The sequence below is a fragment of the Secundilactobacillus sp. MJ173 genome (assembly GCF_059704265.1).
Genome location: NZ_BAAKGN010000036.1, coordinates 57672 through 99898, shown reverse-complemented (window position 1 = coordinate 99898; position 42227 = coordinate 57672). Strand labels below are relative to the sequence as shown.

The window sequence follows — 42227 nt, the reverse complement described above, 5'->3', positions numbered from 1 at the left end:
ATTAGCTTTTTTGTTGGCTATTTAAAGATTTTCATACAGTTTAATGAGTCCCTGTGTGCCATCATCACCGAGCCCTTTTTCGTCAACCATTGTTTCGTAGAGCTCTTTGGCTAACTTAGTGGCTGGTAAATCCAGCTTCATTTTATCCGCTTCATCTAACGCGATTCGCAAATCTTTTAGGAAATGCTTAGCGAAAAAGCCAGGCGTGTAATCACCCTTAAGGATTCGAGGCGCATAGTTATCCATGCTCCAGTTATCGGCGCCACCGCTACTTAATGTATCTAAGACATCCGTCATATTCAAGCCGGCATGCTGGGCGTACACCATCATTTCAACGGTGCCAGTCATGGTACCAGCAATCATGATTTGATTAGCCATCTTGGTATGCTGACCCTTTCCCGCTGGCCCGAACAAATGAACCTTTTGCCCAACCAACTCAAGTAACGGCTTCGCTGCGTCATAAGTTGCCTGATCACCACCGACCATCACCGTCAAGGTAGCGTTTTTAGCCCCAACGTCACCACCCGAAACCGGTGCATCTAGTGCGTGGGCATTAAGTTCTTCAGCCTTGGCAGCAATCTTTTCCGCCAATGTCGGGGTACTAGTGGTCATATCAACCACTGTCTTACCTGCTGTTAGCGTACTAAAGATACCTTGATCACCAAAATAAATCGACTCAACATCAGTTGGATAACCTACCATCGAAAAAATGACATCCGCCTGCTGTGCGACTTTAGCAGGTGTATCTGCCCAAGTTGCGCCCTTTGCGACTAACGCATCCGTCTTCGATTTGGTCCGGTTGTAAACCACTAGCTCATGACCGGCATCTAACAGATGACCCGCAATGGCACCACCCATGACACCCGTACCGATAAATCCTAATTTCATAAATAAAGCCCCCTAATTGGTTGCTAATTTTTTATCTAAATACTTGGCTAACTTTTCTTTAGGATACACGCCCGTCACTTTTTCGACAGCTTTACCATCGCGGAAAAGGACTAGGCTTGGAATACTCATCACTTTGTAATTCATGGCTAAATCTTGATTATGTTCCACATTCAATTTGCCAAATTTGATGCGATCCCCATACGTCGATTCTAACTGTTCAAGAACTGGGTCCATCATTTTACATGGTGCACACCAGTCGGCCCAAAAATCAACGAGGACCATCCCAGTAGCGGTTTCTGCTGCTAAATTATCCTTAGTTATCGTGACTGCCATCTGCTGTCCGTTTCCCCTTTCTTCGAATAAAGTGAATAATCAATGTGAGCACGACTGCACCTAGGACCACGAGTCCAAAGGCCGTCGCCGAAATTTCAATATCAATCATCGGAATACTTACAAATAACTTAATGGCAATCAGAGCAATCAATGCATATGCCATTGGTTCGAGTTCCGGAATGAACCGCATTAATCTGATAATCAGTTCAGCCACACCACGCATTGCCAAAATTCCAATCAAACCACCAACTAAAACAATGACTGGATTGGATGAAATCGCTAGCGAAGCAAGTACCGAATCGATTGAAAAGACAATATCCATTAATTCAATTTGTATAACCACCGACCAAAACAGCGGGATACGCCTTTTTTTACCGGAGACCAGTTTACGTGTATGCTTGACCCGCGACTTAGAGAAATATTGAATCGTTAAGAAGAGCAGATATCCCGCTCCCAAAACCTTAATTTCCCAGAAATTAATCAGGTAAACGCCCATCCCAATAATCAGGAAGCGGAAAATATAGGCACCCCAGATACCGTAAAAAAGCGATTTTTCACGCAGTTCCTTAGTAGGCAGCGCTTGGGTCTGTGCGGCTAATACCACCGCATTATCCACTGAAAGTAAACATTCAATCAGTACCAAGGAAAAAATCACCAGCCAATCACTACCTGAACTGATGACGGTTTCCCAATTATGCAAATCAAAAAATGGTCCGTAAAGCTTTCCGATTAGATCAAACAATCTAACACATCTCTCCTATCGTGGTCTTAATATTTGTATCATACAGAAATCACCCAAGGGTATCAAGTAGGGAGTTGGATATTTTAGTAACCATCAAACCGATTCAAACTATAAGTGTTAATGACATTGACCAACTTCTTGGCGTAAGAAGGATCCGTTGCATAACCGTTCTGCTGAAGCAGTTTCGCCGCAGTGCGGTAATTAGTGACATTGGCTGGTAAAAACTGCTGCGCAACTACCGCGTCATGGTCTAAAATTGCTGACTGCAAGTTGGGGTAAACACGGAAGTTGGCGTTGATGCGTTCCTCTTTACCGTTAACATATTCAGTAGTCGGAAATGACTTTGTGTGCCCATTATAGCTGCCCTTGATGCCAAACGGATTCTTTGCGTCTTGGTACAACTGAGAATGGCCCCAATTGGATTCAATGATCGCTTGAGCAACCACGATACTTGGTAACACCTGATGGTTATCCTTATAAACGTTGATTGCGGGTTTAGCCACCGAATCAATAAACTGACGTTGCTGTCGCTGTTCCGGTGTCTCCGTGTTAGCTGGCTTACTGGTTTGCGTCTGCTGGTTAGCTAGGTAATGATCCATGACGTAGCGGACACCCAAGCCGCCGCCAATGACAAATAAAGCTAACAAAAAGATTAAGGTCGCAACCCCCTGTGAATTATTCTTTTTACTACGGCGTTTTTTCTTGGCCAAAAACTGTGTCTCCATTCATCAAAATTATTGTTAATCCTAAGCTTAGTTTAACATGTCCTCTCGTTGACTAAGAATTAATAATTCATTAATTTAAACTGAATGTCTGTAACTGATCCGGAATGTGGTAAATCACCGGTGCTGTTCGTTCCAGCATCTCTGGTGTCAATTGCAGTTTAACGATTCCTAATCGGTTATAGGACTCATAGTAATAAGACAATGACTCCGTGACCGTTGCCGCCCGATAAATCGAATAGTTCTGCTGATAGGCCGTACTCTTAGGAACACATACCCCATTCAACAAATGCCACATACTGATGATACCCGCGTCTTCATCTGCAGGCTGATTTGTTCTTTCTTTGTAGTATGCTGCCCGAATAAATCGAGAACCCGGTGTGTATGATCCAGCTGGAACCTTCTTGCCCGAAAAACTGCCTGTAGTTACCCGTGGTGTATTCAACGGCACCGTACCAGCCTCAAATTCCGGCGTAAAAGTCATATAGTCCTTAAGCTGGCTAAGTTGCCGTTCAAAATCATAGGCGTTGGTCAAGATACCCAAGGGATTCTCGTATATCTTAAGCGGTTTTTCCGAAGTTTCAATGGCAACGATTCGTCCCGTAGCATCTGACGCAACGAAATGTAGTTCGGGGTAACCATAGGGTTTAAAGGCCCGTTCACCACTCATTAACTGGATTTCATTCATGTGTGCTTCGATTTCTGCGATTGATTTAAAATGGCCAAGCAGGTACAGCGGTAATTCAAAGGGCGCAATGGAATGCTTATTTAAATCTGGCTGGTGATCAAACAGTGCACCATTAGCGAAGGTCAGTTTTTGGACGCTTAGACCAAATTCGTTGATGCCATCAGAAATATCAATTTCTTCATCATGAGCACCACCACTGCCAATAATGGCGTAACGGTTTTGATAAGCTTGGTTATCATATACTGAACGCCAGTGATATTGACGAGGAACAAATACCGGACCGGCACCTGTTGAATGCCAATCCATCGTTCTTCCCAATACATGTGTCCCATCCAGCGCGATTTGATAGATACTCGTACACATATTGTCACTACCCCTTTGGTTGACTGAGTTGCCTTAAGATCTTTTCGAATTGTTCATCAATTTGTTTTTGTGCCCTTTCAGAAATCCGTTGATTAGGCTGCGCTTTTTTGAGAATCGGTTCTGCAACCTTTAAATAGGTAAACAAAACTTGGCTGACGTCTAAATGATAATCGGCAGCTAATTGTTTCGCAATTGAAAAACGCTGATTTGTATTTAATCCGGCATAACGACTTTGATATTGGTTTGACATGGTCATTTCACACCCTTCATTTCAAGAAAACCAATTATAAGCAAAAGTTGACCTAATTAATAGTATTTTGAATTGAATTCATTTTCACAATAGATAATCTAGCTAAATAGTCCCGCTACAGAGTGTCTGCCGGCTGAAATGTTAATTATTTCAATTTTAAGAATTGAAACACAAACCCCTATCGGCTATGTTAATATAGTAGTTATATATATGCGCCATCAGTGGCGACATTTTAAGGGAGATATTATTCAATGAAAGAGCGGATACGTCAGTTACACAATCAACGAATCTTTTCATTGCTGCTATGGCTCATTGCAATCTTTGTTGCAATTGTGATGATGCCTAACACCTCTGATCTGATTCAATCTAAAGGTCAGCCGCAGTTGGCTAATAACAGTCAGCCTATGGTGGCCCGAAGTATGCAGAACACCTGGGGAAGAAACCAATCTGGTGCTTCACACGTCACCGTGGTCTTCAATAATCCCAACGGTAAGCTGACTGCCACACAACAGTCTAAAATCGATGAGACTATTCAACGCCTGACTGAAAAAGAAAAAACCTATGGCATTCAGTCGATTCAAACCATGACCACGAATCCTACGGCCAAAAGTCAGTTCTACTCTAAAGATGGTTCCACCGAAACCGTTCAGTTAGCGATTGCTCAAAACCAGGGTGATTCCCGCGTGCTTGCTAAACAGCTACGCACACAGATTCGAACGGCTGGGCTGTCAACTTATCTGACTAGTCCAGAACTGGTTAATGATGCCGCAAATGAAAACATTAGCCGCGTTACGACCCTTGCAGCTATCCTTGGTTTCATACTAAGCTTACTGATCATTGGTGTCATCTTTAAATCCTTGATTGCACCTTTGATTTCAACATTATCGATGCTGATGATGTACGCTGTTTCCTTAGGTGTCGTCAATAATTTGGCCAGTCGTACCAGTTTTCCATATTCTGAATACCTGCCATTATTAACCCTATTACTGACATTAATACTGGGTACTTTAGGCCATTACTACCTCTTCAACGCATTCAAACAGAACGTCGCAGCTGGCCAAGATGGCATCGAAGCAACGACGCACAGTGTTCATTCTGTTCGTAACTTCTTGTTGATTCTCGGGGGCACACTGACGATTATTTTTGCCAGCTTCTACGCCTTCAGCTTCTCAACGATTCGGGCCATGTCTGGCTTAGCCATCGTTACGATCATTACCATGATTGGTCTTTACACCATTGCCCCAATTTTTATGCAGCTCTTAGGCGAACGCTTCTTCTGGCCAGCTGTTGACCTGCCTTCACGGCCACACCGTTTCTGGAATTGGATGGCTCGTTTCGGCCTCTGGCAACCTTTCGTTGCAATCATTGCGGTGTTGTACGTTGTCGGGCCATTTGCCATTTTATACCGAGATAACTTGAATTTCTCGGCAGCTAAAACGGTCGCTCCTACTAATGAAGCAATTGCTGGTATGCGTGTGCTCAACGCCCACTTTGGTGAAGGTAAGGCAACACCAATCACCGTTTACATTCGCAGCAACAACCGGGTCGATAACGAAAAGGCCCTTCTCCAAATCGATAATTTAACTTCTAAACTGCAGTCGATGCCCGGTGTTTCCGGTGTCACTTCACTGACTCAGCCAAACGGCCAGCCAATGAACGAATACTACGTGAACACACAGTTGAACCAAATGAATATGACGCTAAAGGGTGCGACTGATCAGCTTTCACAACTTCAATCAGACCTTAAAGGTAACCGTTCTGACCTGAGTCAAGTCAAGCTGAGTGAATCGGCTGACAAGCTTGATAGTCTGGTTTCGAAAACTAACCAGCTGGCAGATGATACCAGTACCGTCCGTTCACAAGTCTCTGAAGTTGCTGGACGAGCTAGTGTTTCACAAAGCTCATCGGCCTCCAGTCGCGTAAGAAACTATCAACGCCTGCTTAGTTTGGTTACTAGTCAGCTTCAGACCGTTGCAAGCAACATGCGGGTCTTAAACGACGAAGCGACCTCAGCAGGTAATGACGGTCAAGCAGTTCAATCGAACGTTTCAGATTACGCTTCTCAAGTTTCATCCGTTCAAGACAGCTTAAAGAAAACTACTTCCAGTTTGAACGGTCTAATCAAGTCTTATAACAATATCTACAGTTATTTATCAGCGTTACAAGCTTCGGATGCTGCTAAGGTTTACTACATTACCCCTGAACAATTGACGGGCATGCAGTTCCAGCAGTCATTGCTAAGCAACACCAGCCAAGATTATAAAACCACTCAGCTGCAGGTTTATCTGAAGAATTCTGCTGCTAGTGATAATAATTCGACTACGATTAAGCAGTTACAGTCTGAAGTAAACACGCAATTGCAAGGAACTACCTTAGGCAAGGCTAAGATTGCTTACACCGGTCAGCCAGTTGTTCAACACACGATTGAACAGTCTGTCAGAGCTAATGCCGGTTGGCTAATCTTGACCATTGGCGTCATTACCTTCTTGATTGTGGCCCTTCTAAGCGGCTCAGTCTTACAGCCAATCTACTGGCTGTTTACTTTGGCATTGGCTGTTATGGGCGGCGTTCAGCTCGCACAGCTTACTAGCCACTTCATGTCCGGTGATCCGAACTTCAACTGGCAAGTACCACTAATTGCCGCTGTTCCGTTACTCATCATCAGTGTCAGTTTACTGATTCAGCTCGCAATCAGCTATCGGTTTAAAGAAGCTACGATGCTAGACTGGCTGTTACCAGGTGTCAGCTCACTGGGTCAAATCATTCGTTACCAAGTCTTTACGGTATTGGTGATCTGCCTGGTCATGTTCAGTGTTAACTTTGCACCACTGACACAAGCAGGCTTAATCATTTTGTTTGCAACGGCCATCTTTGACATTATCCTACCAATTATCGTGACATCAGTTGGTAAGCTAACCATCACGTTGCCTTCGAAACGGCCCCACTTGAAACGACATGCAAGATAACGAGTCATTAATAAAAAACACTATCTCGATAATTTCGGGATAGTGTTTTTTATCTTCTATTAGTTGCCATTAACTGGTCGTACTTCGTAACTGGCCTGACCGTTCTCATACAAACCATATAAGATCTGGGTCCTAGCTTTATCAAAGTAGCCCAGATTTAAAAATACCTTATCATCCACTACCTCTACACCATTAAACGCAGCTTGAAAGAATTTCCTAGACAATGAAAGCTCTTTTTCAATGCTACTCATCTTTTCCACGGCTGCTGGAAGCCGGTACCCTTCATCCAGTAACTTTTTAATGATACTTACTTGAAGAAAAGTATGAAAGTCATAGACACGCGCCTTATTTTGATCATCTCTGGTAATGGCTGATATATACTCACGCTGCTCCCAGTAACGGAGCTGACGGGATGATACACCAGTCATTCGACTCAGTTCACCAATTCGAAATACAAATTTATCAAAATTAACTATGTTGGGAATTTGATACTTCATCTCATAACCGCCTCTCAGGATTTGCATCCTTATTATTCCACATTCTGACTTAATGAGCAAAGTTACTTGTCTCAAGACCTCGAATTACCAGAAAAGTTTGGATAGTATTGTGAAATTATTACGTAAATTACAGATTGATATAGATTGTTTAACGTCATTGACACTACTTTGTTACATAACTGAAATAATTAACACGTACACTTATTGTTGTACATAAAAGACGGATAAGTTAGGGGTTTTTGTTCAATGAAGAATTTAATCACGAAGAGTATTATTGCCATTGCGGCATTCTTTAGTTTCGCAGTTGCTGGTGCACAGGCGACAACAGCGCATGCTGCAAGCACGGACGCAACTTACAGTACCGTTTATACGACAGCTAAGAGTAAGCTGGGTCACCCATATGTTTGGGGCGCAACTGGTCCTTACTCATTTGACTGTTCTGGGTTCACTAGCTATGTTTACAAGAAAGCTGCTAAGATTACAATTCCTCGAACTGCCCAAGCACAATACAATGCTTACAAGCATGTTAGCGGTTCTAACGTTAAAAAGGGTGACCTAGTCTTCTTTGGTTACAGTACCCGTAGTATTAGCCACGTTGGCTTGTACGTTGGTAACGGCAAGATGATCGATGCTCAAAACCGCGGTGTGGTGAAAGAAAAGGTTCACGCACCATGGTGGCACGTTGTTGGTTACGCACACGTCACTGATTTTAGTACGGATGCATCTCAAAATTAATTCACACATATAACAAAAGCTTGATTGTTGGTTTTAAACCGACGATCAAGCTTTTTTAATCTCATGTTTTAAAAACACCTTACCTGTTACTACAGTTGTTTAACCATCTTCACGTGTTTAATACCGACTTCTTCAAACGGTTCACCGGTTTGCTTAAAGCCCAATCGATCATACAAGCCGATAGCCGTTGCTTGCGCATTGAGTTCTACTTGAGTTCCAGGTGTCATTTCTGCAATCACCTGCTGTAGCAATGCCATGGCACACCCGCGGTGACGAAACGACTTCAACGTTGCTACCCGTTGAATATGGACGACCTGATCCTCATAACGGATTCTAGCAGTCACCACTGGCTGCCCGTCAACGTAGCCAACATAGTGGGTCGTCTGAGTATCTAGACCATCAAACTCTAACTGGGCTGAAATGCCCTGTTCCTTCACAAAAACAGCTTGCCGAATACTGGCCGCATCCGTGTATACCTGATTATTTGTGTTTTCGGCTGACTCAATTTTCATCGCTCACACTCCTTATTCGTTATATTATACCGCACTTTTAAAGAGCGAAATCCGCGGGGTTTGAGTATTGATATGCTATACTGGTGGCAAGAAAATTACGAAAGCAGGCGGGCGTTGTGCAAACTCATCACATTTCACTTTTGACAAAAAACGCTAAGCAGAACATTCAGTTTTACACACATGTTCTAGGTTTACGACTAGTTAAAAATTCCGTTAACCAGGAAAACATTCACATTCGACACCTATTCTATGGCGATTATTTGGGCACACCTGGCTCAGTGATTACCTTTTTCGTATTACCGTTACTCGGCCATCGAACAGATGGTAATCATTTTATCAACGGCATTCGTTTAGCCATTCCAACTGGTAGTAAAACTTTCTGGCAAGATCGACTTTCTAACGCAGGTGTTACCGTGACCGAAGCTGACGGTAATCTGACGTTCGATGATCCTGACCAAATCCCCGTAACTATGGTGGAAACTGATCATCAGCTCACTGAGTGGCAGATTGTACCCAATAACGGCATCGACCCCAAGTACCAAATCTGTCGCTTCATGGGTACTGAACTACACGTGCCTGATGTCAGTGCTTCGCAGGCCTTCTTTGAAAAACTATTACACTTAACGGTAACCAATAACGTTGTTGAATTGGATGGCGCCGAACAAATCAAACTGGTTCAAACCACTGATTTTAGCCAAATAACACGCTTTGGTCGTGGCTCTATCGACCACGTGGCTTTACGAGTTGCAGACGAAGCAGAGTTACTACATTATTACCATCTAGCAGAAGAACAGGGCTGGAACATTGAAATGTACCGGGATCGTGGCTGGTTTAAGAGCCTCTATATTCGTGAACCTGGTGATAACCGGATCGAACTAGCCACCCCTACTCCCGGTTTTAGCCTTGACGAACCCATCCTGACACTTGGTAACAGTTTGGGGTTACCACCAAAATTTGAATCACTGCGACCGACCATTATGGACTACTATGCTAAGCAGAATGTTGATTTCAGCGACGATGGTGATTTGAGCTGGGATGCGGATGAATAAGTTGGTAATTGAATAACTGCATTTGCGACTGTTATGTAGCCTAATCAGGCTTCTCCAAGCAGAGTGCTGCATGTAACCACGTAATAACCAAAATCCAAACCCGGGATTTTCATTATCACGCGATTACACTCCGCACTCTAATCGCTTGGGTCCGCACCTTGCTTAATCGGGCTTCTCCAAGCAGAGTGCTGCACATAAGGGCGTCTCCGACAAAATTCCAAAGTTCACGGAATTTCATCGAAGACGCCCTTATGTTTCACACTCTACCCGCTTGGGTCCGCACCTTGTCTTAATCAGGCTTCTCCAAGCAGAGAGTTGCACAGAAGGGCGTCCAACAGAATTCCCAAGTTCACGGAATTCCGTTGGACGCCCTTCTGCTTCACTCTCTAAACGCTTGGATCCGCACCTTATCTTAATCAGGCTACCCCAAGCAAAGTGCTGCATGTAACCACAGCACAACCAAAATCCAAACCCGGGATTTTCGTTGTCCCGCGGTTACACTCCGCACTCTACCCGCTTGGGTCCGCACCTTGTTTATTTATTATAACTTTCCACAATCACATCATCATCGGTCAGCGTCAAGTTCGTCAGGCTGCCATTTGCTGGACGCACCGTCAAATCATACTTGCCACCGCCATACCGTTCCATCAGACTTAATAAAGTGTTACCGTGACTAATTAACAGTACATTGTCCCCATCCTTTAAGTCTGGATTACTTCGAATCAAATCAAAACCTTGATCCACCCGCTGCCAATATTCTTCGTTATTTTCAGCTTGGTGGAACGGATCAGCTTCCTTCAAGTAATCCTTAGCTTTGCCGATAGAATACTTCGTCACAATATCCTTAAAGGTTGGTAACCCATGAGGCGCACCCGCCAAATACCAAGCTTGTGCCATGTCATTACCTTCGTAATAACCATAAAACTCCTCACGGAAAAACATTGTTGTTTGCGCTTCTGTAACTGCCGAGGCATTATTTTCTTTTAAAATCAACTTTGCCGTATCCATGGCCCGAGTTGTATCACTGCAATAGGCCGCCTCAAAGTGAATGTCAGCTAGCCGTTTACCGGTAGCAACCGCACCATCAATCCCCTTTTGAGTGAGTGGTGAATTACTCCAGCCCTGTAATTTATTATAAATATTAAAATAAGTTTGCCCGTGACGGACAACGTATAAATTGAGTTTAGTCATTAAAAGACACCTCATTTCTTAAGTTACTTCAAGTATATCACCATCCGTAAGGAACAAAAGGATGAAAATGAAAGCGCTAACTAAAACAATTGACTTCTTATATTTTGCTAAATTTTACGACGAATACGGCACAACCCCCAAAAGTCTGCTAAACTAATGAACATTAAGAATTAATCTGTTGTAAAAAGGGGTCACTATTTTGCAGTTTATCAAGCGCTTATGGCGAAAAACGGACACGCGACTTGGTTTTGCCACCTTGTTGCTGGTCTGTTTTTGGCTGAAAACACTGCTCGCCTACTTCGTTGACTTTCACGTCACTCTCAACGATCCGCTGCAGGTAATTTTATACATCTTAAACCCGATTCCAACTGCAATTATTTTCTACAGCCTGGCGCTTTACATTAAGCGTACCCGGCTGTTTTATACGTCAATCATTGTATTGGATATCTTGAATACTGTGTTACTCTACCTAAACGTGATTTACTACCGTGAGTTTACTGACTTTATGACCGTTTCCACCATGTTAGGCTATAACAAAGTCAATCAGGGACTCAGCGGCAGTTCCATTGCACTCACCAACTTTCATGACATTTTCTTCTGGCTAGATTTGGTTGTCATCGTTATTTTACTGTTCACCAAACGGATTAAAACTGATGATCAAAAACTAAACTGGCGTGCAGGATTCGCCGTCACGTCGCTAGGCTTTCTAGCCTTTGGGTTAACTATGGCAGTCAGTGAAATGAACCGGCCACAGTTGATCACCAAGACCTTTGACCGCTCTTACGTGGTCAAATATCTCGGTTTAGACACCTTTACCCTCTATGATGGGATGAAGACTCAGCATAATAGCGATGTCCGTGCTACGGCCAAAAAATCGGAGTTAACGGACATTTTGAAGTTTGTCCACAAACATTATGCTAAGCCTAACCAGAATTACTATGGTAAAGCCAAGGGTAAAAACGTCATCGTGATTCATTTGGAAAGTTTCCAGCAGTTCATGATCGATAAAAAGGTTGATGGTAAAGAAGTGACACCGTTTTTAAACAAGCTTTACCATAGTCAATCAACCTATGCCTTTGACAACTTCTTCCATCAAGTTGGTCAAGGTAAAACCAGTGATGCAGAGAACATGTTGGAAACCAGCACTTACGGTTTACCTCAAGGGTCATTGTTTGCACAACTTGGTAGCGATAATACGTTCCAAGGTGCGCCATCGATCCTCAAACAAAAAGCCGGTTACTCCACTGCCGTATTCCATGGTAACGTCGCCAGTTTCTGGAATCGAAATAACACCTATAAAAATTTAGGTTACCAATATTTCTTTGATGCCAGTTACTACGATACTTCTGGCGATAAGTCACTTGGTTTTGGTTTGAAAGACAAGTTGCTGTTCAACGACTCCGTGAAGTATCTGCAACGCTTGCAACAGCCATTTTACGTGAAGTACCTGACTGTCACAAACCATTTTCCATTCTCCCTAGATAAAGAAGATCAGGATGATGGTTTTAAAGGCCCTGATACTGGTGATAAGACCGTTGACAACTACTTCAAGACCGCTCACTACCTAGACGAGTCTATCAAAGAATTTTACAGCTACCTGCACAAAACGGGACTAGATAAAAAGAGTATGGTTGTCTTATACGGTGACCACTACGGTATTTCTAATTCTGAAAACACCAGTTTGGCCAAGGCCTTGGGTAAGAATCCTAGTGACTGGACCGACTTTGACAACGCCCAGCTTCAGCGTGTGCCATTAATGTTCAACATGCCTGGTACCAAGGGCGGCTACATTAACCATACGTACGGTGGCGAAATTGATGTCTTACCAACGCTGTTACACTTACTAGGTATCAGCACGAAACAGTACATTCAGTTTGGGACTGATTTATTCTCAAAGGAACATGATACCGTGGTTGCCTTCAGAAATGAAGATTGGGTCAGTGACCGTTACACTTGCTTATCGGGCGCCGTTTATGACAATAAGACTGGTCAAGAGCTGCACCCGAATAAGAAACTGCAGGCCCAAATTAACAAGGTGCAAGCAAAGGTCAAGCACGAACTCAGCCTATCAGATTCCCTTAATCAGAAGAACTTGTTACGGTTCTATCATCCTAAGGGACTCAAAGCCGTTAACCCAGCAAAGTACAACTATGCCAATGGTTTAAGCAAGGAAATCAATATTGAACGTCGCTTAAAGGGTAAGTCTACCAGCCTCTTCAGTGAGAATGGTAATCAATCAACCCAATCAGATTACAAGACAAATGCGCCAGAGTTAAATCATAAGTCAACGGATACTAACCGAATCAAGATTACGAATCCGGACGCTAACAGTGGTGATAAGTAAATCGATCATACTAGTTTAAAAAAGCTGTTCCATAAGGCTATATTGATAAAAATTCCACTTGGTTTCTTGACTTCAAGACAATTTAAAGTTGGTTTTTGTTCAATACTTTAATCTAGTCTAAACCTGCGCCACAACTCAGATTCCGGCCATTTAACGCAAAAAAACGTATTCCGACAAAGTTCGCCGGAATACGCTTTTTTGCGTTAAATTCTGGAATCTACCGAGTTGTGTCACACTCTCTATATTTGAACGACATTATGTTTAAACTTATTCTAAATCAAACCGTCGCCGAGCTAAGCTACATAGGAACTCTGCCGTACCTTGCACACCCAGTGTATTACTATTAATCAGAATGTCCTTGTTCAACGGATCTTCAGGTCGACGTCCCGTATAGTTCAAGTGATATCGTTCGCGAGCACCATCAACATCTCGAATCATTTTTCGGGCAGTATTTGGTGACATTAAAAGCGTATCCACACAGTTTTGATAGCGATTTTCGTATGAAGAGTAGATAAAAATATTTAAACAGTCTGCATGTTTTCTTAATACATAATCTGAACAGCGACCAACAAAAATCGCATTTTGTTTATCAGCTAAATCACGAATAATCTGACTTTGAGTACGGAAAACATTATCTTGAATTTCGGATCGCGTATTTCCCAGTGGAAACTTCATCCGAAAAAAGCCTGAACTGGCGGTCTCTTCCGCGTTACTGACTTCTTTTACGGATAACTTCATTTTTTGAGCCGTTTGGTCGACAATGTCTCGATCATAATACTTAATGCCAAGAATTTCTGCCATTCTTTTTGCAATAGGCCGACCTAAACTCCCAAACTGTCTCGTAATGGTAATGGCATAAGTCATTTTTCAATCACCTTCCTAACGTTTATGGCACCTTGTTTAATTGCTTACTCTGACTTGGGTACATCGCAGCAATTAATACCCCAAACAAACCAATGACTGCTAGGGCCAAATACATCATCCGGAAACTAGTTTGCGATAGGATCAAACCACCCAACAGCTGAAAGAAGAGGGCCCCAATCCCCTTTCCAGACATGCTAACAAGCGCAAGTGCACGGTTTACAAACGAAGATTCAACAGTTTCAACAATCATCTGAACAGAAATAACGTAAAAGATTCCTACCGTTAAACCTTGGAAAAAGAACAACGCAATTAACAAAAACGTATTAGGGAAAAAGCCGTAACAGAACATTCGTAATGTCATGATACCTGCCGTAAATACTAAAAGACTTCTCCAAGAAAAGTGTTTCGTCAGAATATGACAGTAGCGGACCACTACAATTTCAAACAAAGACTGCAATAAAAGTATTGTCCCTTGGACTGACGCACCATCACCGATGTGCCTTAAGAGCAATGGCATATATGCAATGTTGGCATAGTGCAAACCCACAAGGACAAATGAAACCACACATAAAATCAGGTAACTTCCGTTATGCCAATTGACATTTTGTGTGCTGATAACCTTACGTTGAACATCCTCCTTAAGCTTATCGTGACCGCTATATCGAATGGATAGTATACAACCTACACATATGATCATCGCTAAACCGAAAATCATGAACACGCTAACGACTGATAACTCCTCATACAATACACCAGAAAGCTGACAACCCACGGCATACCCAATTGATCCATAGCTGCGGATCTTGTTGTAAGAAAACGTGGACTGACTGGCAAGGAAATCCAACAGCGGTATGGTAATAATAATCAACGACTGGCATACCCCGTTGATAAAGAAGAGTACCACCCAGTTTTTAATCGGATAAAGCAACAAACCACATAATAATATGGTCAGCAGACAAATAATCGTTACCTTTTTTTGGTTACTATGATCGGCTAATATACCAAAAATAGGTTGCACTAAAATGGTAAAGAACGCACCCGCAGATGATACATAGGTAATTTGAACAGTGGTTAATCCCTTATCTGCTAATAGTAATGTCAGCGTGGATACAAAGACTGCCATACCGTAATAAAACATAAAATACAAGCCGTTATAACGATATCTCTTCGTCAACTCAGTGTTTCAACCTCCGATATCCAATTTGCACTATCGGAATTAACTTCAAAAGTAATGATCCATTTTTGGTCAATTCGTTTCAAATGAAATAAGCTTAGATTTAGACACTTCTCTCCCAAACCTTTTTTGGTGGCCGGTCCATGGCTAGAGAACCCCAAATTAGTTCCCTTATAACGTAGACGTCGAAACACCTTGTAAAAATTATCGTTCACTTTATAAACAATAATATGTTCGATATCAGTTGTTAAATCGGGAAAAGCAGCCGTAAAGTCAAGAATTTGATGAGCAATTTCTTGTGGTGAATGCAATTCAATCCAATCCTGTTTATGGTATTCGATATCGCTATTATAAAGATGATAAACTTCACCAACAATTTTATAATCCCAAATTAGTTTCGTAAAATTGACTACGAATTGACGGACATCATCCTTATTTTGCAAATCCGGATGGGAAACTTCATTCATCAAATGTAAGATCATATCGGTTTTTTTATCTGCTTGCATGACCATTCTTTTTGGCCTCCTCAATAGTTTCGTCTTCGGTTACTACATCACCAGCATCTATTTCTGTAGCATCTGGTTTAGTCGTCTGGTCAATCGCCTGGGTGCTTTCAACGACCCATTCATTGACGATTCTAAAACGGCCTTCTACCTTAGCAATCTCACATTCACAAATGGAATAGCACTGTTTGCCGTCTTCTTCCAACGCTTTATTGGTACCTGGCCCATACTTAGTAAGACCCGTGTTTTTCGCACTGAAACGCGTTGTTTGGCCAAAGTGATAACCAGTTTCAGGATCACCTTCGGCAAAGATATCGACAAAAATACATTTTCGTTCGGGAAATGACCGCATAAATGACAACGTGCCGTAAACAACCGAATCAGCGCCATGACTGACACGTCCATTTTCGCCGTAACAGGTAGTGATATCACTGTAGAACTGATAAATTTTGCCAACCTGCTTAAATTGCCAAATTAAACGTGTGTAACATTCAAATAGTTCCGCTACTTCTTCCGGAAATTCCAACTTACAATTATCGACAAAATTCTCACAGTATTGTTCGAGTTCCTCTGTGGAAACACCATCTTGATTTTCTATTTTTACGTTAACCATTTGCTCGCCTCCTACGCTAATTCCCCAAAAATGTCATCAAATGCTTTTAATGTTGTTGCGATATCTTCCTCAGTATGTGCCGTCGATAAGTAAATTCGACCTCGTTTTCCCGCAACGCGAATGCCATGTTGTCGGCAGAGCAAATAGAATTTATTATACATATCCAAATCACTTCGGCGTAATAAATCCCTTAAGTCAACTATGGGATCCTTCTCGGTAAACCCAAATTCCAAAGTACAGATACTACCAGCCGGTTTAGAATAAACCGCCAAATGATGTTTATTCGCCAACGCTTTTACGCCATCCGTCAGCATTGTCGCTAGCTGATTGAATTTCTCGTAAGTGCCAGGCTGTTGCAATTCCTTCAACGTTTGAAGCGCTGCAGCTACAACAATTGGATTGGCATTAAAAGTTCCCGAAGAGGCAACACCACAATTCATAATTTCTTTTTTGCCACAAATTAGGGATAATGGATAGCCACCAGCTACTGATTTCGCAAAAGTTGCTAAATCAGGCGTCACACCAAAGTACTCTTGAGCCCCGCCTAAACTTAAGCGAAAACCCGTAATAACTTCATCAAAAATCAAAACGATATGATACTTCGTTGTTAGCTTGCGAACACCTTCCAGGTAGCCTTTCTTAGGAAAAATTGGACCCGAATCACACATAAATGGTTCCATAATAATCCCAGCAATTTCATTAGCATGTCGCTTAAAACATTCTTCTAGCGCGCCTAAGTCATTCCAAGGCAAAACGATGACATTATCTCCAGCGTTGTCTGGTTGGCCTAAAGAACCATGTATTTTATTGGGTCGTAATCGGTTCCCTAGTTCATCTAGCGTTGCTGCATCAATACTAATTTTTTGTTCATCCGACCAGCCATGATAGTGGCCTTCAAATTTAACGATTTTCTCTTTTCCCGTATAAGCGCGTGCTAAGCGAAAGACGTGCATAACGCTTTCAGTACCCGTATTCTGATAACTCACCTGTTCAGCACACGGAATAATTTTGGTTAATTGTTTAGATAATTCAAGTAATTCCCTAAACGGCGCCGAAAACAACGACCCTTTTTGGGCTTGTTGATAAATGACATTCGCTAAACTTGAAGGTGCATGTCCTAAAATAAGCGGTCCAAATCCTAATACATAATCGATATATTCATGACCATCAATATCGTACAAATGTGAACCCTTACCATGATCAAAACTGATTGGGAACTGTTCAACAGCTGCCTTATGAAACGAACTAGAAACACCGTTCACCAAATATTGTTGAAGATCTTCATATAACTGTTTTGAATGACTTAACTGATCATCTGTAATCATCGTGTTTATCTCCCTTGCCGTTTTTTTGACTTAAAAAAGCCCTGATTTTTAAAGCTAACTTGATTTTAAATAGATCTTCAGAATTATGAATATCTACCTGGAATACCTTTTTTAATTTTCTAAAACGATATCTCAATGTATTAACATGAATAAATAGTGCGTCAGCCGTTTCTTCGAGGTTGCAGTTGTTTTCAACAAACATTTTTAAAGTGTCAACTAGCTCAACGTCTATCGGATTTAAAATTTGTTTTTCAACGGAAGCTAACACATCCGCGTCATTCAACTCGTAGAAGATTCTCCATACGTCTAACTGTGTGTACTTAATTACATGCCAAGCATCTTCATCTAATTCTGCAATCGATAATGCATACATCGCTTTTTGATAGTTTGGCCTAATTTGGCTGATACCAGTAAAGCTGGGACTAAAACTAATTTGTATCTTATTTAATTGAAATTTTTCTTTAGCTTGATCACACTTATTTTTAAACCATCGTGAATAGTGCAATGGTTGCTTGGAATCATCTGGCAGTATAAAAATCAACAGGTCATCGATGATAAAACTTAATGGAACAGCGTCACCTTCAGGCATATTGTCTAGAAAGAAGCTTTCTAACGTTTGTAACTTTAATGCGTTGTTAGCAGTACCCATGTTGGAAACGGAAGTCACTTCTACGACGCACAGCTCATAAGTTTGCCAATTATTGAAGCCGGCCTTAAGTGCGTCATACATCACCGATTTTCTGATTGGTGTGGAGTCGTAGACTAAGTGCCTAAAAAAGTCACTATTTTTATGATGATTATTACTGTCCTCAAATATCAACCGGCATACATCTTGGCTCATATCAATAATTTTTTCTGCTGCTGGTAGCTCATAAGTTGGCAAGTTTAATTTATTCCCCAGTTCGATAACACTATCAGGTATTCGTTTGAGATACGGACTTAAATTGATTATTAAGCCACTAACAGCATACTTAGTTAAATCAGTCATAAATCGTAATAGTTCTTTCTCATCTCCACCAAACATCATCCCAGTCGTTAATACTAATTCTCCGCCTTTGAGAAAATCTAAATAGTTAGGATCTTCCATGTAATGAAACCAAGAAATGGGTTCGTTAATCCCCTTTTCTCCAGCGATCAACTTCAAATGTCTATTTACCTCGTTTACTAGCACTTTTTTACCGCTAACAACCAGACCTGTTCACTTCTTTCTAATTGACTACATGATCTGACTAAGAAACTGTTTTGCTCGTTCTGATTTTGGATGTGCAAAGAATTCTTTGGGGGCAGCTTTTTCAACGATATAACCGTTATCCATAAAACAAATTTTATCCGAAACATTTTTTGCAAAATTCATCTCATGTGTGACGAGCAACATCGTCATTCCTTCGTTAGCTAGCTTTTTAATCACCTTCAACACTTCATTAACCATTTCGGGATCAAGCGCTGACGTTGGCTCATCAAAAAAGAGGATTTCTGGATCCATTGCTAATGCACGTGCAATGGCCACTCGCTGTTGCTGTCCCCCAGATAGCATTTCTGGATACGCATCTTTTTTGTCGCTCAAACCGACTTCATCAAGAAGTGCCAGTGCTCGTTTTTCTGCTACAGCCTTACTTAGCTTGAGAACTTTTCTCGGTGCATAGGTAATATTGCCTAAAATGGTCATATGCGGAAACAGGTCAAAGTGTTGGAACACCATGCCAATGTTTTTTTTCATTTGTTTTAAAGTCATCTTTGAACTATCTATCAACGCACCTTTATACGAAACTTCTCCGGCTGTTGGTATTTCTAACTGATTGATACACCGCAATAGCGTGGATTTACCAGTCCCTGAAGGTCCTAAAAACGTTGTTACAGTTCCGGGAAAAATGCTTAACGAAATATCCTTTAACACCTCAACGTCACCAAACACTTTTTTTAAATTTGAAATTTTAATTAATGGCTGATCAGATTCCATGAATTCGAATTCTCCTTTCAAATTTTCCAGCAGTATACGTTAACAGCATAACGATGACATAGTAGAGAGCGGCGGCAATTATCAAGGGTTCGAAAGCTACGTAGGTAAGCGATTGAATCGTTTGGGCAGTCCGTAACACATCTAAGACACCAATTGTCGAAATTAAGGAAGAATTTTTTAACATCATAATGCTTTCGTTAATTAAGGCAGGCAAGGTTGCTTTTAACGCTTGGGGAAAAACAATATCCTTCATTGTTCGAATGTAACTTACTCCCAATACTTCAGCCGCTTCATATTGACCATGACTCACTGCTAATATGCCTCCCCGTAACACCTCAGAAATAGTTGCTGCACCATTCAAACTGAAGGTGATGACGCCCGCAGTAAACGCTGACAGTCTTATATCTGTAACTTGCGGTGTTGCAAAATAGACTAGAAACAGTTGTACCATTAACGGAATCCCTCTAAATAAAGAAGTATAAAACTGACATGCAGCACTGATTATTCGTCGGTCGCTCATTTTCAATACTGCCAAAAGTATGCCTAACAACATTGCTAAAACCAGTGAACAAACGGTAAAGAGCAACGTAGTATATAGCCCACTCTTAAACATTCCAAGGTAGTTCGTTATTAAACCAAAGTGCATCAGGACTCACCATCTTTCCAGTTAGACACGAACTGAGGGCCAACCCACTTTTTAATCAGCCGATTCAACGTGCCATCTTTTTTCATTTGCGAAAGTTCTTGATTGAAATATTTGGTAAACGGGGCTCCTTTCCAAGCCATCATGTGGTAATCCCCCAAGTACTTAGACGAAAACTTTTGAGATAAAATATTAGCTCTCAAACTGGGATGCGGACCAACCATTTCGATAGCTTCAGCCCCATCATCAAGGTAAGCATCGATTCGATGACTTAACAATTCTTGCAAACACAAATCACTTGAATCAAAAGAAACAATATGTGCTTTATTCTTCAATAATTTGTTCGCCATCGTATATTGAACGCTACCGGTTACACACGCGACCGTTTTACCCTTTAAATCATTGATGGAATGAATGGGATCCTTACTAGTCGCAACAACACCGACTCGCGGACGAAAATAAGAGGTCGTAAAATCAAATAGTTTTTCTCTATCAGGATTACTGGTAAAACCGGCTGAAAAATCTGATTGCTTATCTTGCAGTGACGCAAGAATGCTGGTAAACGGCATCGATTTAAATTCATAAGTAAAGCCCAACCGCTTTGATAATTCATCCGTAATTGCAATATCTAAACCGATCACTTTCTGAGAACCATCAGACGATACATGGATATAGCGAAAAGGTTTAAACGCATCATAACCAGAAAAAACATAATGTTGACCTGCTAAGGGTAACTTGGCATCCGCCTTGACCGTATTTTGTGGCGGGGCAGCGTTTTTTCCACAGCCCGTCAAACTTAAAAAACAAAATACGCCAATTAGAAATATGAATAACCCATGAAAACTCTGATGTTTGTGCATAAATACGCCCGCTTTCTGAAAGAAATATGAGGTTTTCATTAGAATTGCATTAATAATATCCTAATTGTATTTTTTTGCAAGCGACCTTTTTAACTTACAAGATACTGCTATGCACATGTAGCACCATCAAAAACACTGTACACTTAGTGTTTACTAGTCAACCAATGGTGAATCCATATCCATTCTGTTGTGAAATTTAACAAAAATAAATTTTGATTTTGTCTTTTTCAACGATATCGACAGGAAACTCGCACCCAAATTCCAACAATTTAGCTAACTGACATATCCGTGTGATTATTCATTATAAAAAATAATATTCATTGAATAATAAATAAAAAGTCATTAGAAAAAGTTAAGTAACGATTAAAAAGTACATCACATAGCCGTGTTATTCCTTATTTCATAGCAGCGTAGCGTTCTAATCATTTTTTTAATTTACTGTTGAAAACATCTTACCATCGTGTTTTAATTAAAACAACAATTGATTGATTAGAATAAAAATTCATCAATTGAACAAGTCCACTATTTGTAAGGAGTCCTGAAAATGGCAGAATCACTTAAAAAAAGTATCGGTCTTCCAGGTTTGATTTCATTGGGTGCAGGCGGTGTGATTGGTAGTAGTTGGATCTACACCAATAGTCAATTTTTTAAAGCTTACGGTGCCGGTGGAGAGATATTCGGTTTGATTATTGCTGCTATTCTCGCAATCTTCGTTTCACTTTCGTTTGCAGAGCTAGCAACTATCTTTCCAAAATCCGGTGGTGCTGTCGTATACAGTTTCGTTGCGTTTGGGAAAAAGGGGGCTTTGTTTGCAGGATGGGCACTTATTGGCGCCTATATTGCAACCTTAGCCTTTTACGTCACCGCATCTAGTTTGCTGATTGCTTCAATCTTTCCACGGCTTTCAGTGGGCCCGAGTTATCATTTTGCTGGTACCCAAGTCTATTTCAGTGAACTGGCGATCGGTGTTGCAATCACCTGTTCAATTTTTGTCATCAATTACTTTGGCGCTAAATTAACTGGTAATATTCAAATCATTCTCTTTTGCTGTTTACTTGTTTTGGGCTTAGTTTTGATTATTGTTGGCTTTTCCAAAGGTTCATTGAACAACTTTTTACCAGCGTTTTATGCTCATCAAAACGCTTCAGCCTCTATTTTTCGTTTCATTCTCCCTGCCATGACCTTTCTAACTGGCTGGGAGTCAGTCGCCGTCATGGCAGAAGAAGCTAAGATTAGTGCGCGCAAAATTGGTTTGGTTGTTCTTCTATCAATCGTGATTGCGGCCGGTTACTACGTTGCGGTACTTGCCTCTTCAGCCCTAATTCTTCCGTGGCAGAAAACGGCTGAGTTACCAATGGGAACGATCAGTGCATTCAGTGCAGCCGGTTACCCACTGTTAAGTATGTTCGCTTACGCCATATCATTCTTAGGACTGGTTACCAGTTTTTTGACACTATTCGCGGCAGCTCCTCGATTACTTTTTTCATTAGCAAAAGAGGGCATTTTACCAGCGCCATTAGCAAGAATTAATTCAAAACATGGTACGCCGACGAACGCATTGTGGGTTGTTTTGATTCTGGTATTGGGCCTCGGCTGGCTTGGTAAGGGCGCTTTAGTCTATTTTCTAGACATTGGTGGTTTCCTGATTGGTCTCGCCTGGGCATTTAATGCTGCCGCTCTGGTCAAAATTCGGCACGACTATCCCACTTTGAAAGGTGCCTTTCGAAATCGGCACCTCACCATTCCAGTCTTAGGTGGTTGCATTGCCTTCGTAATTGCAATTGCAACACTTATTCCTAACACACCCGTCTCGCTAGTATGGCCATATGAATACGTGGTTTTAGGGATATGGTGCCTATTTGGTTTATTTAGTTATTGGTTGAGTAAAGCCAAGGATCCAATGCCAACATCTACCTTCATTTCAGAGTTAAATACAACCTCATTAATTAAAAAGGAGGCTACCAAATGACAATCAAATCAACGATCTTTGAAAAACCGATTCCAATTGAACAAAACCCTTGGAACTGGGAACTTTCCCATGAACCAAAAATCATTGAAAACCACGAACCATTAGTTAACGCAGCCTTTTATCCTGAACGAATCCTAGTTAATCCGGCTTACTTCAATCAGCAGATTAAAGCCACTACCCCAGCAATTTACATTCGAAAATCTGCCTATCTGCGATTAACACATGCTGCCAACCAATTACCTACCGGATACAAGTTTATGTTGCTTGATGTTTGGCGTTCGAATCAAACTCAAACCCAACTCTTCACGCTTTTAAGAAATCAACTATCAACCCAATTTCCCAACCTAACCGAATCTGAGTTATTAAAGCGTACTTTAACTACCGTTGCACCGCCCTCAACCGACATTAAGTTAAAACCGGCCCCTCACAATACTGGGGGCGCAGTGGATTTGACAATCGTTGATGAACTTGGTATTCCGTTAGACTTTGGGACAGCCTTCGATGATCATACTGAAATTGCACGTACATCGTACTATGAAGAAAAACTGGCGAATTCTGAATTATTAGAGGAGGAAGTGGGTTATCTCCATAATCGACGCCTACTCTTTAACTTAATGACAAATGCTGGCTTCACAAATTATACGGATGAATGGTGGCATTTCGATTACGGTAATCAGAACTGGGCTTGGCGATCGAATGCCGCGCACGCAATCTATGGCGCCACTGAACCAAATTTCGTTTGGAATCGCCCCTTTTAAATCCGTGAAGGTAACTTCCGATATGTATATTTATTGGGGTACGTCACGACAAAACTCAGATTTTGACTATTTAACGCAAATAAAGTCCATTCCGGTGCACACTGGAATGGGCTTTATTTGTGGTGAATTTTGTGATTTTCGAACAATTTTTCAAACGTGTTCAAGCAAGCAAAGAGTGATGTATAAGGGCTCGAAACAAAAATTGCCTAAAGTTCAAGGCAATTTCTGTTTCGAGCCCTTATACGCCACTCTTTAAACGCTTGTTTTCACACTCTTTACTTTTGCTTAATAATCGACGAAGAATGCATCGGTCCCCGACGATCCGGATACAACTTAGCCATAATCGAGTTAACTGCAATGGGCGCTTCACCATAAGCGGTGGCAATCAGCGCTTGCTTACCTGGGTACGTCACACTATCACCAATGGCGTAAATTCCGGGTACGCTGGTTTCCATTTGCGTGTTAACTTTAAACAGCCGGTGATCCGTTTCAAGATCAATGTCCCAGCCATCCACTGTTTTATGGTCAGAAGTGAAGCCATAGCTAACGATCACATCATCGACTTCAAAGGTTTCGGTTTCATCGTCTGAACGCATTTTCTTGACGGTAACCAACAGCCCGTTATTAGTCTTTTCAATGGTGTTAATCATGTAGGGTGTTTGAACATCGACAGTTGAAGCTTCAACCTGAGCAACCGTGTGCTCCAACGCCCTAAATTCATTTCGACGGTGAACTAAATGAACGCTTTTGGCCACCGGTTCTAACATTAATGCCTCATCCAAGGCGGAATCGCCCCCACCGGCAATGAGCACGCGGTGTCCTTTAAAATGATTCAGATCAGTAACAGCATAAAACAGACTCTTACCTTCAAATTCCTTCACATTATCAATCGCTAACGGCCGTGGCGCGAAAGAACCGTTACCAACAGCGATTAAAACGTTCTTCGAATGGGTCACTTCACTAGGTGTCGTCACTGTAAAACCATCCGCCGTCTTCTCAATATTAGTGACAGTTTGTTCCGTCTTAACGTCGATTGGAAACTGTTTGAATTGTTCTACCTGTCGATCAATCAAATGCTGTGCTTGAATGTCTGGTATTCCAGCAACGTCCAAGATCCGTTTTTCTGGATACAGGGCACTGACCTGACCGCCCAAAACGGGTAGACTTTCAATCAGTTGCGCAGACGCTTCCCGCAAGCCAGCGTAAAAGCCCGCAAAAATGCCGGCGGGACCCCCGCCAATAATCGTTAAATCATACTGTTTATCCAACTTTGACACCCCTCTAAACGTTTAATTAATAATGTGCTGTCCCTGTAAGGTACGTACTTCCCGTAACCCTGCATCAATCAGGACAAAAATTGCAATCCAGCCAACAATGATAATCAGCCATTTTTGAATATCAAAAGCTGATAGGAACGGCGTTGGTGCTTGCCAGTCCCAACCTGCATGAAGCAAAATTGCCAAGACGTAAAAACGCAAAAATTTTGGTCGCACCATTGTTTTACCTTTCACCGGCTTGTGACGACCCTTGGCCAGAATAATTGCGGCCCCAATAATTGCTGACCAAATAGTGTGGGTCCCAATGGATTGCCAGCTCCGCACAAACAGGGTAACTAATCCAAATTCACCGGTATAACCCGATGTTTCAAAAACTGCGAAGCCTGCACCTACGCAAGCACCGATCAGCATGCCATTAAAAATATAATTCACCCGGAAACTGTTGATAAAGTACCCAATAATCAGCAATTTAGCCGTTTCTTCAATGAACCCAATCGTTAACGCAGAGGCTAAATCTACGCCGTTCCCCGAAGGAATCAGCTGATACAAAACCATGGTTGCTATCAGCGAAGCAATCCCACCGATCAGGAAAACTTCGGTAGCCTGAAACACGGAAATATTTTTATAAACGTTAATTTCAAAAAACATAATGGCCAGTGAGAACGGTACGGCTAACGAGCCAATAAAAACCATTCCAGGAACCGCTTTGTCACTATGAAAGACAAGAAACAGCAGCGTTAATAAGGCAAAACTTAAGCCTAACAATGCTAATACCCGTGAGAAAAGCCAGGGCTTAACGGGTGCTGATGAAACTTCGGATAAACTCGGGGTCGTGGTCTTGGTACCCACAATGAACAATGCGTCCCCCTCATCCTTATTATGCCGCTTAAACACTTCTGAAAACATTTGGAACAAATGAATTTCAACGGCCGTATCATCCCCGGTCCATTCGTTAAGTTCCTTGGTGGCGTCATCTAGGAGGTTTTCTTTGCGCTTCTTTTTGATTTGTTCCTCCGTTAAATTCTGAGTCATTTTTACCTCCAAATTCATGATTTTCACATGGTACTGGATAAAAATATTGTACCACATGTATCCGGTTACCAGTATCGATACAAAATCCTCATCCCGTTTCAATACGTTAATCAGATTCCCATCAGGACGCTATTCATACCCGAATCTAACCGTAAATTTCTTGTATTTCAATCTTTCTTCACTTATCATTGAAGAGTATAGTGCAGCGCTTTCAACAATAACAAAGAATAACTGGGTATAAGTTGTTCGATGGAGGTTTTCTGATGGCTACAAAAAAAATGATTTTGGATCTGGATACTGGTATCGATGATTCATTGGCTATTGCCTACGCATTGGCCGCACCAGATGTTGATCTAATCGGTATCATTGGTTCATATGGTAACGTCTACGTTAAAGAAGGCGGCGTCAACTCACTGAAGATTTTGGAATTACTGGGTGCTCCTGATGTGCCTGTTTATCTCGGCGAAAGTCACTCCCTTACAAGTGATCACTTCGACCGGATGCAAGTTAGTGCCCGAATTCATGGCGAAAACGGGATTGGTCAAGTTGAACTGCCAGAACCTAAACGCCAATTAGAAACCACTTCTGGTGTTGATTTCTTAATCGATTCCGTTAAAAAGTACGGTAAAGATTTGACGTTAGTGCCAACTGGTCCAATGACTAACTTAGCTAAAGCGCTTGAAAAAGCACCTGAGATTGCAACTGAGATCGGTAACGTCACTTTCATGGGTGGTGCCTTAACCGTTGAAGGTAACGTTAATGCCTATGCAGAAGCTAATATCAACCAAGATGCAGAAGCAGCTAATGCAGTCTTCACCAGCCCAATGCAGTTAACCATGGTCGGTTTGGATGTTACCTTGCGGACATTATTGACCCGTAAAGAAACGTCACAATGGCGTGAGCTTAACACTAAAGCTGGTACTGCCTTTGCTGATATCGTTGACTACTACATTGAAGCCTACGAAGAAACCAACCCTCAAGTACCTGGTTGTGCACTGCATGATCCCCTTGCCGTTGGTGTGGCACTTGACCCAAGTTTCATTACCACACTTGGACTCAACATGTTTGTTTCCACAGATAAAGAAACTTACGGCCGAACAATTGGCGACCAAGCGCGTTTGGATCAACCAGAAACGAACGTTAACGTTGGTATCAACGTTGATGCGGACCGTTATCTAGCAACCTTCATGAAATATCTAACAGGGCTGTTTGCTAAGAACTAAGCTAAATTAAATCAAAAAAAGTACGCTCAAAGGATTAGCCTTGAGCGTACTTTTTTAATGTTTTTGGAAAATGATTCAGTTTTAATTTTAGTCCTTTGGTAATAATGACCGAAGTAAATCGATCACACCGCTAGTCGCGCTCGGAAAGGCAAAAATCTGTTGATTGAGTTGTCTCTGAGTGAAATGACCGTTGATGATCATAGTGATGAGGTTGATCAAATCATCCGCATCGTCTGCGTAGACACTGGCACCAACTAGATAACCAGCTTTATCGAACACCAACGTTGCTTCAGCATCCAAAGCAAGTTTAAATTCAAAGGCGAGCTGCTTACCAAACGGAACAACTTGGGTGCGATATTCATCAGGGTTGGCCGTGGCAGTTGCCACACTCACGCCGACTTGAGAAATCCGGGGCATGGTAAAGACCACGCTTGGAATTGCTGGATAGCTGATTGGTTGATCATTACCTAAAATCACATCGGCAATATAATTCGATTCAAACGTCGCAGTTGGCGTCAACTTAGGCTGTGTCTTGTCGATCACATCACCGCTCGCAAAGATACTTGAAACACTGGTCTGCAGATGATCATCAACTTTGATACCACGACGAGAGGCATCAATGCCTACATTTTCTGAACCAATGTTTTCCACATTAGCAATCCGTCCCGTAGCACCCAAAACGTAGTCAGTATCAATACTCAAACCGTTCTTGGTGGTAACCGTCAAGCCGTTTTCAGTTTTAGTCACAGCAGTTACCGCTTCGTTGAAGTGGAACGTAACACCCTGTTGTTCTAACTTAGCCTGCAAACGATCAACATAGGTCTTCGGAAAGGCCCCAAGTGCACGGTCAGCAAATTCCACGATGTGAACTTCTCGGCCCATGGTAGCAGCCATTGCGGCAAACTCCATAGCAATCACACCTGACCCAATGAAGGTCAACCGTTTTGGCATGTCAGGAATATCTAAAAACTCGCGAGAATCGTGAACGTATTCTTTTCCTTCGATATCTAAAGTAGCGGGACGCTGACCCGTTCCAATGACGATGTAGTCTGTCTTATAAGTCTCGCCTGCAACCATAACTGTGTGAGCATCAGTGATCACGCCAGAACCTTTGAGCATGGTAATTCCCATCTGACCAAATAACCCATCCATAGAAGGTGCAAGTGGATCAATCATTTGATGTTTATAGGCCATTAATTCCGGCCAGTTGATGGCAGGTGTTTCTTTAACGCCATTGCCTTTAAAACGGTTTAACTGTTCAACAAGTTGAAACGGTCCGTCCAAAGCAATCTTGGCATCGCAACCATAGTTGGTACAAGTTCCCCCAACCATGTCTTTTTCAACAATGGCAACCTTTTTACCAGCTTGTTTCAAAGTAACGGCTGCATGCCAGTTTGCGTGACCAGAACCAATAAAAATAACATCAAAATCCATAATATAAAGCCTCCTAGTTAAATAGTCGTGCACGATTAATTATTGAAAATAAAACCGCCTTACTCGTTAAAAGCGGCGATAAATTTTTGGTTTAAAGCTAACGCTTGCTGATAGTCCTCATAGGACATGTGTCGGCGACCTAAACACGTCGCCAACTCCTCATGAATCGGTTCCTCACTATCCTTGGCTTTGTCCGTCAAGTTCACAATGAGGCGCCGTTTATCATCAGGCCGAGTGCGACTCACCCAGCCACGCTGCTCCATCCGTTTTACCAATGGCGTTAAGGTATTTGACTTCAAATGCAGAACTTCACCTAAATCACGGAGTTCTTGATGGTCATTTTCCCACAGCGCTGTCAAAAGCAAATACTGCGAATAAGTTAACTGATACGGTGCCAGCGCTTCTTGGTAAAATTTGTTAAACAATCGATTGACATTATACGTGCTGAAACAAAGTTGATCAGCAATATGAACGTGCGTTGTCATGGGTAAGCCTCCTCAATCAATCGTGTGCGATTGAAATAAATAATAACACTGAATTGAAGTGCAAGCAAGCTAAATTTTCCATCCAACAGTTACCACGCAACTCCAGTGGCATAAAAAAAGCCCCTGATTCTCTATTGAAAATCAAGAGCTACACTACTTATAAATGGCTAGTTAAGTTTAAAATATTGATCAACGAATTCCGCGACACCGTCTTCTTCGTTAGTTCCAGTGTGGTAGTTAGTCAACGCCGTAATTTCAGGAATCGCATTCGCCATTGCTACGCCAACAGACGCGGCCTTTAGCATACCCGCATCGTTTTCAGCATCGCCAAAAGCCATGAGGTTACTCTCATCCCAGCCGAAATGTTGCAAGAGTGCATGCAGACCCACTGACTTGTCAGTTGTAGCACTCAAGAACTCCAGAATGTGCGGTTGTGACCGGGCAATATGATACTTTTCATGAAGTTCAGGTGTCAACGTGGCAATCATTTGATCCAGTTCTGCCGGCTTTTGAGCAGCAACAACTTTCGCATACAAATGATCAGGCAGTTCATCAAACGTCATGGGCGCGAACTTGATGCCACCACCCAACGTGTAAATTGACTTCACTAAATCCGTGACTGGATAAACCTGATCAAAGTCCAGAATGTCCATGGGAAACCCATTAGCCTTACAAAAATCATGTAGCGGTACTAAATCAGTCTTAGTGAGCCCCTGCTTAGCCAAAACCTCGCGACTAGTATTATTAATTACCAGCGCACCATTAAAGGTAATCGTATAATCGTCGGTACCCGTTAAACCAAGTTGTTCAATATAGTGCCAAATGGCGTTGATTGGCCGTCCCGTACATAAAACGACCTTAACACCAGTTGCGGTTAATTTTTTTAAAGCCAGTTCGTTGACCTGACTGATTTTTTTATCGTTTGTTAGTAACGTATTGTCTAGATCCAGGGCTACTAATTTAATCATTTTATCCACCTCATTAATTTCTTCACAATAGTTTTAGTATAACCCATTCAAACTATTTGAGGAAATCTTCAATCACAGCGAGAACGCCACTCTCATTGTTGGTTAGCGGGGTGATTAAATTCACCTGCTGCTTTACGGACTCCGGCGCATTTTTCATCACGTAGCCGTACTTAGCCTGCTGCAGCATCTCCAAATCGTTGCCGCTATCGCCAAACGCAAGTGTTTCATCATGGCTAATGCGCCATTTTTGCTGCAGCTTGCCCAATCCATACGCCTTATTCACATAGGGAAGGATCACGTCAATGCCGCCAAAGCCACTGGACGTCGCCCGTAATTTACCCGCAAAGGCTTCATTAACTAACGCTTCTTGAGCGGAAACATCAAAGGCAGGCCAAGTAATATCGACTTTATAAATGTCATCGTTCACTTCGGCTAGATTCATCACGTGGGTCAAATTACCATAAAAATAACCGGACTTTTTAAACCGTGTTGAGGTCGCCAGCATTTCAGTCCAAGCCGCTTGTCGACCAGAAAGCAGCACCCACGCGTGCTTAAAGAGTGGCTGAATACTCATCCACTGTAGAAATTCAATTAATACATCATGTGGAATCACATCTTCACTGATGGTCTGCTCGTTTGAGACAATGTGTGCCCCATCTTCAGATAAGTATGTGATTTCGCCAGTTAAACCTTGAAAATACTGGGGCAAATGCGGGTACTGGTTACCACTAGCAACCACAAACCGGACATTTTGCTGTGTCATTTTTGTTAGTAATCTTTGAAACCGTGAATGATCGTAATCACTTTGATCATTTAAAAAGGTACCATCCATATCAGTCGCAATTAATTTGATGGACATCTTGAACCATCCCCGTTACTTAGATTCTGCTGGTAACCAGTGCCATGGATCTTGCCGCCATTGCTGCAACGAATTAAGTTCCGCTTGATCAATATCGTGGTTTTCGTTAGCCAACTGAATCAGCGTACTGTAATTAGTCAGCGTATGCAAGGACAATTCCGCTTTCGCAAAGTTCTCAGCACTATCCGGCAATTCGTAAGAGAAGATGCCTAAGACGCCTAGTACTTCCGCACCCGAACGCTGAACCGCTTTGGCGGCACCTAACACACTGCCGCCAGTTGAGATCAAATCATCGATCAGCACCACTTTATCCGTTGGTAAGATTTGGCCCTCAATTTGCTGACCCGTTCCATGATCCTTGGGCTTTGACCGTACGTAGCTCATAGGTAGTCCAAGCTTATCAGCTACGATAGCGGCGTGAGGAATACCAGCAGTTGCTACACCAGCAATCACAGTGGCAGTTGGAAAATGAGCTTTGATGTAGCTTGCTAAACCTTCAGCAATGTGAGTCCGAACTGCTGGAAAAGCAATCGTCCGCCGGTTATCCGTATAGATTGGCGCCTGAATCCCGCTGGCCCAGGTGAAGGGCTCTTTCGGGGACAGCGTGACAGCATTGATTTCTAAAAGATCCTGTGCAATTTGACGTGCAATTTCAGTCATAATTATAGCTCCCATTCTTTGGCAATTTTTTGATACGCAGCAACCGGATCATCCGCTTGAGTAATCGATCGGCCAACCACCAGACCGTCACTGCCCAGCTCAGCAGCTTGAGCCGGTGTCACCACCCGTTTTTGATCGTTGGCACTATCAGTAGCTAACCGAATCCCGGGGTTGATGCACAAGAAGTCATCACTGGTCGAACGGTGAATCATGGGGTCTTCAAGGGCTGATGAAATAACGCCATCGGCCCCGCTAGCCTCTGCTAACTGCGCATAATGCCGGACTGATTCCGTCAAGCTGGCATTGACCAACTGCTCAGTACGCATCTGTTCTTCAGACGTTGAAGTGAGCTGCGTAATGGCAAGTAATTTAGCTGGTTTCACGCCGGCTTTTTGACTACCACGTAATAGTCCCTTCTTTGCTCTGCTGATCATCTCAGCCCCGCCAGCCGCGTGAACCGTCACCATGGAAACCTCCTGCTGACCTAACTGATACATGGCTTGCTCAACGGTATTAGGAATATCGTACAATTTTAAATCAAGGAAAACCTGGATCCCACGCTTACGCAATTCCAATAGAATCTTCGGTCCCTCAAAGTAAAAGAGTTCCATGCCAACCTTCACAAATAATTGATCTTGGTGGTCAAACTGATCCAAAAAATTGAATACTTGATTCCGATCCTCAAAGTCTAACGCAATAATAATGGGACGCATTTTTTCTCCTTTCTACACAAAAAACCGTTTAGCTCGAGCGCTAAACGGTTCACTGGTTCCATCAAGAAGATGGACTTCTTCCGTAAACTTGTTAGTCTCACTGGGCTAAGTTAAAGATATCTTGCTTTGAGTTTACATCAGTCAGCTAGTTACCGTCAAGAAGTACTTGTATTCGTCAATAAACTATGTCACAATACCAGCGACGGTTAGATCCGTAACCGCAAAAATAACAAGTGCCAGTGAGCACTTATTTTGGAGGAAACTGAATATGGAAACTACTGCACACCACGCACTAAGTAAGAACCAAAAGTGGACGATCGCTTCTACCTCGGCGGGATTTGCTTTGGAGAATATGGACGTTTTATTCCTCTCCTTCGCACTTTCTTCCATCATCGCTGATTTACATATCAACGGTGCTCAGGCAGGGCTGATTTCATCAATCACTAATTTGGGCATGCTAGTGGGTGGCATTTTTTTCGGCGTTATTGCTGACCGTTTTGGACGAGTACGGACTTTTTCTCACACCGTATTCATTTTTGCTTTTGCCACTGCTGCCATGTACTTCGCAAATAGCATTACACTGATCTACCTTTGCCGTTTTATTGCCGGTGTTGGTGCTGGTGGTGAATACGGTGTCGGCATTACGCTGATTGCCGAAAACTTTAATCATCATAAGATCGGTAAAATGACGTCTATTGCCGCAATTGGTGGTCAAATTGGTGCTATTTTAGCCGCCATCTCTGCCGCCTTTATTATTCCTGCATTCGGCTGGCGGGCACTGTTCTTATTCGGCTTGATTCCGGTTGGCTTAACCTACTTCATCCGTCGTCATTTACACGATAGCGACGAATTTTTAGCCGCCAAGAAGGCTGAAAAAGATCCCAGCAAACGGGTTCGAATCAGTGCACTGTTCAAGACACCCAAGCTAGCTTATCAAACCATTGCCCTTAGCGTGATGGTGGTGGTCCAAATTGCCGGCTACTTTGGTTTAATGAACTGGCTGCCTTCCATCATGCAACAGAAATTGCACTTAAGCGTGTCTGGTTCCTCTATTTGGATGATTGCAACGATTGTCGGCATGAGTATTGGGATGATGACTTTCGGCAGCATTCTTGATTATTTCGGTCCCCGTTTGGCATTTGGTATTTTCTTGATTTGCTCCGCAGTTGCAGTCTTTAGCATCACCCTGGCAGTTAATGAGGTGACTTTACTGATCGCCGGCGCCATTCTTGGTTTCTTCTCAAACGGCATGTTCGGTGGTTATGGTGCTGTCATTTCTCGGCTTTACCCAACTGAAATCCGCTCAACTGCCAACAACGTTATCGTTAACGTTGGACGTGCAATCGGTGGCTTCTCCAGTGTAGCAATCGGTTTCTTGATGGATCATTACAGTTTAATCGTCGTCATGGGATTCCTGTCAATCCTCTACATCATTAGTCTATGCACCATGCTGACAATTCCGAATTTAAAGAAGTTAGGTCGCGCATAACTCCGCATTAGTTTGCTTGCAAATACTAACTAGTCCGTGTAGACTGAACATTGTACTAAACGTTATCTGGGGTGCCTTTTGGCTGAGATACCACCCATTGAACCTGATCTGGTTAATACCAGCGAAGGGAGCATAATGCATTTATTTTCTGATGATAAAAGCCAAAAGGAAGAGTCAAAGATAATCGTTTATCTTTGACTCTTTTTCTGTGGAAAACGTTTAGCAAAACTATATTTGGAGGCTTTTGTCATGAAATATTCAAATGCTTGGCACTTACGCGACATTATCTTGCTAACGTTAATTGCGATTTTCTTTGGGGTGATCTATTGGGTCGTCGGTCCATTGTACAACGTACTAACAGTTGCCCTCACACCAGTTGGACTTGGCCCCGGCGCCAATGACATCATCATGGGCATCTGGGTGATGGCTGGTCCATTATCCGGATACGTCTTTAAAAAAGTCGGTTCGGCTACCCTTGGTGAACTTTTAGGGTCGGTAGTTGAAATGTTCCTTGGCGGTCAATGGGGTGCTAGCACCATGATCTCCGGTGTTGTTCAAGGGGTTGCTTCAGAATTAGGCTTTACCTTCACTGGCTACAAGCGTTACGACTGGTTTAGCCTGAATCTCAGTGTGCTGACCACCACCATCGTCACTTTTGGTTGGGACATGATTCGTAACGGTTACTCCAAGTATCACATTGGCCTGCTGATTGCACTGTTCATCATCCGTCTGGTTTCAACTTGGATCTTCTCCGGTTTACTGGTTAAGGCCATCGTCAACTTGCTTGACCGGACACACTTGATGCAAACTCAAACGCGCTAGAATTGAGGTAAACTCATGGCAACGATTTCGGTAAATCAACTATCATTTTCTTATCCGACTGAGGACGGTCAAAAGCCTTTGACTTTGGCTGATATTTCAGCCACTTTTCCTGACGGCGGCTTTTCACTGCTGACGGGTCCCTCTGGTTCTGGTAAGTCCACCCTGATGAAGATTATTAGTGGCCTTTACCCGAAGTTTGGTGGCCTGATTACTGCCGGAGAAGTCCGGTTAAACGACGCCAAAATTAGTGACATACCAGAAACAAAGCGTGGCCAGCTAGTTGCAATGATGTTTCAAAACCCCAACCAGCAGTTTGCCATGGACACAGTCGAACGTGAATTAATTTTTGCGTTAGAAAATCAGTGCGTGGCACCAGAAGAAATGATGCCCCGGGTTGACCGAGCACTTGATTACGTGGAGATTAGTCCGTTACGTCATCGCCAACTTAATAGTCTCTCAGGTGGTGAAAAACAAAAAGTTGCCCTAGCTGTAATCATCGCCATGCAAGCCGACACCATCCTGTTAGATGAACCTTTTGCCAGCGTCGATCCAGTTGCCCGTCAGTTATTGTTAGCTAAGCTTTCAAGACTGCAGCACGAAGAGCACAAGACCATTATCATTTCCGATCACGACCTTGAAGACTATGATGCTTATATCGATCACCTTTTTGTGCTAAATGGTACGGGTGACTCACTCGAATTACTCGACTCCGATGCGGCGACGCAAAAAATGGCTAGTTTTAAACGGCAGGATACCTCTAATCAGCAATTACTTTTGCCAAAGGAAACTGATCAGCCGATTATTTCAGCACATGATTTAAAATTAATCGCTGGTACTTCCACTCTGGTGTCACAACCTAAAATTGACTTCTTCCAGCATCACATCACCCTGTTGACCGGTGCTAATGGTACAGGTAAATCGACTTTGCTATTAGCGCTTTCAAAACTGCATCAATACAACGGTTCCTTGTTACTTAACCAAAAGGAAATTGCTAAAATTCGACCTAATCGACTATACCAACAAGTCGCCTTGGTCTTCCAAGATGCTGATCAGCAGTTCTTAAACGTGACGGTTGCAGAAGAACTGACACTGTCTTTAAAAAATAGTCAGGCACCCGCTTATTTTAAGGATCGTATTCCTAAATTTCTAGAACAATTACAGTTAACTCAGTTGCAAGACCAAGTAGTCTACACGTTAAGCGGCGGTCAAAAGAAAAAATTGCAAATTTTAGAAATGCTGATCATGGCCACTCCAGTCTTGCTGTTCGATGAACCGTTCACTGGGCTTGATTTTAGCTCATTGCAAGCCATTATGACCATCATGAAACAAGTTGCGAAAGATTGTCAGCAAACCATGATCATTGTCAGCCATCAGCTCTTTGGCTTGGATGCCTTAGTTGACTACCATGTCACTCTGGAAAACAAACAATTACAGTATGTGGAGGGATTAGCGTGAATCCAAGTTTAAAATTCTTATTAGCGGTACTGATTGCGCTAGAAATTTCCTTTACTAATACCTGGACAGTTAACTTAGGGTTGGCAGTGATTGGTTTATTAATCATCCTCAGCAGCCGACCGAGCTTAAAGCGACTTGTACTGCTGTTCTTTGTCCCCTTAATTCCGGCACTGGCACTGGCAGTAGCGATTTTATTGCAGTCAAACGCTGGCATCCATTTTGCCCTAGTGTTGTTCACCCGGATCTACGCCTACGTCTTTGTGGGTTCAGCCGCAACGTTAACCACTTCAGTTGCTGATTTGGTGATGTCTCTGGAACAGAATGCGCACATTCCCAGTAAGTTTGCTTACGGTTTCTTAGGCGCTTTCAACTTGCTGCCAAAAATTATTAGTGAAGTAAATGTCATCCGGGCAGCTGGCAATATGCGCGGACAAGCGCTGCATATTTGGTCACCCCAACTCTATTTTAAGGCTATTCTTGCCTCGTTAGACTGGTCAGAAAACTTAGCTGAAGCCATGACTTCACACGGCTTTTCTGAAGGCGCTCCCCGCACGTATTTCAAACAGATCCGTATCCGCTGGTGGGACTGGTTGATCGTTATTGGTAGTTTGGTACTATTACAATTTGCGTTATTTGGCTTACATTTGCAATGATATGATTACCCCATTTCACTTAAAAGATTTATAATATAGTTTAAAGAAGGTGATCATTATGGCTCGAAAACCACTAAAATTCACGACAGCATTTGGCGTGACCGTAATGGTTCTGGGCGTATTACTTGAACTAGGTGCATTTTTCTATCACTTAGGCAGTATGGTAAGCGCAGAAACCGTGTTTACAGGTGCCATTGTTTTGACTATCGGTCACGCGTTTTATGGTATCGACAATCTCTTTTTATCTTTGCTACTAACCTTTTTCAGTTCAATCGGCGTTGGCTACTACGTTTTCGTTCAAACTAACAGCTGGTTGTGGACAATCGTTGCTGCAATTGCATTCTTTGCCTTTATCGTTACCCTGTTTGGATTTAGATCATCGATTCGAAAAAAACACGGTATGTGGTAACTCACCAGATACTAATTAAAACAAACAAGCGCTATTCCGAATTGCTCGAAATAGCGCTTGTTTGTTTTTTATTTAAATTCCGAGCCGTGAAACAGCTCTATTTTTAATACGCATTACCAACGACCACGTAATTAACACCGCCGTCAACTGACTTGAGTAGCTGGCCCTTCGCATTGGTCTTAAACCATGCAATCGTGGGACTGGTGCTTGGATCCGCACCCTTAGCCTTCATATTGGGCGACTGGTGGTTTTCCTGTACTTGAACCGTATAAATACCAGCACCAGATTGACTAAACTGAAAGCTTAAATCCTGAGGAGCATACTGACCACTGAGCAACCGCGAAATTCGGCTGGCAAGCACCTGCTGCGTCACTGCTGGGTGACTTTCAGTGACATTTTCTTGAGAGCCTTTAGTTTGAGCTTGCTGTTTAGTCGTTTGGCTATCCTGCTTTTTTTCGCTGGGCTTTTTGGCTTCAGTAGAAGATTCAGCTACAGCCTTAGTTGAAGAATCGCTTTCAGAACGACTACTAGTCTTAGATTTCGCTACCTGACTTGTTTGGGACTTGGTTGATGCCGAATGCGACTTTTCCTGTGAGCCACAACCCCCAAGCAATCCTAAAACTGCCATTGGTAACACTATCTTGATTAATGTTTTCATCGCTTATCATTGGACAAATTCATCCCACAGAATCTGCCACTCCCCCCTTACTTATTTACGCCCATTATAACATGAGTGCAAACGAATACGTGGGGATAGCGATTATTACTTAACGGTCCCTGCAAAACTTGGCATGAAGTAACTGCTGATAGTCTCAACATCTACGTTTTGACCTGGTTGAGGCGCTGCTACAAACTGGTTATTGCCGATATAAATGGCAACGTGGTGTGTAGCACCAGCCGATCCCCAAAAAAGTAGGTCCCCTGGTTTAGCTTGAGAAACGGGTTTACGATTGACCTGCCCCTCTTGAGTTACCGTATAGTGTCCCAGGTGAATATTGGCAGCGTGCGCGTAAACGTAATCCGTCAAACCGGAACAATCCATACCGTGCAATGATTCACCACCCCACACGTAGGGGATGTTCATGGTGGCTAACTTCTTCGCTAAATTAACCACTGCCTTAGTTTGAGACGTGGTGGCAGTTTCACCATCATTATCGACAACAGTAGAACTATTGTCAGTTGACTGAGCCGTAGTTGCAGTCTGGCTGTCATTACTTCCTTCAACGGCGTCATGAGCCGCTCTTGTTGCCTCTTGGTTAGGTAATGCCTGAATGGTTGCAGCTGAAGCCGTAGTGACCGTTGCGCCAAACAAGGAAACGGTGGCCGTCAGCATCAGTAAACTGTGTTTTAGGTTCATAACTATCACCTCATATTAATTATTAATATTTACAATGATACAGGAGTAACATCACGAAAAGATTACAGTGCAGTTGATTTTATGTAACTTTTGTCCCTTTTTCATTGATCTACCTGCTTAATCACTGTTGTTTAAGTTCCCTCAGTATTATTCTGAATTATTACTCATCCAAACTTCTAATTCTTTGGCGGACTCCCAAAAATCGTTTATAATGAACCTAGGTTTAGTTGTGTTTAGTTTTAAGTCATATCAGGTGGAGGTATATTATGGAACAAGAAGTAAACGGTATTGCAGAAAAAATCATTCAATATCAAAAGAAACATAATCTTACAGATACTGAACTGGCCTTAAATCTTCACATTACAGTTGAACGGTTACACAATATCAAGTCAATGGAAAGTGACCCAACGACTGAAGAAACTGCGGTACTGAATCATTTTATCGGCGCAAACTAATTCATAGGGGTCAACATCAATGAACGCGGTACAAGTATCACAGTATAGACAAAACAGCTTGTTGATCAGATGTTCTCTGATTAACAAGCTGTTTTTAGTTTCCCATTGCTTCGTTAAAGGCGTCGTACGTTTTTTGATCAAACGCCACCATTGTCACTTGAAGCGGTGCGTCAAACTTTCGAATGGCTGATACCGCAATCTTGCAGGCTTCGTCTAAGGGATAACCGTAAATCCCCGTGCTGATGGACGGAAATGCCACTGTCTGACAATGATTCTCCACCGCCCGCTTCAGACTATTCTCGTAACAGCTACGAAGTAACTTAGGCTCTTCAAAAGAACCATCACGCCAAATCGGTCCCGGTGTGTGAATGACAAACCGAGCCGGTAACTTAAAACCCGGCGTCACTTTCGCGTCACCAGTTGGACAGCCATGCAACTTTCGGCAGGCAATATCCAGCTCGGGTCCAGCAGCCCGGTGAATGGCACCGTCAACGCCGCCTCCACCAACTAAACCAGTGTTAGCGGCATTAACGATGGCGTCACCTTTAAAAGTCGTGATATCGCCTTGAATCAATTTAAGATCAGCCATTTAAACACCTCACTTCTTTTTTCTCGACCACCAGTGTTTCTTATGCTGTTTCGTCTGTACCTTTTTCTCCTGTGCCAGCCGTTCCATGCCCACTCGCATCGGATTAGATGCCAAATCATTGAGGTTTAACGGTTTTTTCGCTGGCGTTGGTTCATCCTGGCTATCGTTCTTTTTAGACTCCGTCATTTTCTTAACCCATCTTTCATGTTTGGCTGATTTTACGGTATAATGTGCCTAGTACGTATTATTAAGTATACCGCCAAACTTGAAATTGGTGAAAGACCATGTTCCATAGTTCATGGCATTGATTTTATTAGATTAATCACTAAGCAGCACGTCTTACACAGGACGGGTTGAGTAATTCACTAAAGAGGTGGACTTATGTCTATTCAAATCGTAACGGATTCAACGGTTCAGTTAACTGCTGAAGAAGCGGCAACTTTACCAATTACCGTGGTACCGTTGATTGTTCGTTTAGGTAAAGAAGAATTTTTAAATGATGGTGTTCAAATCACCAACGCCCAGTTTTTGAGTCATTTAGTCAACGATGATGAACTTCCTAAAACCAGTCAGCCCTCAATTGGGCAGTTTTTAGAGGCCTTCAACCGACTTGGTGAAAATGGCGACGAGGTTTTATGCCTTAACCTGACTCATTTTTTGAGCGGAACAGTCAACGCTGCTCGACAAGCAGCAGAAATTTCCGAGACTAAAGTCACCGTTGTTGACTCAAAGTCAATTGACCGCGGACTGGCATTTCAAGTAATCACCGCGGCTAAATTGGCTAAAAATGGTGCCCCAATGGATACCATTCTGAACGCCATTGAACTACACCGTTCCCACACTGAGATTTACGTTTTTCTCAACACGTTGGAAAACCTCATTAGGGGCGGTCGAATTAGTAAGGCCGCTGGCGGCATCGCTAATTTGCTGAACATCAAAGTTATGGCAGAAGTCAAGGATGGCGAACTCAGAGTGGCGGCTAAGGGGCGTGGTAAACGATTTATCCGCAAAGAAATCGCTGACTTAGTGGAACGAATCAAGACCATTGCACCAGCCAAAGTTGGCTTAACGCACGTCGATAACCTAACTCAAGCAAGTGAAGTTGCCAACCAAATTAAGGCAGCGTTACCAAATACATTGGTAACCATCCATGAAGCGGGTCCAGTGATCAGCACTTATACCAGTGTGGGTGCGTTGGCGATTGAATTTTATACGGATTAAACACAGAGTGTGAAAGCAAGCGGTTAGAGACTGGAGCGTAAGTAACTTATGGTGGAAATCCCGAACTTGGATTTGTGCCATGAGTTGCTTACGTGCAAGTCTCTGCTTGTTTGAGCACATTTCAAACAGAGTGTGAAAACAAGCGGTTAGAGAGTGGAGAATAAGGCATAGACGATGGAAATCCCAGTTTTGGATTTCCGTCGTCTATGCCTTATTTGCAACTCTCTGCTTGTTTGAGCACGTTTCAAAAAAAAGAGTGTGAAACGCGGCGTTTAGAGACCGGAGTGTAACTAGGGCTCACCAAAAATCCCGGTTTTGGATTTATAGTGGGACCTAGTTACATGCAGGTCTCTGCCGCGTTGAACACGTTTAGAAAAATATAGCATAACTCAGTCTCTGACCCGATAACATAAAAAATGCCAATTCCAGTAAAGCTCGCGTGGAATTGGCATTATTTATGTTTATATTTTGAAATCTACCACGTTTTGCCATACACTACTCTCTCAAACGTGCTCACCAAGGCAGAGACCTGCACAGAACATCACCCCGCCACAAATCCAAGTCCGGGATTTACGGCGGGGTGATGTTCTGCTTCAGTCTCTAAACGCCTTGGTTCACACTCTCATTGTGGTCGATTTTGTTTAACAGCTCGATTACGTTGGCTATTTTCTTCATGCTGACGTTCCTGCTGTTCTTTTTTAAGACGCTCAATCCGCGCCGCTTCGGCTTTTTGTGCTTTGTCTTTTTCGATAATTTTAATTTTATGATGGTTATACAACCCAAGCAGTCCAAAACCAATGATGACTTGGAACGGGAACGCGATAAAAGTCGTCATCGAATAAGGCTGATGTGTAAATTGCGGAGATAATAAATCGTAAAGAATCAATAAAATCGCCATTGGCACGATAACTGCCATGGTGTCCTTAAACCACTTAGGCATTTTCTGCCATTTTTCCCACAAAGGAGATCCCCCCTAAAGTTCGCCTTGATTACGTAACTGTTTTTCAGTTAACATGGCATCCAAATAATCAAACGCCACTTCATCAATTTCACTTAAATCGATCAATGTACCCATCTTATCAACAACGGTATTCTGCTCAACCGCATGAAAAATAATTTCGTTACCACCAAATTTACTAATATAACCGGTGATACTCTCATCATCCGTCAGTTGTAACCG

Annotated in this window: 46 protein-coding genes and 1 riboswitch (1 of these 47 only partly in view); of the genes, 14 read left to right on the top strand and 32 right to left on the bottom strand. The window is 42.6% G+C overall.

Going from position 1 to position 42227, the window contains the following annotated elements; genetic code table 11:
- Window positions 1-21 precede the first annotated feature (21 nt).
- The 6 genes from AC6H04_RS06075 to AC6H04_RS06050 form a co-directional block, all read right to left on the bottom strand.
- Complete coding sequence (locus AC6H04_RS06075; RefSeq protein WP_497570842.1) at window positions 22-888, bottom strand: NAD(P)-dependent oxidoreductase; 867 nt, start codon at window positions 886-888, stop codon at window positions 22-24.
- 12 nt (window positions 889-900) lie between these two features.
- The gene (gene trxA / locus AC6H04_RS06070; RefSeq protein ID WP_497570841.1) at window positions 901-1221 is read right to left on the bottom strand and encodes a thioredoxin; all 321 of its coding nucleotides are present in this window, start codon (window positions 1219-1221) and stop codon (window positions 901-903) included.
- Complete coding sequence (locus tag AC6H04_RS06065; RefSeq protein WP_497570840.1) at window positions 1202-1963, bottom strand: TerC family protein; 762 nt, start codon at window positions 1961-1963, stop codon at window positions 1202-1204. Before AC6H04_RS06065 ends, trxA begins: the two co-directional genes overlap by 20 nt.
- Before the next feature lie 83 nt (window positions 1964-2046).
- A complete protein-coding gene (locus tag AC6H04_RS06060) occupies window positions 2047-2673 on the bottom strand; it encodes a glycoside hydrolase family 73 protein (protein ID WP_497570839.1) in 627 nt (208 codons plus the stop codon).
- A gap of 85 nt (window positions 2674-2758) precedes the next feature.
- The gene (locus AC6H04_RS06055; RefSeq protein WP_497570838.1) at window positions 2759-3736 is read right to left on the bottom strand and encodes a linear amide C-N hydrolase; all 978 of its coding nucleotides are present in this window, start codon (window positions 3734-3736) and stop codon (window positions 2759-2761) included.
- A gap of 7 nt (window positions 3737-3743) precedes the next feature.
- Window positions 3744-3992 (bottom strand): hypothetical protein, encoded by a 249-nt coding sequence (locus AC6H04_RS06050; protein ID WP_497570837.1) that lies wholly within the window; start codon window positions 3990-3992, stop codon window positions 3744-3746.
- A 245-nt stretch (window positions 3993-4237) separates the two neighbouring features.
- Between AC6H04_RS06050 and AC6H04_RS06045 the strand changes: the two genes are divergently transcribed.
- Window positions 4238-6952, top strand: a complete 2715-nt coding sequence (locus AC6H04_RS06045; RefSeq protein ID WP_497570836.1) for an MMPL family transporter — start codon at window positions 4238-4240, stop codon at window positions 6950-6952.
- 59 nt (window positions 6953-7011) lie between these two features.
- Here AC6H04_RS06045 and AC6H04_RS06040 read toward each other — a convergent pair whose 3' ends face one another.
- Window positions 7012-7449, bottom strand: a complete 438-nt coding sequence (locus AC6H04_RS06040; protein ID WP_497570835.1) for a MerR family transcriptional regulator — start codon at window positions 7447-7449, stop codon at window positions 7012-7014.
- Window positions 7450-7695: 246 nt separating this feature from the next.
- On the opposite strand from AC6H04_RS06040, the gene AC6H04_RS06035 reads away from it, so the two are divergent.
- Window positions 7696-8184: a C40 family peptidase gene (locus AC6H04_RS06035; RefSeq protein WP_497570834.1), complete on the top strand. Its 489-nt coding sequence runs from the start codon at window positions 7696-7698 to the stop codon at window positions 8182-8184.
- A gap of 89 nt (window positions 8185-8273) precedes the next feature.
- Here AC6H04_RS06035 and AC6H04_RS06030 read toward each other — a convergent pair whose 3' ends face one another.
- A complete protein-coding gene (locus AC6H04_RS06030) occupies window positions 8274-8696 on the bottom strand; it encodes a GNAT family N-acetyltransferase (RefSeq protein WP_497570833.1) in 423 nt (140 codons plus the stop codon).
- Window positions 8697-8812: 116 nt separating this feature from the next.
- Here AC6H04_RS06030 and AC6H04_RS06025 point away from each other — a divergent pair, with 116 nt between their 5' ends.
- On the top strand, window positions 8813-9745 hold the full coding sequence (locus tag AC6H04_RS06025; RefSeq protein WP_497570832.1) for a VOC family protein: 933 nt from the start codon (window positions 8813-8815) through the stop codon (window positions 9743-9745).
- Between the two features lie 534 nt (window positions 9746-10279).
- Here the strand turns inward: AC6H04_RS06025 and AC6H04_RS06020 are convergent.
- Complete coding sequence (locus tag AC6H04_RS06020; RefSeq protein WP_497570831.1) at window positions 10280-10936, bottom strand: histidine phosphatase family protein; 657 nt, start codon at window positions 10934-10936, stop codon at window positions 10280-10282.
- A gap of 208 nt (window positions 10937-11144) precedes the next feature.
- Here AC6H04_RS06020 and AC6H04_RS06015 point away from each other — a divergent pair, with 208 nt between their 5' ends.
- Window positions 11145-13280, top strand: a complete 2136-nt coding sequence (locus AC6H04_RS06015; RefSeq protein WP_497570845.1) for an LTA synthase family protein — start codon at window positions 11145-11147, stop codon at window positions 13278-13280.
- Between the two features lie 267 nt (window positions 13281-13547).
- On the opposite strand, the gene AC6H04_RS06010 is transcribed toward AC6H04_RS06015, so the two are convergent.
- From AC6H04_RS06010 to AC6H04_RS05970, 9 genes are read right to left on the bottom strand one after another with little or no spacing between them, the layout of a single operon-like run.
- The gene (locus tag AC6H04_RS06010; RefSeq protein ID WP_497570830.1) at window positions 13548-14144 is read right to left on the bottom strand and encodes a cytidylate kinase-like family protein; all 597 of its coding nucleotides are present in this window, start codon (window positions 14142-14144) and stop codon (window positions 13548-13550) included.
- Window positions 14145-14166: 22 nt separating this feature from the next.
- Entirely contained in the window at window positions 14167-15318 is a 1152-nt protein-coding gene (locus AC6H04_RS06005) for an MFS transporter (RefSeq protein WP_497570829.1), read from the bottom strand.
- Window positions 15315-15830 (bottom strand): hypothetical protein, encoded by a 516-nt coding sequence (locus AC6H04_RS06000; protein ID WP_497570828.1) that lies wholly within the window; start codon window positions 15828-15830, stop codon window positions 15315-15317. Before AC6H04_RS06000 ends, AC6H04_RS06005 begins: the two co-directional genes overlap by 4 nt.
- The gene (locus tag AC6H04_RS05995; RefSeq protein ID WP_497570827.1) at window positions 15811-16434 is read right to left on the bottom strand and encodes a hypothetical protein; all 624 of its coding nucleotides are present in this window, start codon (window positions 16432-16434) and stop codon (window positions 15811-15813) included. Before AC6H04_RS05995 ends, AC6H04_RS06000 begins: the two co-directional genes overlap by 20 nt.
- 11 nt (window positions 16435-16445) lie before the next feature.
- Window positions 16446-17759 (bottom strand): aspartate aminotransferase family protein, encoded by a 1314-nt coding sequence (locus AC6H04_RS05990; RefSeq protein WP_497570826.1) that lies wholly within the window; start codon window positions 17757-17759, stop codon window positions 16446-16448.
- Window positions 17746-18930, bottom strand: coding sequence for a PucR family transcriptional regulator (locus AC6H04_RS05985; RefSeq protein ID WP_497570825.1), 1185 nt, complete (start codon window positions 18928-18930; stop codon window positions 17746-17748). The genes AC6H04_RS05990 and AC6H04_RS05985 overlap by 14 nt, the downstream gene beginning before the upstream one ends.
- Window positions 18931-18975: 45 nt before the next feature.
- Window positions 18976-19716, bottom strand: coding sequence for an amino acid ABC transporter ATP-binding protein (locus AC6H04_RS05980; protein WP_497570824.1), 741 nt, complete (start codon window positions 19714-19716; stop codon window positions 18976-18978).
- Window positions 19706-20329, bottom strand: coding sequence for an amino acid ABC transporter permease (locus AC6H04_RS05975; RefSeq protein WP_497570844.1), 624 nt, complete (start codon window positions 20327-20329; stop codon window positions 19706-19708). Before AC6H04_RS05975 ends, AC6H04_RS05980 begins: the two co-directional genes overlap by 11 nt.
- Window positions 20330-20361: 32 nt before the next feature.
- Window positions 20362-21219: a substrate-binding periplasmic protein gene (locus AC6H04_RS05970; RefSeq protein ID WP_497570823.1), complete on the bottom strand. Its 858-nt coding sequence runs from the start codon at window positions 21217-21219 to the stop codon at window positions 20362-20364.
- Between the two features lie 544 nt (window positions 21220-21763).
- Here AC6H04_RS05970 and AC6H04_RS05965 point away from each other — a divergent pair.
- Both AC6H04_RS05965 and AC6H04_RS05960 read left to right on the top strand, forming a co-directional pair.
- Window positions 21764-23188 carry an APC family permease gene (locus tag AC6H04_RS05965; protein WP_497570822.1) on the top strand — a complete coding sequence of 475 codons (1425 nt, stop codon included), beginning with the start codon at window positions 21764-21766 and terminating at the stop codon, window positions 23186-23188.
- Window positions 23185-23946 (top strand): M15 family metallopeptidase, encoded by a 762-nt coding sequence (locus tag AC6H04_RS05960; RefSeq protein ID WP_497570821.1) that lies wholly within the window; start codon window positions 23185-23187, stop codon window positions 23944-23946. Before AC6H04_RS05965 ends, AC6H04_RS05960 begins: the two co-directional genes overlap by 4 nt.
- 275 nt (window positions 23947-24221) lie before the next feature.
- On the opposite strand, the gene AC6H04_RS05955 is transcribed toward AC6H04_RS05960, so the two are convergent.
- Both AC6H04_RS05955 and AC6H04_RS05950 read right to left on the bottom strand, forming a co-directional pair.
- Window positions 24222-25223 (bottom strand): NAD(P)/FAD-dependent oxidoreductase, encoded by a 1002-nt coding sequence (locus AC6H04_RS05955; protein ID WP_497570820.1) that lies wholly within the window; start codon window positions 25221-25223, stop codon window positions 24222-24224.
- Window positions 25224-25235: 12 nt separating this feature from the next.
- Window positions 25236-26255 carry a PrsW family intramembrane metalloprotease gene (locus AC6H04_RS05950; RefSeq protein WP_497570819.1) on the bottom strand — a complete coding sequence of 340 codons (1020 nt, stop codon included), beginning with the start codon at window positions 26253-26255 and terminating at the stop codon, window positions 25236-25238.
- A gap of 263 nt (window positions 26256-26518) precedes the next feature.
- On the opposite strand from AC6H04_RS05950, the gene AC6H04_RS05945 reads away from it, so the two are divergent.
- Window positions 26519-27478: a nucleoside hydrolase gene (locus AC6H04_RS05945; RefSeq protein WP_497570818.1), complete on the top strand. Its 960-nt coding sequence runs from the start codon at window positions 26519-26521 to the stop codon at window positions 27476-27478.
- A gap of 87 nt (window positions 27479-27565) precedes the next feature.
- Here AC6H04_RS05945 and AC6H04_RS05940 read toward each other — a convergent pair whose 3' ends face one another.
- The 6 genes from AC6H04_RS05940 to pyrF all read right to left on the bottom strand — a co-directional run bounded on the left by AC6H04_RS05940 (window position 27566) and on the right by pyrF (window position 32597).
- Window positions 27566-28915, bottom strand: a complete 1350-nt coding sequence (locus AC6H04_RS05940) for a dihydrolipoyl dehydrogenase family protein (RefSeq protein ID WP_497570843.1) — start codon at window positions 28913-28915, stop codon at window positions 27566-27568.
- Window positions 28916-28971: 56 nt separating this feature from the next.
- On the bottom strand, window positions 28972-29397 hold the full coding sequence (locus tag AC6H04_RS05935; protein WP_497570817.1) for a MarR family winged helix-turn-helix transcriptional regulator: 426 nt from the start codon (window positions 29395-29397) through the stop codon (window positions 28972-28974).
- A gap of 167 nt (window positions 29398-29564) precedes the next feature.
- Window positions 29565-30365, bottom strand: coding sequence for a Cof-type HAD-IIB family hydrolase (locus AC6H04_RS05930; protein ID WP_497570816.1), 801 nt, complete (start codon window positions 30363-30365; stop codon window positions 29565-29567).
- 52 nt (window positions 30366-30417) lie between these two features.
- Complete coding sequence (locus AC6H04_RS05925) at window positions 30418-31224, bottom strand: Cof-type HAD-IIB family hydrolase (protein ID WP_497570815.1); 807 nt, start codon at window positions 31222-31224, stop codon at window positions 30418-30420.
- 15 nt (window positions 31225-31239) lie between these two features.
- Window positions 31240-31884 (bottom strand): orotate phosphoribosyltransferase, encoded by a 645-nt coding sequence (pyrE, locus tag AC6H04_RS05920; protein WP_497570814.1) that lies wholly within the window; start codon window positions 31882-31884, stop codon window positions 31240-31242.
- 2 nt (window positions 31885-31886) lie between these two features.
- Window positions 31887-32597 (bottom strand): orotidine-5'-phosphate decarboxylase, encoded by a 711-nt coding sequence (pyrF, locus tag AC6H04_RS05915; protein ID WP_497570813.1) that lies wholly within the window; start codon window positions 32595-32597, stop codon window positions 31887-31889.
- Window positions 32598-32865: 268 nt separating this feature from the next.
- Between pyrF and AC6H04_RS05910 the strand changes: the two genes are divergently transcribed.
- The 5 genes from AC6H04_RS05910 (at window position 32866) to AC6H04_RS05890 (ending at window position 37425) form a co-directional block, all read left to right on the top strand.
- Window positions 32866-34086, top strand: a complete 1221-nt coding sequence (locus AC6H04_RS05910; RefSeq protein WP_497570812.1) for an MFS transporter — start codon at window positions 32866-32868, stop codon at window positions 34084-34086.
- 57 nt (window positions 34087-34143) lie between these two features.
- Window positions 34144-34234, top strand: a riboswitch (TPP riboswitch).
- Window positions 34235-34335: 101 nt separating this feature from the next.
- Window positions 34336-34908, top strand: a complete 573-nt coding sequence (locus AC6H04_RS05905) for an ECF transporter S component (RefSeq protein WP_497570811.1) — start codon at window positions 34336-34338, stop codon at window positions 34906-34908.
- A gap of 15 nt (window positions 34909-34923) precedes the next feature.
- Complete coding sequence (locus tag AC6H04_RS05900; RefSeq protein ID WP_497570810.1) at window positions 34924-36363, top strand: ABC transporter ATP-binding protein; 1440 nt, start codon at window positions 34924-34926, stop codon at window positions 36361-36363.
- Window positions 36360-37016 carry an energy-coupling factor transporter transmembrane component T family protein gene (locus tag AC6H04_RS05895; protein ID WP_497570809.1) on the top strand — a complete coding sequence of 219 codons (657 nt, stop codon included), beginning with the start codon at window positions 36360-36362 and terminating at the stop codon, window positions 37014-37016. The genes AC6H04_RS05900 and AC6H04_RS05895 overlap by 4 nt, the downstream gene beginning before the upstream one ends.
- A 58-nt stretch (window positions 37017-37074) precedes the next feature.
- Window positions 37075-37425 carry a hypothetical protein gene (locus AC6H04_RS05890; protein ID WP_497570808.1) on the top strand — a complete coding sequence of 117 codons (351 nt, stop codon included), beginning with the start codon at window positions 37075-37077 and terminating at the stop codon, window positions 37423-37425.
- Window positions 37426-37528: 103 nt separating this feature from the next.
- On the opposite strand, the gene AC6H04_RS05885 is transcribed toward AC6H04_RS05890, so the two are convergent.
- Complete coding sequence (locus AC6H04_RS05885; RefSeq protein ID WP_497570807.1) at window positions 37529-38053, bottom strand: hypothetical protein; 525 nt, start codon at window positions 38051-38053, stop codon at window positions 37529-37531.
- A 135-nt stretch (window positions 38054-38188) separates the two neighbouring features.
- The gene (locus AC6H04_RS05880) at window positions 38189-38782 is read right to left on the bottom strand and encodes a C40 family peptidase (RefSeq protein ID WP_497570806.1); all 594 of its coding nucleotides are present in this window, start codon (window positions 38780-38782) and stop codon (window positions 38189-38191) included.
- A gap of 266 nt (window positions 38783-39048) precedes the next feature.
- Here AC6H04_RS05880 and AC6H04_RS05875 point away from each other — a divergent pair, with 266 nt between their 5' ends.
- A complete protein-coding gene (locus tag AC6H04_RS05875; protein ID WP_098823821.1) occupies window positions 39049-39237 on the top strand; it encodes an LBP_cg2779 family protein in 189 nt (62 codons plus the stop codon).
- Between the two features lie 94 nt (window positions 39238-39331).
- On the opposite strand, the gene AC6H04_RS05870 is transcribed toward AC6H04_RS05875, so the two are convergent.
- Both AC6H04_RS05870 and AC6H04_RS05865 read right to left on the bottom strand, forming a co-directional pair.
- Complete coding sequence (locus AC6H04_RS05870; RefSeq protein WP_497570805.1) at window positions 39332-39826, bottom strand: O-acetyl-ADP-ribose deacetylase; 495 nt, start codon at window positions 39824-39826, stop codon at window positions 39332-39334.
- Window positions 39827-39835: 9 nt separating this feature from the next.
- Window positions 39836-40012, bottom strand: a complete 177-nt coding sequence (locus tag AC6H04_RS05865) for a hypothetical protein (RefSeq protein WP_497570804.1) — start codon at window positions 40010-40012, stop codon at window positions 39836-39838.
- Between the two features lie 195 nt (window positions 40013-40207).
- Here AC6H04_RS05865 and AC6H04_RS05860 point away from each other — a divergent pair, with 195 nt between their 5' ends.
- Entirely contained in the window at window positions 40208-41047 is an 840-nt protein-coding gene (locus tag AC6H04_RS05860; protein ID WP_497570803.1) for a DegV family protein, read from the top strand.
- A gap of 622 nt (window positions 41048-41669) precedes the next feature.
- Here the strand turns inward: AC6H04_RS05860 and AC6H04_RS05855 are convergent.
- Window positions 41670-42008, bottom strand: a complete 339-nt coding sequence (locus tag AC6H04_RS05855; protein ID WP_497570802.1) for a hypothetical protein — start codon at window positions 42006-42008, stop codon at window positions 41670-41672.
- Between the two features lie 12 nt (window positions 42009-42020).
- Window positions 42021-42227, bottom strand: partial view of a hypothetical protein gene (locus tag AC6H04_RS05850; RefSeq protein ID WP_497570801.1) — the 3' portion only. Its footprint extends 960 nt past the window's final position; the window shows 207 of its 1167 coding nt (coding positions 961-1167); the start codon falls outside the window, past its right edge — the gene reads right to left on this strand; its stop codon occupies window positions 42021-42023.

Bases quoted from the DNA above. Each gene is read 5' to 3' on its own strand.
- pyrF (WP_497570813.1), bottom strand. From the start codon at position 32,597: ATGCGTCCCATTATTATTGCGTTAGACTTTGAGGATCGGAATCAAGTA.
- AC6H04_RS06020 (WP_497570831.1), bottom strand. From the start codon at position 10,936: ATGACTAAACTCAATTTATACGTTGTCCGTCACGGGCAAACTTATTTT.
- AC6H04_RS06045 (WP_497570836.1), top strand. From the start codon at position 4,238: ATGAAAGAGCGGATACGTCAGTTACACAATCAACGAATCTTTTCATTG.
- AC6H04_RS06035 (WP_497570834.1), top strand. From the start codon at position 7,696: ATGAAGAATTTAATCACGAAGAGTATTATTGCCATTGCGGCATTCTTT.
- AC6H04_RS05900 (WP_497570810.1), top strand. From the start codon at position 34,924: ATGGCAACGATTTCGGTAAATCAACTATCATTTTCTTATCCGACTGAG.
- AC6H04_RS05975 (WP_497570844.1), bottom strand. From the start codon at position 20,329: ATGTTTAAGAGTGGGCTATATACTACGTTGCTCTTTACCGTTTGTTCA.
- AC6H04_RS06040 (WP_497570835.1), bottom strand. From the start codon at position 7,449: ATGAAGTATCAAATTCCCAACATAGTTAATTTTGATAAATTTGTATTT.
- pyrE (WP_497570814.1), bottom strand. From the start codon at position 31,884: ATGACTGAAATTGCACGTCAAATTGCACAGGATCTTTTAGAAATCAAT.
- AC6H04_RS05930 (WP_497570816.1), bottom strand. From the start codon at position 30,365: ATGATTAAATTAGTAGCCCTGGATCTAGACAATACGTTACTAACAAAC.
- AC6H04_RS05995 (WP_497570827.1), bottom strand. From the start codon at position 16,434: ATGGTTAACGTAAAAATAGAAAATCAAGATGGTGTTTCCACAGAGGAA.
- AC6H04_RS05925 (WP_497570815.1), bottom strand. From the start codon at position 31,224: ATGTCCATCAAATTAATTGCGACTGATATGGATGGTACCTTTTTAAAT.
- AC6H04_RS05880 (WP_497570806.1), bottom strand. From the start codon at position 38,782: ATGAACCTAAAACACAGTTTACTGATGCTGACGGCCACCGTTTCCTTG.
- AC6H04_RS05890 (WP_497570808.1), top strand. From the start codon at position 37,075: ATGGCTCGAAAACCACTAAAATTCACGACAGCATTTGGCGTGACCGTA.
- AC6H04_RS05980 (WP_497570824.1), bottom strand. From the start codon at position 19,716: ATGGAATCTGATCAGCCATTAATTAAAATTTCAAATTTAAAAAAAGTG.
- AC6H04_RS05905 (WP_497570811.1), top strand. From the start codon at position 34,336: ATGAAATATTCAAATGCTTGGCACTTACGCGACATTATCTTGCTAACG.
- trxA (WP_497570841.1), bottom strand. From the start codon at position 1,221: ATGGCAGTCACGATAACTAAGGATAATTTAGCAGCAGAAACCGCTACT.
- AC6H04_RS05945 (WP_497570818.1), top strand. From the start codon at position 26,519: ATGGCTACAAAAAAAATGATTTTGGATCTGGATACTGGTATCGATGAT.
- AC6H04_RS05865 (WP_497570804.1), bottom strand. From the start codon at position 40,012: ATGACGGAGTCTAAAAAGAACGATAGCCAGGATGAACCAACGCCAGCG.
- AC6H04_RS05950 (WP_497570819.1), bottom strand. From the start codon at position 26,255: ATGACTCAGAATTTAACGGAGGAACAAATCAAAAAGAAGCGCAAAGAA.
- AC6H04_RS06075 (WP_497570842.1), bottom strand. From the start codon at position 888: ATGAAATTAGGATTTATCGGTACGGGTGTCATGGGTGGTGCCATTGCG.
- AC6H04_RS05870 (WP_497570805.1), bottom strand. From the start codon at position 39,826: ATGGCTGATCTTAAATTGATTCAAGGCGATATCACGACTTTTAAAGGT.
- AC6H04_RS05960 (WP_497570821.1), top strand. From the start codon at position 23,185: ATGACAATCAAATCAACGATCTTTGAAAAACCGATTCCAATTGAACAA.
- AC6H04_RS05875 (WP_098823821.1), top strand. From the start codon at position 39,049: ATGGAACAAGAAGTAAACGGTATTGCAGAAAAAATCATTCAATATCAA.
- AC6H04_RS06000 (WP_497570828.1), bottom strand. From the start codon at position 15,830: ATGGTCATGCAAGCAGATAAAAAAACCGATATGATCTTACATTTGATG.
- AC6H04_RS06030 (WP_497570833.1), bottom strand. From the start codon at position 8,696: ATGAAAATTGAGTCAGCCGAAAACACAAATAATCAGGTATACACGGAT.
- AC6H04_RS05935 (WP_497570817.1), bottom strand. From the start codon at position 29,397: ATGACAACGCACGTTCATATTGCTGATCAACTTTGTTTCAGCACGTAT.
- AC6H04_RS05970 (WP_497570823.1), bottom strand. From the start codon at position 21,219: ATGCACAAACATCAGAGTTTTCATGGGTTATTCATATTTCTAATTGGC.
- AC6H04_RS05910 (WP_497570812.1), top strand. From the start codon at position 32,866: ATGGAAACTACTGCACACCACGCACTAAGTAAGAACCAAAAGTGGACG.
- AC6H04_RS05885 (WP_497570807.1), bottom strand. From the start codon at position 38,053: ATGGCAGTTTTAGGATTGCTTGGGGGTTGTGGCTCACAGGAAAAGTCG.
- AC6H04_RS06010 (WP_497570830.1), bottom strand. From the start codon at position 14,144: ATGACTTATGCCATTACCATTACGAGACAGTTTGGGAGTTTAGGTCGG.
- AC6H04_RS05990 (WP_497570826.1), bottom strand. From the start codon at position 17,759: ATGATTACAGATGATCAGTTAAGTCATTCAAAACAGTTATATGAAGAT.
- AC6H04_RS06055 (WP_497570838.1), bottom strand. From the start codon at position 3,736: ATGTGTACGAGTATCTATCAAATCGCGCTGGATGGGACACATGTATTG.
- AC6H04_RS06050 (WP_497570837.1), bottom strand. From the start codon at position 3,992: ATGACCATGTCAAACCAATATCAAAGTCGTTATGCCGGATTAAATACA.
- AC6H04_RS05860 (WP_497570803.1), top strand. From the start codon at position 40,208: ATGTCTATTCAAATCGTAACGGATTCAACGGTTCAGTTAACTGCTGAA.
- AC6H04_RS05965 (WP_497570822.1), top strand. From the start codon at position 21,764: ATGGCAGAATCACTTAAAAAAAGTATCGGTCTTCCAGGTTTGATTTCA.